Annotated in this window: 45 protein-coding genes (2 of these 45 only partly in view); 16 read left to right on the top strand and 29 right to left on the bottom strand. The window is 73.0% G+C overall.

The genetic code is table 11. The annotated features are described in order from the left end of the window. On the bottom strand, positions 1 to 1113 hold the 5' portion of the coding sequence (locus tag GQQ92_RS07665) for an LssY C-terminal domain-containing protein (protein ID WP_156998833.1). The gene continues 324 nt to the left of window position 1, outside the view; the window shows 1113 of its 1437 coding nt (coding positions 1–1113); its start codon is at positions 1111 to 1113; its stop codon lies beyond the left edge, outside the window. A gap of 235 nt (positions 1114 to 1348) precedes the next feature. Between GQQ92_RS07665 and GQQ92_RS07660 the strand changes: the two genes are divergently transcribed. The 5 genes from GQQ92_RS07660 to GQQ92_RS07640 all read left to right on the top strand — a co-directional run bounded on the left by GQQ92_RS07660 (position 1349) and on the right by GQQ92_RS07640 (position 5824). After that, positions 1349 to 2122, top strand: coding sequence for an isocitrate lyase/PEP mutase family protein (locus GQQ92_RS07660; protein WP_156998620.1), 774 nt, complete (start codon positions 1349 to 1351; stop codon positions 2120 to 2122). A gap of 187 nt (positions 2123 to 2309) precedes the next feature. Continuing rightward, positions 2310 to 3383: an ABC transporter ATP-binding protein gene (locus tag GQQ92_RS07655; RefSeq protein ID WP_156998619.1), complete on the top strand. Its 1074-nt coding sequence runs from the start codon at positions 2310 to 2312 to the stop codon at positions 3381 to 3383. Positions 3384 to 3388: 5 nt separating this feature from the next. Next, positions 3389 to 4213 carry an ABC transporter permease gene (locus GQQ92_RS07650; RefSeq protein ID WP_232057563.1) on the top strand — a complete coding sequence of 275 codons (825 nt, stop codon included), beginning with the start codon at positions 3389 to 3391 and terminating at the stop codon, positions 4211 to 4213. A 2-nt stretch (positions 4214 to 4215) separates the two neighbouring features. After that, the gene (locus GQQ92_RS07645; protein WP_197738134.1) at positions 4216 to 5355 is read left to right on the top strand and encodes a winged helix DNA-binding domain-containing protein; all 1140 of its coding nucleotides are present in this window, start codon (positions 4216 to 4218) and stop codon (positions 5353 to 5355) included. Between the two features lie 88 nt (positions 5356 to 5443). After that, complete coding sequence (locus GQQ92_RS07640) at positions 5444 to 5824, top strand: DUF1304 domain-containing protein (protein WP_156998616.1); 381 nt, start codon at positions 5444 to 5446, stop codon at positions 5822 to 5824. Between the two features lie 69 nt (positions 5825 to 5893). Here GQQ92_RS07640 and GQQ92_RS07635 read toward each other — a convergent pair whose 3' ends face one another. The 9 genes from GQQ92_RS07635 to GQQ92_RS07595 form a co-directional block, all read right to left on the bottom strand. Beyond that, on the bottom strand, positions 5894 to 6556 hold the full coding sequence (locus tag GQQ92_RS07635) for a hypothetical protein (RefSeq protein WP_156998615.1): 663 nt from the start codon (positions 6554 to 6556) through the stop codon (positions 5894 to 5896). Beyond that, positions 6553 to 7383 carry a PP2C family protein-serine/threonine phosphatase gene (locus tag GQQ92_RS07630; protein WP_156998614.1) on the bottom strand — a complete coding sequence of 277 codons (831 nt, stop codon included), beginning with the start codon at positions 7381 to 7383 and terminating at the stop codon, positions 6553 to 6555. The genes GQQ92_RS07635 and GQQ92_RS07630 overlap by 4 nt, the downstream gene beginning before the upstream one ends. After that, entirely contained in the window at positions 7380 to 8798 is a 1419-nt protein-coding gene (locus tag GQQ92_RS07625) for a DUF5684 domain-containing protein (RefSeq protein ID WP_156998613.1), read from the bottom strand. Before GQQ92_RS07625 ends, GQQ92_RS07630 begins: the two co-directional genes overlap by 4 nt. Further along, on the bottom strand, positions 8795 to 11395 hold the full coding sequence (locus GQQ92_RS07620) for a transglutaminase domain-containing protein (RefSeq protein ID WP_156998612.1): 2601 nt from the start codon (positions 11393 to 11395) through the stop codon (positions 8795 to 8797). The genes GQQ92_RS07625 and GQQ92_RS07620 overlap by 4 nt, the downstream gene beginning before the upstream one ends. After that, entirely contained in the window at positions 11392 to 12780 is a 1389-nt protein-coding gene (locus tag GQQ92_RS07615) for a DUF58 domain-containing protein (RefSeq protein ID WP_232057562.1), read from the bottom strand. The genes GQQ92_RS07620 and GQQ92_RS07615 overlap by 4 nt, the downstream gene beginning before the upstream one ends. Continuing rightward, positions 12777 to 13742 carry an AAA family ATPase gene (locus GQQ92_RS07610; RefSeq protein WP_156998611.1) on the bottom strand — a complete coding sequence of 322 codons (966 nt, stop codon included), beginning with the start codon at positions 13740 to 13742 and terminating at the stop codon, positions 12777 to 12779. The genes GQQ92_RS07615 and GQQ92_RS07610 overlap by 4 nt, the downstream gene beginning before the upstream one ends. 73 nt (positions 13743 to 13815) lie before the next feature. Then, a complete protein-coding gene (locus tag GQQ92_RS07605; RefSeq protein WP_156998610.1) occupies positions 13816 to 19875 on the bottom strand; it encodes an Ig-like domain-containing protein in 6060 nt (2019 codons plus the stop codon). After that, the gene (locus tag GQQ92_RS07600) at positions 19875 to 21014 is read right to left on the bottom strand and encodes a serine/threonine-protein kinase (RefSeq protein ID WP_232057561.1); all 1140 of its coding nucleotides are present in this window, start codon (positions 21012 to 21014) and stop codon (positions 19875 to 19877) included. The genes GQQ92_RS07605 and GQQ92_RS07600 overlap by 1 nt, the downstream gene beginning before the upstream one ends. Before the next feature lie 202 nt (positions 21015 to 21216). Continuing rightward, positions 21217 to 21585 (bottom strand): hypothetical protein, encoded by a 369-nt coding sequence (locus tag GQQ92_RS07595; RefSeq protein ID WP_156998608.1) that lies wholly within the window; start codon positions 21583 to 21585, stop codon positions 21217 to 21219. Between the two features lie 355 nt (positions 21586 to 21940). Here GQQ92_RS07595 and GQQ92_RS07590 point away from each other — a divergent pair, with 355 nt between their 5' ends. Continuing rightward, positions 21941 to 22399 (top strand): GNAT family N-acetyltransferase, encoded by a 459-nt coding sequence (locus GQQ92_RS07590; RefSeq protein ID WP_156998607.1) that lies wholly within the window; start codon positions 21941 to 21943, stop codon positions 22397 to 22399. Positions 22400 to 22481: 82 nt separating this feature from the next. On the opposite strand, the gene hemL is transcribed toward GQQ92_RS07590, so the two are convergent. From hemL to hemE, 12 genes are all read right to left on the bottom strand, one after another. Continuing rightward, entirely contained in the window at positions 22482 to 23849 is a 1368-nt protein-coding gene (gene hemL / locus GQQ92_RS07585; protein ID WP_156998606.1) for a glutamate-1-semialdehyde 2,1-aminomutase, read from the bottom strand. Then, positions 23846 to 24844, bottom strand: a complete 999-nt coding sequence (hemB, locus tag GQQ92_RS07580) for a porphobilinogen synthase (protein ID WP_156998605.1) — start codon at positions 24842 to 24844, stop codon at positions 23846 to 23848. The genes hemL and hemB overlap by 4 nt, the downstream gene beginning before the upstream one ends. A gap of 477 nt (positions 24845 to 25321) precedes the next feature. Beyond that, complete coding sequence (locus tag GQQ92_RS07575) at positions 25322 to 26134, bottom strand: uroporphyrinogen-III synthase (protein ID WP_156998604.1); 813 nt, start codon at positions 26132 to 26134, stop codon at positions 25322 to 25324. Next, complete coding sequence (gene hemC, locus GQQ92_RS07570; RefSeq protein WP_269149156.1) at positions 26131 to 27123, bottom strand: hydroxymethylbilane synthase; 993 nt, start codon at positions 27121 to 27123, stop codon at positions 26131 to 26133. Before hemC ends, GQQ92_RS07575 begins: the two co-directional genes overlap by 4 nt. Next, positions 27120 to 28397, bottom strand: coding sequence for a ferrochelatase (locus tag GQQ92_RS07565; RefSeq protein WP_156998603.1), 1278 nt, complete (start codon positions 28395 to 28397; stop codon positions 27120 to 27122). Before GQQ92_RS07565 ends, hemC begins: the two co-directional genes overlap by 4 nt. Then, positions 28397 to 29134 carry a hydrogen peroxide-dependent heme synthase gene (gene hemQ, locus GQQ92_RS07560; RefSeq protein WP_156998602.1) on the bottom strand — a complete coding sequence of 246 codons (738 nt, stop codon included), beginning with the start codon at positions 29132 to 29134 and terminating at the stop codon, positions 28397 to 28399. The genes GQQ92_RS07565 and hemQ overlap by 1 nt, the downstream gene beginning before the upstream one ends. Positions 29135 to 29217: 83 nt before the next feature. Further along, a complete protein-coding gene (locus GQQ92_RS07555) occupies positions 29218 to 29874 on the bottom strand; it encodes a GntR family transcriptional regulator (protein ID WP_156998601.1) in 657 nt (218 codons plus the stop codon). A gap of 23 nt (positions 29875 to 29897) precedes the next feature. Continuing rightward, the gene (locus GQQ92_RS07550) at positions 29898 to 30206 is read right to left on the bottom strand and encodes a DUF3618 domain-containing protein (RefSeq protein WP_156998600.1); all 309 of its coding nucleotides are present in this window, start codon (positions 30204 to 30206) and stop codon (positions 29898 to 29900) included. Next, positions 30193 to 30597, bottom strand: coding sequence for a phage holin family protein (locus tag GQQ92_RS07545; RefSeq protein WP_156998599.1), 405 nt, complete (start codon positions 30595 to 30597; stop codon positions 30193 to 30195). The genes GQQ92_RS07550 and GQQ92_RS07545 overlap by 14 nt, the downstream gene beginning before the upstream one ends. A 12-nt stretch (positions 30598 to 30609) precedes the next feature. Then, positions 30610 to 31080 carry a hypothetical protein gene (locus GQQ92_RS07540; RefSeq protein ID WP_156998598.1) on the bottom strand — a complete coding sequence of 157 codons (471 nt, stop codon included), beginning with the start codon at positions 31078 to 31080 and terminating at the stop codon, positions 30610 to 30612. 100 nt (positions 31081 to 31180) lie between these two features. Beyond that, a complete protein-coding gene (gene hemG / locus GQQ92_RS07535) occupies positions 31181 to 32809 on the bottom strand; it encodes a protoporphyrinogen oxidase (RefSeq protein WP_156998597.1) in 1629 nt (542 codons plus the stop codon). Continuing rightward, positions 32806 to 33954, bottom strand: coding sequence for a uroporphyrinogen decarboxylase (gene hemE / locus GQQ92_RS07530; RefSeq protein ID WP_156998596.1), 1149 nt, complete (start codon positions 33952 to 33954; stop codon positions 32806 to 32808). The genes hemG and hemE overlap by 4 nt, the downstream gene beginning before the upstream one ends. Positions 33955 to 34355: 401 nt before the next feature. Between hemE and GQQ92_RS07525 the strand changes: the two genes are divergently transcribed. The 4 genes from GQQ92_RS07525 to GQQ92_RS07510 all read left to right on the top strand — a co-directional run bounded on the left by GQQ92_RS07525 (position 34356) and on the right by GQQ92_RS07510 (position 40237). Further along, positions 34356 to 36911: an Ig-like domain-containing protein gene (locus GQQ92_RS07525; RefSeq protein ID WP_156998595.1), complete on the top strand. Its 2556-nt coding sequence runs from the start codon at positions 34356 to 34358 to the stop codon at positions 36909 to 36911. Between the two features lie 368 nt (positions 36912 to 37279). After that, positions 37280 to 38029, top strand: a complete 750-nt coding sequence (locus GQQ92_RS07520) for a hypothetical protein (protein ID WP_156998594.1) — start codon at positions 37280 to 37282, stop codon at positions 38027 to 38029. Positions 38030 to 38102: 73 nt separating this feature from the next. After that, the gene (locus tag GQQ92_RS07515) at positions 38103 to 39494 is read left to right on the top strand and encodes a glutamyl-tRNA reductase (RefSeq protein ID WP_156998593.1); all 1392 of its coding nucleotides are present in this window, start codon (positions 38103 to 38105) and stop codon (positions 39492 to 39494) included. A 53-nt stretch (positions 39495 to 39547) separates the two neighbouring features. Next, positions 39548 to 40237 carry a GNAT family N-acetyltransferase gene (locus tag GQQ92_RS07510; RefSeq protein ID WP_156998592.1) on the top strand — a complete coding sequence of 230 codons (690 nt, stop codon included), beginning with the start codon at positions 39548 to 39550 and terminating at the stop codon, positions 40235 to 40237. Positions 40238 to 40470: 233 nt separating this feature from the next. Here the strand turns inward: GQQ92_RS07510 and GQQ92_RS07505 are convergent, their stop codons facing one another. Next, entirely contained in the window at positions 40471 to 41856 is a 1386-nt protein-coding gene (locus GQQ92_RS07505) for a glycine--tRNA ligase (protein WP_156998591.1), read from the bottom strand. A gap of 172 nt (positions 41857 to 42028) precedes the next feature. Here GQQ92_RS07505 and GQQ92_RS07500 point away from each other — a divergent pair, with 172 nt between their 5' ends. Both GQQ92_RS07500 and GQQ92_RS07495 read left to right on the top strand, forming a co-directional pair. Further along, positions 42029 to 43411: an alpha/beta hydrolase gene (locus GQQ92_RS07500; protein WP_156998590.1), complete on the top strand. Its 1383-nt coding sequence runs from the start codon at positions 42029 to 42031 to the stop codon at positions 43409 to 43411. Between the two features lie 44 nt (positions 43412 to 43455). Next, entirely contained in the window at positions 43456 to 46032 is a 2577-nt protein-coding gene (locus GQQ92_RS07495; RefSeq protein ID WP_156998589.1) for a rhomboid family intramembrane serine protease, read from the top strand. 33 nt (positions 46033 to 46065) lie between these two features. On the opposite strand, the gene GQQ92_RS07490 is transcribed toward GQQ92_RS07495, so the two are convergent. Next, positions 46066 to 47391, bottom strand: coding sequence for an alpha-hydroxy-acid oxidizing protein (locus GQQ92_RS07490; protein ID WP_156998588.1), 1326 nt, complete (start codon positions 47389 to 47391; stop codon positions 46066 to 46068). A gap of 104 nt (positions 47392 to 47495) precedes the next feature. Between GQQ92_RS07490 and GQQ92_RS07485 the strand changes: the two genes are divergently transcribed. Further along, positions 47496 to 47900 (top strand): NUDIX hydrolase, encoded by a 405-nt coding sequence (locus GQQ92_RS07485; RefSeq protein ID WP_156998587.1) that lies wholly within the window; start codon positions 47496 to 47498, stop codon positions 47898 to 47900. Next, positions 47900 to 48805 carry a lipase family protein gene (locus tag GQQ92_RS07480; RefSeq protein ID WP_232057560.1) on the top strand — a complete coding sequence of 302 codons (906 nt, stop codon included), beginning with the start codon at positions 47900 to 47902 and terminating at the stop codon, positions 48803 to 48805. Before GQQ92_RS07485 ends, GQQ92_RS07480 begins: the two co-directional genes overlap by 1 nt. Positions 48806 to 48923: 118 nt before the next feature. Here the strand turns inward: GQQ92_RS07480 and GQQ92_RS07475 are convergent, their stop codons facing one another. From GQQ92_RS07475 to GQQ92_RS07455, 5 genes are all read right to left on the bottom strand, one after another. Next, positions 48924 to 49853, bottom strand: a complete 930-nt coding sequence (locus GQQ92_RS07475; protein WP_156998586.1) for a hypothetical protein — start codon at positions 49851 to 49853, stop codon at positions 48924 to 48926. A gap of 142 nt (positions 49854 to 49995) precedes the next feature. After that, the gene (locus GQQ92_RS07470; protein ID WP_156998585.1) at positions 49996 to 50904 is read right to left on the bottom strand and encodes a serine hydrolase; all 909 of its coding nucleotides are present in this window, start codon (positions 50902 to 50904) and stop codon (positions 49996 to 49998) included. A gap of 132 nt (positions 50905 to 51036) precedes the next feature. Continuing rightward, positions 51037 to 53094, bottom strand: coding sequence for a M13 family metallopeptidase (locus tag GQQ92_RS07465; RefSeq protein ID WP_156998584.1), 2058 nt, complete (start codon positions 53092 to 53094; stop codon positions 51037 to 51039). 101 nt (positions 53095 to 53195) lie between these two features. Further along, positions 53196 to 53894, bottom strand: coding sequence for a potassium channel family protein (locus tag GQQ92_RS07460; RefSeq protein WP_197738133.1), 699 nt, complete (start codon positions 53892 to 53894; stop codon positions 53196 to 53198). Further along, complete coding sequence (locus GQQ92_RS07455; protein WP_372493366.1) at positions 53887 to 55263, bottom strand: TrkH family potassium uptake protein; 1377 nt, start codon at positions 55261 to 55263, stop codon at positions 53887 to 53889. The genes GQQ92_RS07460 and GQQ92_RS07455 overlap by 8 nt, the downstream gene beginning before the upstream one ends. Before the next feature lie 67 nt (positions 55264 to 55330). Here GQQ92_RS07455 and GQQ92_RS07450 point away from each other — a divergent pair, with 67 nt between their 5' ends. Both GQQ92_RS07450 and GQQ92_RS07445 read left to right on the top strand, forming a co-directional pair. Continuing rightward, entirely contained in the window at positions 55331 to 57196 is a 1866-nt protein-coding gene (locus tag GQQ92_RS07450; protein WP_156998583.1) for a substrate-binding and vWA domain-containing protein, read from the top strand. 10 nt (positions 57197 to 57206) lie between these two features. Beyond that, on the top strand, positions 57207 to 57671 hold the start of the coding sequence (locus GQQ92_RS07445; RefSeq protein ID WP_156998582.1) for a hypothetical protein. The gene runs 621 nt beyond the window's last position; only the first 465 of its 1086 coding nucleotides appear in the window; its start codon is at positions 57207 to 57209; the stop codon falls past the right edge of the window.

The following is a 57671-nucleotide window of genomic DNA, read 5'->3' as shown; positions in this document are numbered from 1 at the left end:
CTCGTCCCGCAGCACCGGCCGCCAGGTCACCGCGAGCGTGATGAGCCAGACGACGCCCGCGAGCGCGCGGAGCACGACGAGCACGCTGCCGAGCGTGATCGCCGTCGGCCGCGCCATCGTGGGTTCGACCTCGACCGGGCGGGCGAGCGCGGCGGGCGACTCGAACGCCGCCCGCTTGCGCGGATCGCGCTCCCGATGGTGCCGTTCCGTCGTCGAGGACTGGCTCACCGCGGCATCCGCAGACCGACTCGCCGCGGCATCCGCCCCCATGCCCGCCGTCACGTTCGCAGCGGCACCGGCCGTCGGGTCGAGTTCGAGCACCGGAAGGTCGCCGTCGGTCCGGATCGAGTCGCCGCCCCCGTTGCGCGAGTGGTACCCGGTCGAGAAGTCGCGCAGCACCTCGACGCGGGCCTCGGGGTCCGCGGCGAGCACGGTCGCGACGATGTGGTCGCGTTCGACGTCGGTGTCGGCGTCGATCTTGTGCGTGATCTGCAGGGTGAACAGCGAGAAGCCGACGGCGCGGTCGAAGGTTCCGGCGGCGAGCCAGTCGACGCGGCGGCCGCCGGGCAGCAGCCATCCGTCGGGCGTGCGCCAGAACCGCACGTGATGGCGCCGCGCCGGGTTGCCCTCGACCTCCTGCTGGTAGGCGAAGTCCTGCTGCCTGCCGAAGAGGAACAGGGGGCTCACCGGGGCCTCGTCGTAACTGCGACGGGTGACCGTCGAGGTGATGATGCGCCAGCTGGTCGCGAGCGTGATGTCGTCGGCGCGGGTCCATCCGGCCTTCGACATCGACGCGTGCACCGCCTGCTCATCGCCGTCGAGCGCGAGGTTCACCGGGTCGCCGAGGAGCCCGTCGCTCGTGCGCGTGCGGCCCATGAAATAATCGGGCACGTAGATCGCCGTGAGGATGCGGTGCAGTCGCGGCAGCACGAGGTAGGCGAGCAGCAGCCAGAACGCGATGAAGAACGCGATGCCCCACCAGCCGAACGCGAACGACTCGGTGAACACGAGCCACGCGAGCCACACCGCCGCGACGCCCGCGTAGACGAAGAAGAAGCCGTCGAGCAGCGCGTTCACGGAGAAGCGGCGCGCGCTCGACGCCGGCCGCGCCATCGCCCCGGATGCCTCCGAGCCCTCCCCGCTCATGAGTGCATCGTATCGGCGGGCCGGCGTCGGGTCTCGAGACGCTTCGCTCCTCGACCGGCGGAACCAGCGTCGCCGGTCGAGGAGGCGCGCCAGCGCCGTCTCGAGACCAGCGTCGGATCTCGAGACGCTTCGCTCCTCGACCGGCGTCGGGTCTCGAGACGCTTCGCTCCTCGACCGGCGGCGACGGCCATACGCTGGAGGGATGACCACCGCCGAACACGCCGCCGAGCTCCGCCGCCTGCACACCGCACCCGAACTGCTCCAGGTGGTGAACGTGTGGGACGTCGTGTCCGCGACCGCCGTCGCCGCCCTGCCCGGCACGCGGGCCCTCGCGACCGCCAGCCACTCGATCGCCGCGACCTACGGCTACCCCGACGGCGAGCAGATCCCGCTCGACCTGATGCTCGACATGGTCGGTCGCATCGCCCGAGGCGTCGACGTGCCCGTGAGCGCCGACCTCGAGGCCGGCTACGGCGACGCCGGCGAGACCATCCGCCGCGCCATCGGCGAGGGCGTCGCGGGCGCCAACCTCGAAGACCAGTTGAAGCCGCTCGACGAGGCCGTCGCGGCCGTGCGCGCGGCCGTCGCCGCGGCCGACGCCGAGGGCGTGCCGTTCGCGCTCAACGCCCGCACCGACGCCTTCGTGCACGGACGCGGGCGCCCGCTCGAGGTCAACGTCGCCGACGCGATCGAGCGCGGCCGCGCGTTCCTCGACGCCGGTGCGACCTGCGTGTTCGTGCCCGGGATGTTCGGCGACGACGTCGTGGCCGAGCTCGTCGCGGGCATCGGCGAGCTGCGCGTGAGCGTCATCGGCCTGCCCGGCGTGCCCGCGCCCGCGCGTCTTCAGGAGCTCGGCGTCGCCCGCGTCTCGTACGGCCCCACCACGCAGCGCGTCGCGCTCGGCGCCCTGCAGGACCTCGCGACGAGCCTCTACGACGGCGGCGTGCTGCCCGAGGGCATCCGGCCGCTGAACTGACGCCACGGGGCATCCGTCGACGAATCGGCCGGTCAGCGCAGGAACTGCCGATCTGGCGAATCCCCCGCGCGACGGATGCCTCGCGCCGCCCTCCCTCGCTAGGGTGATCGTGAGGCGACCGGTCGCCGGGCCGTGCGGGGGTGCGGCCAGGTGCGGCTCGTACGCCCCCGGCTGACGAGGAGAGCGCATGAACAGCGGCATCCCCATCGAGATCACGGGGCTCAGCAAGCACTTCGGCAGCGTCACCGCCGTCGAGGATCTCAGCTTCACCGTGCAACCGGGTCGGGTCACCGGGTTCCTGGGCCCGAACGGCGCCGGCAAGACGACGACGCTGCGCGTGCTGCTCGGGCTCGTGAAGGCCTCGAGCGGCACGGCCACGTTCGGCGGCACCCCGTATCACGCGTTGAAGCGGCCGCTCGAGACCGTCGGCGCCGCGCTCGACGCGAGCTTCCACCCGGGCCGCACCGCGCGCAACCACCTCAGGGTCACGGCGACCGCCGCGGGCATCGCCGCCTCGCGCGTGCCCGTCGTGCTCGAGCAGGTCGGCCTCACCGAGTTCGCCGACCGCCGTGTCGGCGGCTACTCGCTCGGCATGCGCCAGCGCCTCGCCCTCGCGTTCACGCTGCTCGGCGACCCGTCGGTGTTCGTGCTCGACGAGCCGATCAACGGCCTCGACCCCGAGGGCATCAAGTGGATCCGGCTGTTCCTGCAGCGGCTCGCCCAAGACGGACGCACCGTGCTCGTCAGCTCCCACCTGCTGAGCGAGGTGCAGCAGAGCGTCGACGACGTGGTGATCATCTCCCGCGGCCGGCTCGCGAAGACGGGCACGCTCTCGAGCCTCGAACTCGAGTCCGCGCCGCGCACGATCGCCGACTCCCCCGATCGTCCGAGGCTCGCCGCCGCCCTCGCGCAGGCGGGCCTCGAGTACACCGAGGGGCGCAATGGCTTCATCGTCGCCGAGCCCGATCCCGGCCTCGTCGGGCACGCCGCGTTCGTCGGCGGGGTCGAGCTGAAGTCGCTGCACCGGCTCAAGTCGGGGCTCGAGGAGTCCTTCCTCGCCCTCGTGAACGGCGAGGTCGACCACGTCGAGATCGCCGAGCCGGGCCCGCCCGAGGCATCCGGTGCGCCCGAGGCATCCGCCGCGCCCGACGAAGCAGCGGATGCCGCAGCACCGACGGATGCCGCAGCACCGACGGATGCCGCAGAACCGGCGCCGCCCGACGACCGCGAGTCACCGCCCGCCGACGGAGCCAAGGAGTGATGGGCATGATCCGCGCACTCGGCTCCGAGTTCCAGAAGGTCTTCACCACCCGCACGTGGTGGCTGCTCACCCTGCTGCTCGTCGTCTACGTCGCGTTCCTCGCGGGCGGCCTCGGCGCGTTCTTCGGCTGGGCGCTCGACAACCCGGATGCCGCGGCCGACTCCTCCTCGGCGACGGGGCTGCCGACCGAGGGGCTCGCCCCGCTCGTCTACAGCTTCGCCTCATCGGTCGGATACGTGTTCCCGGTGCTCCTCGGAGCGCTCGCGGTCACCACGGAGTTCCGGCACAAGACGCTCACGCCCACCTTCCTCGCCGAGCCGCACCGCACGACCGTGCTGAGCGCGAAGTTCCTCTCGCAGCTGCTGCTCGGCGCCGGTCTCGGCGTCGCCGCGTTCGCGACCTCCGTCGGCGCGGGCGCCGGAGCGCTCGCGGGCTTCGGCATCGACACCGCACTCGACTCCTCCGACACGTGGGCCATGATCGGGCGGGGCGTGCTCGCCATGGCGCTCTGGGGCACCATCGGCGTCGGGCTCGGCTCGCTCGTGCCGAACCAGGTCGCGGCGATCGTCATCGTGATCGCGTTCACGCAGTTCGTCGAGCCGATCCTGCGGCTGGCCGCCTCGTTCAACGACGTCACCGCGAAGATCGGCCAGTTCCTGCCCGGCGCAGCGAGCGACGCGCTCGTCGGCGCGTCCTTCTACAGCGTGGCGTCGGCCGGCGGCTCGGCGACCATGCTCGAGTGGTGGCAGGGCGGCCTCGTGCTGCTCGGCATCGGCGTCGTCACGACGCTCATCGGCGGCGCGACGACCTGGCGCCGCGACGTCTCGTAACGGTGGACCTCGCGGCGCTGCGCGACCTGCGCCTCCGGGTGCAGGGATTGCGGCAGCCGCCCGATGCCTCCGCGCCCGAATCGGTACAGCGGTTCGGGGCCGTGCAGGCACAGGAGTTCGTCCCCGCGCAATGGGGGCTCGCGCAGCGCATCCCCGTCGAGGATCGACCGGATGCCGCGAGCACACGCGCGGACCTCGACGCGGGCCGGATCCTCCGCACGCACGTGCTGCGCCCGACGTGGCACTTCCTGCACCCCGATGACGCCCGCTGGGTGCTCGAACTGTCGGCCGAGCGCGTGCACCGCGCGAACGGGTCGATGTATCGATCGACCGGGGTCGAGGGCGATGTCGCGACGCGTGCGCTCTACGTCGTCGTCGCGGCGGTCGCCGTCGGCCACCGTACGAGGGCCGAACTGGCGGGCGCGCTGGCGGAACGAGACCTGCCCTCGAAGGGAGTCCCACTCACCTACGTGCTGATGCTCGCCGAGCTCGAGCGCCTCGTCATCAGCGGCGCGAACGCGGGGACGCAACGCACGTACGCCGCGTTCGACGAGCGGGTCCCGCCGTCGAAGCCGCGCGACCGGGCCGACGCGCTCGCCGAGCTGGCCGCCCGCTACCTGGCCTCTCGAGGGCCCGCCACCCACCGCGACTTCGCCTCGTGGTCGGGATTCACGCTCACCGACTCTCGGCGCGCGTTCAGCGATGCGGTCGAGCAAGCGGATGCCGCGGGCCGGCCGATCACCACCGTCGACGTCGACGGGGTCGACCATCATGTCGCGGCGAGCGCGCTCGAGGATGCGTCGGATTCGGGGTCGGCGGCCTCGGGCGCCCCGAGGGCGGACCTGTTGCAGGCGTACGACGAGTACATCATGGGCTACGCGCCGCCCAGGGCGTACCTGCACCGCCCTGGCGACGCCGGGCTTCACGCCGAATTCCCGCTGCACGCACTCATGATCGACGGGGTCATGGTCGGGCGGTGGGCGCCGCCCCTCGCGACCGGTGCGCCGAAGGTGCGGATCGTTCCGTGGCGCAGGTTCACGGCGCCCGAACAGCGCGCGCTCGAGGCATCCGTCACCGAATTCTCGCGGTTCCACGGCGCCGACGTGTCGATCGCGGTCGAGCCCGAGACCGCCCCGGGTTGAACCGGCGCTGAACGGGCGCGCTCCGCCGCGTCCGCCGACGCGGACGTCCCGCCCCGGCGGCGGCGGCGTCCGGCGGTACGATCGCCGCATGCTCGTCATCGCCAGCGTCTTCGTCGCCCTCGCCGCGCTGCTGCACGGCTACATCTTCCTCATGGAGAGCGTGTGGTGGACGAGGCCGTCGACATGGAAGCGGTTCGGCGTCGCCGATCAGGCCGCCGCCGACACGACGCGCCCGATGGCCTACAACCAGGGGTTCTACAACCTGTTCCTCGGCATCGGCGCCGCCATCGGGCTCGTGCTGGTGTGGACCGGCGTCGACGAGGCCGGCCGGGCGCTCGTGCTCTTCAGCACCGCCTGCATGGCGCTCGCCGCGCTGGTGCTCACGACGACGGGGCGGGGCTACCTGCGCGCCGCGCTCACCCAGGGCACGCTGCCGCTCATCGGATTCGTGTTGTTCCTGTTCGCCTGATCGCGTTCGCCTGATCACGCCGGCGGCCGGCGGGGCCTGCACGGCCTTCCACGGCCGAGCCCCCGGGTGCTATCCGAGCAGCCCCGTCACGGCCGCCACGACGACCGCGCCGATCCCGGCCACGGTGATCGCGCACGCCGTCGCGAACGCCGCGATCGACACGACGGCCGAGCGACGCGAGCGTCGCGCGACCGACGGGAGGGCCGTCGACGGGTCGCGGGTCGGCGGCGGGCCCGCCGTGAGTTCGGGCAGGGGCGCCGGGGCCGCCACCGGGAGGTCGCGTGCGGGGTAGTGGCCCGCCAGGCCGGGGCCGATGCCGGGCTCGGCGGTGCGGAGCACGTCTTCGGACACGGGCGCCGGCGCCGGGCGCCGGCGGTCGCGACGGGTCGGCGTCTTCATGATCTGCTCGGCCGGATGCGTCAGCGGGGGCTTCGCGGATTGCTCCCGCACGACGACACGGGTGGCGTCGGTGTCGGGCTCGGTGTCGGGCTCGGTGTCGTCGACGGGTGCCGAGTCGCGGGCGACGACGACCGTCGCATCGGCGTCCGCGTCGTCGCCGTCGCCGTTTTCAGCATCGGCGTCGGCGTCGGGGCCGTGCCCCTGCGCCTCGCGCGGGGTGCGCTCCACGACGACGGTGGCGTCGGTGTCGCGCTCGACGAGCACGGTCTCGTCGGCGTCGGCGTCGGCGTCGGCGAAGGACGGAACCGTCACCATGCGATCGGCCTCGGTCATCGGTTCCTCCCGGGCACGGGGATCGTCGTCGAGTCCTCTTCGACCGGCGCTGCCGCCGAGGGGATGCCGGTCGTGGCATCCGACCGGTCCTCGATGCCGCCGGCGATCACGTCGACGACCACGACGGTGACGTTGTCGCGTCCGCCCGCCTGCACCGCCCGCTGCACGAGCGCGGCTGCCGCCGACTCTGGACGCCCGCTCATCGTGAGCGTCGCGCGGATGCCCTCGTCGCTCACCTCGGAGGTGAGGCCGTCGCTGCAGATCAGCAGCCGTTCGCCGTTCACGACCGGTAGCAGCCAGCTGTCGGCGGTGCTGTCGGGAGCGCCGATCGCACGCGTGATGACGTTGCGGCGCGAGAACGTCGCGAGCTCGTCGGGCCGCAGCTCGCCGCTCTCGACGAGCTCCTGGCCGAGCGAATGGTCGACGGTGACCTGCTCGAGCTCGATGCCGTGGTGCCGGTAGACGCGGGAGTCGCCGACGTTGAAGACCAACCAGGACGGGCCGTCCTCGTCCTCGATGAGGGCGACGCCCGCGACCGTGCTCCCGGCGCCCCGAGCGGTGCCCGCGGCGACCGCGGCCACCCCCTCGCCGGCCGACGCGAGCGCCGAACGCACCCGGCCGACGGTCGCGACATCCGCCCCCGTCACGTGCTCGCGGAACGCGGCGATCACCGCGGCGCTGGCCCGGTCGCCCGCCTCGTACCCGCCCATGCCGTCGGCGACGACGAACACCGGCCACTCGGCGAGCGCGGAGTCCTCGTTGACACGACGGACGCGGCCGACGTCGGATGCCGTCGCGGCCGCGAGCCGGATGCGGGGATGGGTCATCGGTACGCCGCTCCCGCCTGCGGGTCGGCGGCGACGCGGATCTCGAGCGTGCCGAGCACGAACCGGTCGGAGAACGGCGCGGGCACCCCCACGTCGATGAGCTGGTCGGTGCCGGCCGCGTCGGCCAGCAGCACGCCGTTCGTCGAGTCGAGGTCGGTGATCCACCACTGCCCGCCGTCGTACCGGATGAGCGCGTGGGTCTTCGAGAGCGTGCGGCTCGGGTCGGGCACGACCATCGGACGGGCCCCGCCGTCGCCCGAACGCGGATTGCGACCGAGCAGCGTGGACGCGCCCTCGAGCTGGAGCGCCGTGCCGTCGGGCAGCAGGAGGCGCCACGGGAACGCCGGGCGGCGTTCGACGACGACCGTGCGATCGAACGGGTCCTCGTCGCCCGTGACGATGGTCGCCGCGTCGTCGACCTCGAACGCGTCGAGGGGCGACGCCACCGCCTGCGCGCCCGCCTGAGCTGCCGGCGGGGCCGCGGGCGCGGCGTACGGATTCGCGACCTGGGCCGGCGGCGCTGCGAAGGGGCCGGTGCCGGTCGCCGCCGGCGCGTACGACGGGGGCTCGGGCTGCGGCGGCTGCCCCTGCGGTGCGGCCGGCGCGGGTGCCGAACCGGGCATCGGCGGCAACGGCTCGATGCGGCCCGGCGCCCGCGAGGGCTCCGCCGCCGCGAACGCCGACGGGGGCGCGAACGGCGAGGAGGCGGGTTCTGCGGGCACGGGCGCGGCGGGCGCGACAGCCGCGGCAGGCGCCGGATGCTGCGGGGCCGGCGCCGGCTCGAAGGGCGCTCCCTGCGGCGGATCGAACGGCAGTGGTGCGCCCTGAGGCGGGGCCGGCGGCACGGGGGCCCCCGGAACCAGCCACACGGGCAGCGGTGCAGAACCGGGCGCCGCCGGCGCGGGCGGCCCGGCCGGAGGAGCGCCGAAGGGTGCGACGGGCTCGGCCGCGCCAGGGTGGGGCGCCGCCAGGGGGCCGTTGGGCTGCACGGGCGGGATCGCGCCGGAGACGGGTCCACGCGGCATCCGGCCCCGCTCCGGATCGGGCGAGGGTCCGACGGCGAGCACCGTCGCCCACACGGGCGGCAGGAGCACGCCGAGGATCGTCGTGCCGACGCCGCGCCAGCTCTGCGTGCTGATGCGGTGCAGCGCGAACACCTTGAAGACGAGGCCGACGATCTGCACGAGGGGCACGTACAGCAGGAGCGCGAGCCACGGCTGCTGGCCGCCGATGCGGAACACCTGCATCTCGTTGTAGACCGGGATCCACGCCGCCCATCCGGGACGGCCGAACTGCGCGAGCACCTTCGCGAGCATGATCGCGTACCAGACGTACACGCCGAGGCCGATGACGAGCGAGAGCCCGCTCGTGAGCAGCGAGGCGACGGCGATCTGCTGGGCTTCTTCGGGGGTCATCGGGCGGGCTCCTCGAGTGATGCGGGCGATGCGGGCGGTGCGAGCGGTCCGCGCGACGGGCGTGCGGGGCGGAGGGTCCTGGCGAGCGAGGCGAACGAGAGCCTGGCCGCGAGCCTGCGGCGGGCACGGGCTCCCGCGCGCAGGGCGGCACGCTCCTCGTCGACGAGCGCCCACGCGGCATCCGCTTCGCCCGCGGTGGGCGGGTCGCCCGCGAACACCGCACGGTCGACCTGCGCCGCGAGCGCGACGGCGGCCGGGCGGCCGACGGCGCGGGCGGTGTCGGCGCGAACGGTCGTGTCGGCGCTCAGCAGGCCGTGGTCTGCGTAGAGGTCGACGAGCTCCTCCCACGCGCCGACGACGCGCACCTCGGGCGACGGATCGTGCCGGCGACGTCGCGACCGCAGCGCCTTGGCCGCGAACAGCACGACGAGGGGCAGCACGAGCAGGAGCAGCGAGACCGACGAGAGCGCGACCCAGCGCAGCCAGTTCGACACGACCGGCGGAATCACGGCGTCCTCGGCCTCCGGCGCGGTCGCGGCATCGGTCGACTCGCTCTGCGCCGACGGCGGGTCGACGATCGGCGCGTCCACCCGCTCGGGCGTCGTCGGATGCTGCGGAAGCTGCTCGCCCTCCTGGATCAGGCTGGGTGCGACCGCGAACTGCGGGGTCGCGTCGACCGGCAGCCAGGCGTCGGATCCGCCCGACACCTCGGCCCAGGCCGTCAGCGCGGCGCCCCTGCACACGTCGGAGCAGGCCTGCACGCCCGCGAGCTCGGGGGCGTCGGGCAGGCGGAATCCGAGCACGACCCGCGAGTCGTAGCCGAGCGAACGCGCGATGAGCGCGACTGCGACGGCGAACTGCTCGTCGTCGCCCACACCCGCGACGAGCGCGGCGTCGGATGCCTCAGGGCCCGCGAGGCGCTGCTGGTCGGCGAGCTGGGTGAACAGGGCCTCGATGCGCGCCTTCGAATGGCCCGAGTAGCTCGGCAGGAAGGCGTATCCGCCGCCGAGGCCGCCGATCCAGCCCGCCGCGTCGGGACCGTCGACGGCGGCGTGGCTGAGGTAGCCGCGCGCGCGCAGGCGCTCGACGAGGGCGAGGAACCCCTCGGCCGTGCGCGGCTGGTCCTGGAGTTCGAGCCAGGCGGTGAGCGCGGGGTACTCCTCGGGGTCGAGCTGCGCCGAGGTTCCGGGGTCGTCGAGCGCCTCGACCTCGTCGGGGGCCGCGACCACGGCGTACTCGTCGCCCGAGGCGAGCCCGCGGGCGACGGCACCCGCGGCCGAGGCACCCGCGGTCGAGGCATCCGCTTCGGAAGCCCCGCGGATCGCGGCGATGTCGATCGAGGTCGCCTCGTCGGCCGACCGGTGGAAACCGTCGTCGAGCGCCGCCGAACGGGACCCGGCGAAGTCGGGTGCGGCGCGGAGGCCGAGCGGCACCGGCACCCAGATCCCGGCGTAGCCGTCGCCGACCCGCAGGGTGAACACGGCGTCGCCCGGCGCGCGCACGGCCGCGCGCGGAAGACGGCTGAAGCGCTCGGCCCCCGAGGCCTCGTCGCCGGTGCCGACGTGGAAGGTCTCGCCGTCGTAGGCGTCGAGCGTCGCGAGGCGCAGGCGTTCGACGCCCGCGGTGTCGCCCTCGATGCTCAGCCACGTCTCGTCGATGCGCTCGGCGCCGAACGCCGAGCGGTAGTTCGCGAGCGGGGTCGGCGTCTGCCGGAGCACGACCTCGGGCTGCACGGCGTCGCGCAGGGCCGAGCGCTCGACGACGCCCGCCGCGGCGGGTGCGATCACGGCGCCCGCGACGAGCGCGGCGACGACGAGCACCGCGGCGAGCGCGCGCCGCCGGAACGCGGGCCACCCGGTGAGGCCCGCACGCTGCACGGTGCCCGCGGTCGCCTGCCGGAGCGCGGCGGCCCGCGCCGAACGCGACCTGAGCAGCAGCCAGACGAGGGCGGCGACGAGGCCGCCGATCGCGACGAGGAGTTCGCGCGGCGCCGGGACGACGACCGGTCCGATCGCGAGCGGGGTGCTCACGGCGCTCGAGCCGAACGCGAGGCCGAACCCCGACATGGCGAGGCCGACGACGACTGCCAGGGGCGAGACCCGCCGGTCGGGCACGACGAGCAGTCCGGCGACGAGCGTGCCCACGAGCATGACGAGCAGGAAGGGCACGAGCACGGCCTGGTACTCGCCCATCGGCATCGAGAGGGTGAGCACCTGCTTCCAGCCCACCACGATGCCGACGGCGCCGTCGCGGATGCCGCGAAGCCACGCCGCGGGTCCGTTCATCGCGCTCGGGATCGCGACCGGCACGACGAGCAGGAGGTAGGCGGCCACCGTCGCGGCGACGACGACGAGCCACTTCACGGCGCCCCTGATCGGCAGTCGGCGGGCGAGCGCGACGATCCCGAGGCCCGTGAGCATGCCGACGGCCGCGACGAGGAGCACCCGCCACGAGCCGTAGATCGGCCAGGCCGCGACGGTCGCGAGCGCGCCCGCGACGACGACGTAGCCGACCCCGAGCGCGGTGCGCCGGGCCTCGGCCTCGCGGGCCGCGGCCGACGTCGCGGCATCCGTGCCCCGGCGACGTGCGGCGCTCACTGCACGGCTCCGCGGGCGAGGAGCTGCGGGAGGTCGTCGAGCTCGCCGATCGTGAGCACCGTGAGGTCGTCGGAACGCCGCACGCCGGGCTCCGCGCCGGGCTCGCAGCGCACGGCGACGACCGCGATGCCGAGCGGGAGCGCGACGGCCGCACGACGCAGGCGCTGCAACGGCACGTGCGAGCCCGTGACGAGGAAGGCGATCGAGAGGTCGCCGAACGACTGGGCGACGAGCGCGGTGACTGCTTCGAGTCGCACGACGCGGGCGTCGGGCCCCGACGCCGACCCGCCCTCGAGCGCCGACATGCCGTCGAGGAGGGTTCGCGGCGTGATCGTCGCGAGGGAACGCATCGACTGCACCGCGCCGCGATCGGCGGTGTCGAGGGCGGCGCTCACCGCGACGAGCACGTCTCGGCCCTCGGTCACGCCCTTCACTCCGAGGGATGCCGCGGCGCTCACGGCGGCCTCGAACTCGTCCTCGTCGGAGTAGCCCTCGAGGTCGAGATCCAGCAGCACCGCGATGCGCGCGTGACGGGACTCCTCGTACTGGCGAACCATGAGCTTGCCCGTGCGCGCCGTCGACTTCCAGTGCACGTGCCGCTGCGAGTCGCCGACCACGTAGTCGCGGACCGCGTGGAAGGAGAGGTCGGCGTCGACGAGGCGATTGGAGGGCGTGCCCTCGAGGTCGCGGATGAGCCCGGCGCTCGAGGACGGGAGCGCGACGGTGACGGGATGCACGTGCACCCGCTGCACCTCGGGCCAGCTCATCGCCCGCCGCAGGATCCGCAGCGGATCGCCGCGGGACACCGTCATCGGCCCGACGTCGATGATGCCGCGTCGCTGCGCCGCGATGACGAGCTCCTCGCGGTGGTGGCCGCCGCCGCGCAGCATCGGCACGTGCGCCTCGACGAGGCCGCGACCGACGGGGATGTCGACCACGCCGGGCAGCGACGGGCGGGTGCCGTCGTTGACGAGGTCGAGGGTCCCGCGGATCTCGGAGCCCGCGACGACGCGGTCGCGGTCGAGCTCCAGCCGCACGCGGTACTCGTGCGCGCCGAGCAGGAAGGGCACGCAGACGAGGAGCAGCACGGTCGCCATCGCGGCCACCACCCACGCCTCGAACCATCCGAACGCCGCCCCGGCGACGGCTCCTCCGACGGCGATGCCGGCGAGGAGCATGCCCGCCGGGGAGACCGTCTCGCGCACCCAGCGGCCGGCGCTCGCGAAGGCGCCGCCGACGGCGCGCGCACCGCGGCGCGCCCGAGCGGCGCCGGCGGCCATCGGGCCGCGACGCGTGCGCGCGAGCCGCGTGACCGTGGCGCCACGGGTCGAGGTGACCGTGTCGGTGGTCGCGGGTTCGCGGAGGAAGGCGTTCTGAGGGGTCACGCCACGCCGTTCTCCCGGGGCGCGGGCACGTCGAGCAGGATCTGGTTGATCACGGCGACCGCGGTCACGCCGTCGAACTCGGCCTCGGGCTCGAGCACCAGGCGGTGCGCGAGGGCGCCGACGGCGAGCGCGCGCACGTCGTCGGGCGTGGCGAACGTGCGGCCGGCGGCCGCGGCCCAGGTCATGGCGAGCCGCGAGAGCGCGATGGCGCCGCGCACGCTCACGCCGAGACGGACCTCGGAGGCCCGCCGCGTGGCATCCACCAGTCGCATGATGTAGTCGGAGACCAGCGGGTTGACGTACACGCCGCGCGAGAGCTCGGTCATCGCCACGATCGTGTCGGTGCCGACGATCGCCTCGAGCTTCGGCTTCGGCGCGCCGACGGCCTGCAGGATGCGCATCGTCGCGGCCTCGTCGGGGTAGCCGATGGAGGTCTTGATCGAGAAGCGGTCGAGCTGCGCCTCGGGCAGGCGGTACGTGCCGGCCTGCTCGATCGGGTTCTGGGTCGCGATGACGAGGAACGGGTTGCCGACGGGGCGGGTGACGCCGTCGATCGTGACGTTGCCCTCCTCCATGACCTCGAGCAGCGAGGACTGCGTCTTCGGGCTCGCGCGGTTGATCTCGTCGGCGAGCACGATGTTCGCGAACACGGGGCCCGCGTGGAACTCGAAGCGTCCGGCCTTCTGGTCGTACACCGTGATGCCGGTGACGTCGCCGGGCAGGAGGTCGGGCGTGAACTGGATGCGGGAGCTCGTGCCGTGGATCGTCTCGGCGATGGCCCGCGCGAGCGCCGTCTTGCCGGTGCCCGGGGCATCCTCGAGCAGCACGTGGCCGCCGCTCACGGCGGTCGCGAGCACGAGCTCGACGACGTGCCGCTTGCCGAGCACGGCCTGCTCGATGTTGTCGGCGATGAGCGAGAACGTCTCGGCGAACCAGGCGGCTTGCTCCGGTGCGATCGTCACGGGGTGTTCCTCTCGGAGGTGGTGTCTGCGGGGCTTGGGGGGCGGATGCCGCGGGGCGGCGTCTGCTCGACCGCTATTCGGCCGGCGGTTCGGCGGGTTCCGTCGGCGGATCCGTCGGCGGGTCGGTCGGCGGGTCGGTTGGCTCGGGGTCGGGCGGCGGGCAGATGCTCGCCGTCCTGGGAATCGAGTCGAGGGTCACGAAGGCGCCGTTGAACTCGAGGTCGTACGCCGCGGCCAACGGCTGCGTCGCGTCGGGGATGCGCCAGTTGACGATGCTCCACGAGCCGGCGGCCGCCTGCGACACGGTCACGGCGATCTGGTCGGGGCTCTCGACGCACTGCTGCACGGCGAAGTCGACGGTGACCTCGGTGGGCGCCGTGGCCGCGACGATCGCGACCTCGCCCGAGCACTTGTTGCTGAACCAGGACTGCTTGCAGGTCTTCACCTTGACGTCGCCGGGCACACCCCAGGTCTGCAGCGCGAACCCGTCGCGCCACGCGTCGTACATCCAGTACTGGGCCTTGAATCCGCCGCTCACGTCGACGACGGGGGCCTGCTGCAGGCGGTACTCGAAGTGGTCGCCGCCGCCCGAGGGCGTCGTCGACACGGTGTAGCTCAGGGTGCCGCTCGGCGGTGCCACGTTGTGGATCGTGTCGGCGCGGACGGTGTCGGACTCGGCGACGCCGTAGCCGTTCGACGCGCACGCCTTGATGAAGTAACGCTCGCGTTCGGCGAGCCCCGAGATGGTCGCCGCGGTCGACTCGACCTCGGCGCCCGAAACCTGCAGGTTGCCGTCGCCGTCGGCCGAGCAGCGCGCGTCGCCGTTCCGCCAGGCGAGGTAGCGCACGTCCGAGGCGCGGGTGCTGAAGTTGGCGTCGAGCCCGATGCCGGAGACCTGGATCGACGTGTTCGAGGCGGATGCCGCGGAGATCGCGTTCGGGCTGAGCACGGGTGCTCCGGCGACCGTGACGGGAACGCTCTTGGTGCCGCCCTCGTTGCCGCCGCGGCCGGTGGGCGGCTCGAAGATGCTCACGGGCACGAGGGTCAGCATCTGCGGCCCCGGCGGGAGTTGGAGTTCGACCGTGGTCGTGGCGCCGCGGCGATCGATGACCTGGCCGGTCTCGACCACGCGGAACGAACGCGCATCCCGCTCGGCGGTGATGCTGAGCGACACGACGCCGGTTCGGGGCGACGTCGTGCCCTGCCGGTAGACGGGCTCGGCCGACGCCGCGGCGATGCCGGGCGCCTGGTAGCTCCAGGTCGTCACGGGGGTCGTGGCCGTCGAGACGCCGACCCCGTTGACCGCACGGACGGCGAAGGCGTGCCGTTCGCCCGGCGTGAGCCCGGAGACCGTGCACCACCAGGCGCCGGGTGCGCGCGGGCGGCAGTCGGAGGAGACCGTGCGCCCGCCCTCGAGCACGTCGAGGCCCGTGATGGCGGGGTGCGCGCGAAGCGCCTCGCCGAGCGACACCTCGAGGGTCACGCTCGAGGCGGTGTAGTCGGCGGTGGACACCGCCGCCGGGGCCTGCGGAAGCCCCTGCAGGTCGACCGTGAGCCGGCCGGCGCCGGCCCGGCCCTGCGCGTCGGCCACCCGGAAGGGCACGACGCACTCGCCGCCGAACGCGTTCTGGCCGCTCGGCCAGGTGACGACGATCGAGCGCTCGTCGGCGGCCCGCACGGTCGCGACCGGGCAGGATTCGGCGCCCGCGTCGAGCCCGGTCAGCTTGAGCCCGGATCCGGTCTTGCCGGCGAACGGGTCGTACTCGCCGCCGACGCCGACGACGGTGACCGTGCACGAGGCGCCGTCGCCGACCGAGCACTGTTGCGTGAGCACGGCGCCGCGGGGGGCGTCGGCGGGCGCGGCGCCCACGACGAGCGAGACGGCGGAGGTGAGGCCGCCGAACGCGCCGACGCTGATCGTGGCCGTCTCGCGCGTGCCGGGCCTGGCGTCGGCGTGCGCCGAGATGTTCACGCGGTCGCCGACCTGTTCGACCGTGAACGAGCTGCCCGAGTAGGACACGGAGTAGTCGAGCTTCGCGCGATCGCCCTCGCGCCCGCCCTCCCAGGTCGTCATCTCCTCGTAGAGCGCGACGGACTCGGATGCGCCGGGGGCGACCGTGCGACTCACGGCCGAGAGGATGGCCTGGGGGTCCTTCGGGATGATCGAGATCGGCACGCCGACCCACGACCAGCGGTGCTGTCCGTCGAGCCGCACCGGGACCAGGCAGTGGTCGCTCCACGGCGCCTCGCGCCCGGCCGCGTACTCCACGTCGCCGCCCGATGCGGGCCGGCACTTCGCGGCCGCGCGCTGCACGGCGTACTCGTCGGCGGCGTCGACCTCGACCGAGTCCGTCGACGCCAGGTCGAGCATCGACCGCACGTCGAACGCGACGGTCTGCTCCTCGCCCACCTCGACCGCCTCGACATCGGTGCGCAGCTGCACGCGCAGGTCGTCGGATGCCGGGACCACGAGGAATCCGAAGGCTTCCGCCTCGCGTCCCGCACGGTCGGTGCCGTGGACGCGGAACGGCACGAGCGCGCCCTTGTCGGGCGTGGGGCCGACGATGCGCTGGCCCGAGACCCGGTACGGGCCGGCGGTGTCGCCCCACAGCTCGACCTCGAGCTCGCCGAGGTCGCCGCTGGCCCACACCACGTGCCCGGCGACGACGTCGATGCCCTCCTCGGGCAGCTGCGACCGCGAACGCGCGGTCACGATCGTGTCGGAGACGACGGGTGCATCGGGCGACTCCGTCTCGGTCACGCTGACGACCACGAGGCCCTCCGCCGTGCTGGAGGTGCGCGCGGACTTCACGGTGTACCGGTAGGAGTTGGTGCCGGCGACGTCGCCAGGGTGCAGCACGACACGGCCGTCGGCGAGGGAGGTGGAGTCGTCGACGAGTGCCGCGAGCCGCGAGTACTCGGAGCTGCCCTCGGGCGCGTTCGGCACGATGCCGACGATCGAGAGCTCGCCCTGCGCGGGATCGAGGTCGTTGCCCGACGGCTCGACCGTGACCGGGGACGGTGCGTTCTGCTGGGCCCGCACGTAGTCGCTGAACGTCACGGGCGCGGCATCCGTCACCGCAGCGGTCAGGACGCCGATGCGCACGCGGGCCGAGCCCTCGTCGCCGGACGCGTCGCGCACCGTGTACTCGAAGGACGGCTGCTCGGCGCCGGTGCCGTTGGCGGGGGCGCTGTAGAGGATCGCATCGCCCTCTGCCGAGATCGTGGCGATGCCGAGCCCGGTCGCCGGCTGCGTCACCGAGGTGAGCACGGTGCGGTCGCCGTCGGGGTCCATGCCGGTCGTGGGCACCGGCACCCGCACGCTCTGGCCGCTGAGCACGCGCGCGACGAGCAACCGCGGCTCCGGTGCCCGGTTCGCGCCGGAGGGCAGCACCGTCACCGTGACGGTGCTGTGGTCGAGCCGGTCGGGGGCCTGCTCGAGGCCGACCGCGTAGCCGAGCTCGTAGGTGCCGGGGGTGTTCGGCGCGAGGTAGCGCACCCGGTCGCCCGAGGCGAACGCGAGTTCCCCCTCGGTGCCGGAGGAGCTGACCTCGGGGTGCACCACGAGGCGCTCGCCGCGCGGGCTGACGTCGTTCTCGGTCACCGGGATGTCGATGAGCTCGCCGACCCGCATCGTCACCGTGTCGGGCAGCGCGATCGGGCTGAGCCCCACCGAGGGCGCGACGAGGAACACCGCGAGGTCGGCGACCGCGGCGCCGCCCGCGCCGTCGGCGACGGAGACCTTCGCGCGCCCGACGAGCCCGGGGCGGCCGTCGAGGGTCACGCCGGTCGCGCGCACCTGTGACTGCGAGACCACCCCGACGCCGAGCTCGGGGGACGACGAGGTCGCCCCGGTGACCACGAGCACGCGGCCGGTGGTGTTCTGCGCGGCATCGAGCACGTCGATGAGCGCGTCTTCGCCGGCGCGCACGAACGCCGTGATGGGCGCGATCGAGAGCGGCGCGCCCGACGCCGCGACCGTGACCCTGATCGACGCCGTCTGCTCGGCGCGCGTCACGAGGTCTTGGACCGTGTAGGTCGCGAGGTAGGCGCCCGGCTCGTCGGCCGAGAGCTCGATCTCGCCCGACGAGGCGTTCGGCACGACCGTGAGGCCGCCGCTCGCGGCCGTCGCGGTCGGCACGGCGTCGAGGAGGCGGAGCGACCCGGAGCCGCCGCTCACGTGGTCGGCGACCTGCACGGCGGCCGCCTCGCCCGCACCGGTGGTGACGGCGACGGGCGCGAGTTCGAGCACGGCGCTCGAGGTCACCCGGAGGTCGAGGGTGGCCTCGGTCGTCGCGCCCCGCTCGTCGGCGACGGTGAGCCGCACCTGCACCTTCTCGGCGGCGGCGTTCGGGTCGGTGTGCCGCACGGCGACCCGGCCGTCGGCCATGGGCACGACGGTGACGGGTGCGGACGGGTCCACGGGCTGCGCGTCGGCGAGGACGAACGCGTCGCCCTCGGGGTCCACCCAGCCCGAGAGCACCGAGACGAGGGCGGTTCCGCCAGGCATGAGCTCGGGGGCGGGCCAGCGCTGCACGCAGGCGTCGACGCCGCACCACACGGGCGCGGTGTTCACGTCGTCGGGCACGACCGTGAGCGTGACCGTCACGGGCGGCGAGGCGGCCGCCCCGTCGGTCACCGCGTAGGTGAACGTGGTGCTCCCGGATTCGGCCCGCACGCGGACCGTCGGCGTCTGGTCGTCGCCCACGAGCGCGAGCTCCCCGAACGCCGGGTCGGCGAGCCCGCCCGTCATCGAGGCGGGGTCGACCGTCAGCACGTCCTTCGCGTTCGGGTCGTGGTCGTTCAGCAGCACCGGGAGCTCGACCTGCTGGCCCGCGCGCACGCCGAAGCTGTCGGCCACCGCGACGGGCGGCTCCTGGCGGGCGAGGTCCTCGACCTCCTCGGTGCCCACGCGGTCCTCGATCTCGTCGTCGAGTTCCCATTGCTCGAGCGGCACGAGCCGACCGTCGGGCACGGTCCAGACCATGCCCGAGCTCGTCTCGTTGAGCACGGCCCGGTCGCCGTTGCCGCGCAGCACGGGCGCGAGCGACTGCGCGGCATCCTGATCGCGCTCGCCCTCGGGCAGCTCGAGCGGCACCGACCGGCCGTCACGGCTCGACCAGGCGGTGCCGCCGTCGAGCGAGAGCCAGGCCGCGACCGTCTCGCCGTCGACGATGATCGGCCGTGCCGGGGTGCCGGTCGCGTCGACGATGCGCTGCGTGTCGCCGCTGCCGTCGACGGCGAGTTCGACGAGGCCTCGGGAGTCGGCGATGACGACGGATGCCGCGGAGCCGGCGCCCTGCTGCAGACGGGCGTCTCCGGCGACGTCGACCGCGACCGGCTCGGGGTCGCCGTCGATCCAGGCGCGTGCGTCGGCGGCGTCGAGCATCGCCCACGTGGATCCGGCCAGGGTGAGCTCGAGGCGCGCATCGGCCGCGGGGGCGTCGGCGATGGCCGCGGCGTCGCCCTCGAATTCGCCGGTCGCGGCGTCGTACAGGCGGACGGCCGACTCCCGGGCCGAGTACAGCGCGACGAGGCCGTCGGGCGAGACGCCGACCGCGGTCGCCGCGTAGGTCTCCTCTTCGCCGGCCTCCTCGCCGTCGGCGGCGTCGCCGTCAGCGCCGTCGGCCGCGGCGTCGGACTCGCGCTCGGCGTACGGATCGACCGGTGCGACCTCGTCGCCGTCGAGGCGCCCGACGTGCACGGTGCCCGTGTCGGTGCGGTAGACGACCCACGGGCCGGCGCTCACGACGTCGCGCGTGCCGGTCGGCGTCGGAATGGACCCGCCGCCGTCGTCGCTCACGAGGTCGGCCGGGTCGGCCGGGTCGATCGGCCAGCGTTGACGCGACCCCTGCGTGTACACCGAGGTCTCGGCCCCGGCCTGCAGCACGGTGCTCGGGTCGTCGACGTCGCGGACGACGTCGATCTCGGCCAGATCGGTGTTGACGCGGGCGTACTGGCCCGAGTCGCGCGTGACCCAGACCGAGGTCTCGATGCGCGGCACCTCTTGGGCCTCGTAGCCGTTCGCGGTGACCGCCAGGGTCGCGACGACCGCGACCGCGGCGATGCCGGCGACGGCCGCGACGATCGCACCGCGGCGACCCGCCCTGGGCGTCGCACGAGCGGCGGCCATCAGATGACACCCGCGAACAGCAACGCCGCCGCGCCCCCGGCGAGCACCACGACGGCCGCGCCGACGCCGATGAGCGCGGGCTTCAGCCATCCGCCGCCCCCACGCGTCGGCGCGAGGCCGCCGGCGTCGACCACCGCCGAGCCGGCCCGCACCTGCGCGGTCGCCGCGGCTCGCCCGGCGCGACGCGAGTCGGCGTTCACGGTCGTCACGACCGGGCCGCGCTGCGTGGCCTCGCCGAACGAGATGTGCGCGGCCGAGGCCCATTCGGGCGAGGCGACCTCGAGGCTCGTCGGCGCGACGCCGAGCTCGTACTGCGCCCACCGCAGCTGCTCGCCGAACTCCGCCATCGACGCGTACCGGCGTGCGGGATCGCGCTGCATGGCGGTGGAGAGCACGGTGTCGATGCGGGCGGGCACCCCCCGCGGGGCGAGCGGGGTGTACTTCGCGCCGAGCACACGGCGCGACAGCTGGTCAACGGAGTTGCGCGAGCGGTCGGCGAGCTCGAACGGGCTGTGCCCCGCGAGGAGGGTGTACAGGGTGGCGCCGAGGCTCCACACCTCGGTGGCGACCGTGCCCGTGGTGCGCTCGCCGAGCACCTCGGGCGCGCTCCACGGGATCGACATCGCGAAGGTCTCGCCGCCGCCCGCGTCGCCGACGGCGCCCGCGATGCCGAAGTCGGCGAGCACGGGCGCGCCGAGCGAGTTCACGAGCAGGTTCGACGGCTTGATGTCGCGGTGCAGCAGGCCCGACCGGTGCGCGGTCTCGAGCGCGCCGGCCATGCGCACGCCGATGTCGAGCACCTCGCCCGCGGGCATGGGACCGCGCTTGACGCGCGCGCCGAGCGACTCGGGACAGTACTCCATGACGAGGTACGGGCGCCCGTCGGACGAGATCGACGCCTGGTGGATCGTCACGATCGAGGGGTGCGCGCTGACCCTGGCCATCGCGTCGGCCTCGAGCGTGAACGCGCGACGGGCCTCGGGGTCGATCACGTCGACGAGCAGCACCTTGACGGCCGTGACGCGCCGCGGCAGGTCTTGTTCGTAGAGGAAGACGTCGGCGAATCCGCCCGCGCCGAGGGGCCGCACGTAGCTGTACCCGGCGAGCACCGGGGGCGCGGACGGCAGTCGTTTCGGCACGGACCGCTCCCCCTCTGCCGTCGTACGTCTGAGTCGCCGGCAGGCCGGTCGTTCGTCTCGGGATTCCGGATGCGTCGACGGGTCGACCCGCGGCATCCGGGCATCATCCTAAACGAGGGGGGCCGAGGCTCCGAATCGGCCGACGATCGGCGTCATCGACGCGATCGGCGACGGCCCGCCGCGACGACCCGTGCGCGACGGCTCAGTCGACGTCGGGCGGGGTCTCGCCGAGCTTCAGCCGGTCGATGAGCGCCGCGGCGTGATTGGTGCTGAGGATGATGCGGGCGAACTCGCCCCCCGCGAGCTCGAGCACCACGGCCTGCCGCTTGCCCTTGACGATCACGAAGTCGAGCCCGCCGTGGTACTTCCAGGCGCCGACGGCCACGACGAGGGGCACGATGCTGCCGCGGGTTCGGATGCCGCGGATCCACACCCAGGGGTCGTCGGTGATGGTCGCCGAGCGGATGTCGTCGCGCTGCACGACGATGTCGTCGGAACGCAGCGCGAGCGACTTCTCGGCCGGCGTGAGGTGAACCTCGATCCGGTCGGTGTGCACGCGTAGCTGGGCCATGGGTTCCATCCTGCCCGAGTCGACCGACATGCGGCGGGGCGACGCCCGGCAACGGGCAAACGGGTCGATTCCGTTATCCTCCCGTGACCGACGACCCGCCGCCCGCCGGTCGAGGAGCGAAGCGTCTCGAGACCACCCCCCGCCGGTCGACGAGCGAAGCGTCCCGAGACCACCCCCGCCGGTCGAAGAGCGAAGCGTCTCGAGACCGATGCCGGGTCTCGAGACGGCGCTGGCGCGCCTCCTCGACCAACGAAGGAACGCCCGCCGGTCGAGGAGCGAAGCATCTCGAGACCCACGGAAGGTGCTCCTACGTCTTCAGTCAAGTCAAGATGGTCGTGAATGGTTGACTTGAGGAGTGGATCTTGAGCGGTGCCAGCCGACGGATGTCGAGGCGTTGACGGCGTTCCTCAGAGAGGTCGATCTCACGCTGAGCGGCCTCGATGCGTCCGGCGTTCGATTGTGGGTCGAGCGAGATGAGGCCGGCGCGGTCGTCGGCAGTACGGGGTACGAAATCAGTTCTGACGGTCAGCACGCGCTGATTCGGAGCGTCGCGGTCAGTCCGACGCAGCGATCGCGTGGTCGCGGCAGCGCGCTTGCGAGCTTCGCGCTCGACCGCGCGGCTGAGGAGGGCGCGCGTCGAGCGTGGCTGTTCAGTCGCCGTTCTGGCCCGTTCTGGCAGAGCCTGGGTTTCGAGTCTGCTGATCGTGACGAGCTCGCCGAGGCGCTGGCGGACACCCACCAGGTGCGGTTGTTCCAAGAGAGCGGGCAGCTGGGCCGTGAGGTCGCCTGGTCGCGCCCGATCTCCGCTCCGTGAGGCACACGGGCAGAGAGCAGGTGGGAAGTCAACGGGGGTCTCGAGACGGCGCCGGGGCGCCTCCTCGACCGGCGGCCGGCGGCTACGCGACCGGAGGGCGCGCGGATGCCGCGGCGCGGGCGGCCGCCGGCAGCGCCTCCACGATGCGCGCGATCGCGGCATCGTCGTGCGCGGCCGTCACGAACCACGCCTCGAACACCGACGGCGGCAGCGAGACTCCCGCGTCGAGCATCGCGTGGAAGAACGGCGCGTAGCGGAACGCCTCCTGGCGCTGCACGGCCGCGTAGTCGTGCACGCCGCCTACGACCTCTTCGCCGAACACGAAGCTGAACAGGTTGCCGGCCCGCTGCACGCCGTGCGCGACGCCCTCGGCGGCGAGCGCGTCGGACACGGCGGCGCTGATCGTCGCGGCGGCGCCGTCGAGGTGCGCGTACACCGCGGCATCCGCGGCCCGCAGCGTCGCGACGCCCGCAGCGACGGCGACCGGATTGCCCGAGAGCGTGCCCGCCTGGTACACCGGCCCGAGCGGGGCGAGCTGCTCCATGATCTCGGCGCGGCCGCCGAGCGCGGCGACGGGCATGCCGCCGCCGATGACCTTGCCGAACGTGAGCAGGTCGGGCGTGTACGCGTGCTCGGTGCGCGACTCCAGGCCCCACCATCCGGCCTCCGACACGCGGAACCCGGTGAGCACCTCGTCGCTGATCACGAGCGAGCCGTTCGCATGCGCCAACTCCACGAGGGCGGCGTTGAAGCCCGGAAGCGGCGGCACGACGCCCATGTTGGCGGCGGATGCCTCGACGATGACGGCCGCGATGCGGTCGCCGTGCTCGGCGAACGCCGCGCGCACCGCGTCGAGGTCGTTGTAGGGCAGCACGAGCGTGAGCGCCGCGATGTCGGCGGGCACGCCTGCGGACCCCGGCAGGGCGAAGGTCGCGAGCCCCGAGCCGGCCTCGGCGAGCAGCCCGTCGGAGTGGCCGTGGTAGTGCCCGGCGAACTTGACGAGCACGTCTCGGCCGGTGAAGCCGCGCGCGAGGCGGATGGCGCTCATGGTCGCCTCGGTGCCCGTGGACACCAGGCGCAACTGCTCGACCGGGGTGACGCGCGCCTCGACGAGTTCGGCGAGCTCGGTCTCGGCGGGCGTCGAGGAGCCGAACGAGAGACCGCGCGCCGCGGCATCCGTCACGGCCTGAATCACGCGCGGGTCGGCGTGCCCGAGGATCGCGGGACCCCACCCGGCCACGAGGTCGACGTACTCGCGCCCCTCGACATCGGTCACGTAGGCGCCCTTCGCGCTCACGAGGAAGCGCGGCGTGCCGCCCACCGAGCGGAAGGCGCGCACGGGCGAGTTGACCCCGCCCGGGATGGCGGCCTGCGCGCGGGCGAAGAGCTCGGCGTTCGTCGATCGAGGAGGCTGCGAAGCAGCCGTCTCGAGATCAGGTGCGGCGGTCATGCGGCGTCTCCCTTGCGGATCCACTCGGCCAGTTCGACGGCCCAGTAGGTGAGCACGGCATCGGCACCCGCACGACGGATGCCGCGCACCGATTCGATGACGGCGCGCTTGCGGTCGATCCACCCGTGGGCGGCGGCCGCCTCGATCATGGCGTACTCGCCCGACACCTGGTAGGCCCACACCGGCACCTCGGATGCCGCGGCCACATCGGCCAGCACGTCGAGGTAGCTGCCCGCGGGCTTGACCATGACGATGTCGGCGCCCTCGTCGATGTCGATCATCGCCTCGCGCAGCCCCTCGCGCCGGTTGCCGGGGTCGAGCTGGTAGGTGCGGCGGTCGCCCTCGAGCGTCGACTCGACCGCCTCGCGGAACGGGCCGTAGAACGCCGACGCGTACTTCGCCGAGTACGCCAGGATCGCCGTGTGCTCGTGCCCCGACGCGTCGAGCGCCTCGCGCACCGCCGCGACCTGGCCGTCCATCATGCCCGACAGGCCCAGCACCTGCGACCCCGCGCGCGCCTGCTCGAGCGCCATCGACGTGTACCGCTCGAGCGTCGCGTCGTTGTCGACCCGGCCGTGCGCGTCGAGCACGCCGCAGTGCCCGTGGTCGGTGAACTCGTCGAGGCACAGGTCGGTCTGCACCACGAGCGAGCCGGCGGATGCCTCGACGGCGACCCGCGTCGCCACGTTCAGGATGCCGTTCGGGTCGGTCGCCCCCGACCCGCGCGCGTCGCGCACCTCGGGCACGCCGAACAGCATCACGCCGCCGACGCCCGCGGCCGCGGCATCCGCCACCGCCTGCGGGAGGCTGTCGAGCGTATGCTGCACGACGCCCGGCATCGACCCGATCGGCACGGGCGCGCTCGCCCCCTCGCGCACGAACATCGGCAGCACGAGGTCGGCCGGGTCGAGTCGCGTCTCGGAGACGAGCCGGCGCAGGGCCGGGGTCTCGCGGAGGCGCCGCGGGCGGATGCGGGGAGCAGGCGTGGGAGTCACCGCACAAGCCTACGTCGCCCCGCTCGAACGCCGCCTGGGCGCGCATCCCACCCCTCCCCCCTTCCCCGCCACGCCGCTTCCCCCACTCCCCTTCCTCAGCCCCCCGCCTCCCCACTTCCCCCACGCCCCACTCCCTCTTCCTCAGCTCCCCGCCTCCCGAGCCACGTGCGCAATTCAGGTGCAGAGGTGTGTCGCGAGCCGGCTTTCCGCATACCGTCTGGCAACACGCCGCTCCGCGCCTGAATTGCGCCCGGGGAGACGGAGTTCGGGCGAGCCCGCTCGGCTGCTCGCGGCGCGACTGCGGGCTGGCATCGGGCCGACGAGCCGGCATGTCGTCGGCTTCGACCGGCGTGTCGGCGTTAGGAGCAGCCCGGAATGACAACGGGCGGCGGATGCCGCGGGCAAGCGGATGCCGCGGGGCGGCATCCGGCTCGGAGCCGCGTCAGGCGTGGGGCGGCGTCCCGGCTCGGAGTGGCGTCAGGCGTGGGCGATCGCGGCGTCGACGACGGCGTCGATGAGCGACTCGGCGCTGCGCTCACGCGCGACGACATCGACCCGCAGCCCGAGCTCGGCCGCGTCGCGCTGCGTCTGGGGGCCGATGGCGGCGACCAGGATGGAGTCGGGGATCGGGCCGAGCTGCTCCTGCACCTGCTCGGCGACGCTGCCCGAGGTCACCAGCACGGCGTTGACCCGGCCGCTGCGCACGTCGTCGACGACCTTCTGCGCGACGGGCACGCCGACGGTGCGGTACGCGACGACCGCGTCGACGGTGTGGCCGGCCTCGGCGAGGCCGATCGAGAGCACCTGCTTGGCGATGGCCGAGCGCAGTGCGAGCACGCGCAGGCCTTGGGCGCCCTCGGTCGCGGCCTCCCACTCCTCGAGCAGGCCCTTGGCCGAGTTGTCTTCGGAGGGCACGATGTCGGCGTGGTACCCGGCGGCCACGAGGGCGGCCGCGGTCGTCTCACCGACGGCGGCGACCCTCGTGGTCTCCGGGATCACGGCGTCGTACGAGGAGAGGACGTCGACCGTGGTGGCGCTCGTGACGGTGAGCCAGTCGAACTCGCCGGCCGCGAGCTTCGCGAGCGCGGCCTCGAGCGCCGGCTGGTCGTCGGTGGGCGCGAAGTTGATGAGCGGGGCGATGATCGGCGTCGCGCCGCGGGCGCGCAGTGCGCCGGCGACGCCGTCGCCCCAGGGGCCGCCGCGGGGCACGAGCACGCGCCAGCCGCTCAACGGCTTTCCGGCATGCGAGGGCAATCCGATGGCCCCGGTGATGGGTTCGAATTCGGTCATGAAGTCTCCTCAATGGCAGCAGCGAGTTCAGCGGCACCGTTGCCGAGGAGTTCTGCGACGGCGCGATCGGCGACATCACGAGCCGATTCCGCCAGATCGGCGGCCGAGCGGCTCTCGGGGGTTGCGGCATGCGAACTGGTGATGCGCCGCGTACCGTCGGCACTGTACACGGTCGCGCTCAGGAACAGAAGTTCGTCGTCGAGGAACGCGGTGACGCCCACGGGGGCCGCGCATCCGGCCTCGAGGCCCGCGAGCACGAGCCGTTCGGCGAGCGCCGCGGCGCGGCTCGTGCGGTGGTCGACGGCTTCGAGCGCGTGCTCGAGCGCACGGTCTCCGCGCTCGCGGCGCACCTCGATCGCGAGGGCGCCCTGGGCTGCGGCGGTGGGCCAGTCGTCGAGCGAGAGCAGTTCGGTCGCGGCATCCGACCGCCCCAGCCGGCCCAGTCCTGCGGCCGCGAGCAGCACCGCGTCGAGCGCCTCTCCTGAGCCGGTCGACGGGTCGCCCGACGCGACCCTGCCGAGCCGCGTGTCGATGTTGCCGCGGATGTCGAGCACCTCGAGGTCGGGGCGCACGGCGCGCAGCTGGGCGATGCGGCGCGGCGACCCGGTGCCGACGCGCGCACCCTCGGGGAGGGTCGCGAGCGTGAGGCCGTCGCGGGCGCAGAGCGCATCGCGGGCATCGGCGCGCTTCGGCACGGCGCCGAGACGGAGCCCCTCGTGCTCGGCCGTCGGGAGGTCTTTCATCGAGTGCACGACGACGTCGCAGCGGCCCTCGAGGAGCGCTTCGCGGAGCGCCGTGACGAACACGCCCGTTCCGCCGAGCGAGGCGAGCGAGGCACGCGAGGTGTCGCCCTCGGTCGTGACGGGGACGAGCTCGACCTCGGCCTTCGCGGCGGCGGCGATGCGGTCGGCGATCTGGCGGGTCTGCGCCATCGCGAGGGCGCTCGCACGCGTGCCGACGCGGATCACGGAACCGGACGCGGCGCTCACGGCGCGATCCCGGCCAGCGCGGGACGGAACCCGAGTCGCACGTTCTCGCAGCACCCGGGGCGGCACACGTCGTACCAGGGCCCGAGCTCGGTCTTCGCGGGGCGCTCGGCGACCGGGGTGCCGTTCACCCGCTCGAGCACGAGGTCGACGAGGCCGGCGACGTAGGCGGGGTGGGTACCGGGCGTGGGCACGCGCACGGCGGCGAGGCCGTGCTCGCCGGCCGTCTCGAGCGCCTCGTTGTCGAGGTCCCAGAGCACTTCCATGTGGTCGCTGACGAATCCGAGCGGCACGATCACGACGGCCTTGCGGCCGGCGGCGGGCAGTTCGGCGATGGCGTCGTTGATGTCGGGCTCGAGCCACGGCATCGACGGCGGACCCGACCGCGACTGGTAGACGAGCTGCCAGGGCACGTCGGATGCCCCCGCTTCGCGCATGACCACCTCGGCGACGGCACGGTGCTGGGCCGCGTAGGCGCCGCCCTCTCCGAAGCCGCGCTCGGCGGGGCCCGACTTCGCGGCGTCGGTGGACGGGATCGAGTGCGTCGCGAAGAGCACCTCGACGTCGGTGACCGGGTTCAGGGCGGGGTCTGCCGCGACGAGCCTGACGATGCCGTCGCGCACGCCCTCGACGAACGGGGCGACGAAGCCGGGGTGGTCGAAGAACTGGCGCACCTTGTCGATGCGGATCACGTCGCCCAGGTCGGTGTCGGCGAGCGCGTCGGCGAAGTCCTCGCGGTACTGGCGGCAGCTGGAGTACGAGCTGTACGCGCTCGTCGCGATGGCGATGAGCTTCGTGTGGCCGGCGGCGTTCGCCTCGGCGAGCGCGTCGTTGAGGTACGGGTCCCAGTTGCGGTTGCCCCACAGCACGGGCAGGTCGATGCCGCGGCTCGCGAGCTCGGCCTCGAGCGCGGCCTTCAGCTGCCGGTTCTGCTCGTTGATGGGGCTGGTGCCGCCGAAGTGGCGGTAGTGGTGGGCCACCTCTTCGAGGCGCTCGTCGGGGATGCCGCGACCGCTCGTGACGTTGCGCAGGAACGGGATGACGTCGTCCTGGCCCTCTGGGCCGCCGAACCCGGCGAGCAGGATCGCGTCGTACGCGACGGGCTCGGTGACGTGTTCGGGCCCGCCCTGGGCGGCCGGGGTCGCGCCGGGCACGATCGCGCCGACGGCGCAGGGGGCGGATGCCGCGGGCGCGGGCTTGCGTCCGCGGTGCGCGGTGCCCGTGGCATCCGCGCCCTGTCGGTCGGCACCGCTGGAGCCGAGGTTCACCGCCGCCATTACTGCAGCACCTCGACGAGCTCGGCGGTCGAGATGCGTCGGCCGGTGTAGAACGGCAGCTCGTCGCGCACGTGGCGGCGGGCGTCGGTGGCGCGCAGGTCGCGCATCATGTCGACGAGGTCGGTGAGCTCGTCGGCCTCCATCGGGAGGAGCCACTCGTAGTCGCCGAGGGCGAACGCCGAGACCGTGTTCGCGACCACGCCGCGGAACGAGGCGCCCTTGCGCCCGTGCTCGGCGAGCATGCGGCCGCGCTCGCCCGGGTCGAGCAGGTACCACTCGTAGCTGCGCACGAACGGGTAGACGGTGAGCCAGTCCTTCGGCTCGACGCCGCGGAGGAACCCGGGCACGTGCGCCTTGTTGAACTCGGCGTCGCGGTGCACGCCCATGGCGTTCCACGTGGGCAGCAGGGCGCGCAGCAGCCGCGACCGGCGGAGCTCGCGCAGCGCCCACTGCAGCCCCTCGGCGGTGTCGCCGTGCAGCCACAGCATGACGTCGGCGTCGGCGCGGAGGCCCGACACGTCGTAGATGCCGCGCAGGGTGACCCCCTCGTCTTCGACGAGGTCGATCATGCCGTCGAGTTCGTCGACGAACCTGGGCACGTCGTGGCCGTCGAGATCGTCTGGGCGGGCGGGATCGCGGCGGAGCACTGCGAACACCGTGTAGCCCTCAGGAGACTGCTCGGCGTCGGATTCGGTCTGGAGCGCGTCGGCTGCCGCTTCGGCAGCGGGGGAAGACATGCACCTAGTCTCCCCCTTTCGACGGGATCGGCCAAAAATCGGCGCAGATCCGTCGTGCGGGTGGACAATCCGGCGGTCGACGCCTATGGGGCGGGCGGACCGACGAGCAGCGCGGTGGAGTGCTCGAGGTGCTCGCGGATCGCGTCGGGCCCGCGCGACTGCACTTCGTCGACGAGGGCGCGGTGCTCCGCGACCAGCTCCTCGAGCGTGTAGTGCGGGCTCACGCGGAGCAGGAACAGCAGCATCTCGCCGCCGATCGCCCGATGGGCCTCGATGATGCGCGGGCTCCCGGACGCCGCGACGAGCGCACGGTGCAGGGCCAGGTGCTCGCGCTGCGCCTCGAGCCAGTCGGCGGATGCCGCGAGCCGGACGAGCGCGTCGCGTGCGGGTGCGAGCAGGTCGTCGGGCCACCGCGCTCCGTGCCGTTCGCGCGCGATGCGTACCGCCTCGACCTCGAGCGCGGCGCGGACCTGCTGGAGGGCGATGACGGCCTCGCGGTCGAACTCGGCGACCCGCACGCCGCGGTACGGTTCGGCGATCGCGAGCCGTTCGGCCGCGAGCCGCTGGAAGGCGGCGCGCACGGTGTGCCGGGAGGCGCCGAACCGCGCGGCCGCGGCCTCCTCGCGCAGGGGCGCCCCGGCGGGGAGCGCGCCCGTCAGGATCTCGTCGCGCAGGGCGTCGGCGACGCGCTCCACGGCGGTGCCGCCGTGCCGGCCCGCTCGACGTCGTTCAGCCGGCATCGATCACGTGCTCGCGACGGGGTTCAGTCGTCGGAGGAAGCGGCGCGCACGACGAGCCACACGGTGACGCCGACCACCGCCACCGCGCCGATCGCCGCGCCGAGCAGCACGCCCGGCTGCTCGTCGGCCATGCGTCGCAGCCGGGCCTTGACCTGCCGGCCCTTGCGCCTGGCCTGCTTGGGCAGGTTGAGCTTGTCTTCGAGGGCGTTGAGCGTCTCGGCGAAGTCGGCACGGGCGCGCTCGGAGGCGGCGCGGGCCTGCACTCGGGTGAGGTTGCGCTCGCGCTCCTTCTCGGTGCGCTTGGACGGCTGGGCGGCGTCAGCGGTGGTCATAGTCACCGGTTCCCTTCAGCGCGTCGAGGTCGGCCTTCAGGCTCTCGACGGACTCGAGCGGCTGGGAGCCGCGCTTGAAGTTGATGATCGCGATCCACACGAGCACGGCGATGATGAGCACCAGGATGCCGGCGACGGTGAGCGCGGCCGCCCACGGCGGCATGATGAGCGCGAACGCGAAGATCGCCGCCGTGATGAGCGTGAACAGCAGGAACACGGCCACCACCGCCGCGGCCGCGAACAGGCCCGAACCGATGCCGAAGTGCTTGATCTTGTAGGAGATCTCGGCCTTGATCTGATCGATCTCGGCCTTGATGAGCGTGGAGACCGTGTCGGGAAGCTCGCCGATCAGCTGGAACAGCGAGCGGTCGTCGTTCGTGGGGGCTGCCATGGTCGCTCCCGCCTAGGAACCGGACTTCGACGTGCGCGGCTTCGAGGCGGCGCTCTTCGGTGCCGCCTTCTTGGGGGCCGCCTTCTTCGGCGCGGCGGACTCGGCCGCGATGTCGCTCGCGTCGTCGATGGCCGACTCGAGCTTCGCGGCGGTGTCGTCGATGGCGTCGCGCGCGGCATCCGCAGCCTTGGTGACGTTCGACTTCGCCGACCGCGCGGCGGACTTCACATCCTGCCGGGTGGCGCCCGACCCCTTGGTCGCGGTGCCGATGAGGTTCTTGACGCCGTCGAGCACGGTGTCGCTGACGTCGCCGACGCGGGCCATGGCGAAGTCCTTCACCGTGGTCACGCCGCTCTGCACCGTCGGCGTGTTCCACACGCTCTCGGCTGCTTCCTTGATCTGCTCGTAGCGCTGACGGCCGGCACGAGTGCCGAGCACGTAGCCGACCCCGAGTCCGACGACGAAGAGGACCTTGCCCTTCATGTGCACCCCATTCCCCACCGCGCGTGATCGCGACGTCATTCCAGCGTAGACCCCGAGAAGAGTGGCGCAAGGGGTTGCGCTCGAAAGTATGCCGTTCGGGCTATGCGTTCCCGGCCGTCGGGTCGGGGCGCGCGCCGGGGTCGATCCGGGGTGCGACCGCGAGATGCCGGATGCGGGCGGCGGCCTCGATCGCGTGCGGCACGACCGAGGCGAGCCCGGTGCCGGCGACCCACGACCCCGTCACCTCGAGCCCGTCCTCCGCGTCGAGCACCTCCTCGAGCGCGCGCACGCGATCGCGGCGGCCGATGGTCGCCTGGGAGAGGGCGTCGCGCCAGCTCGCACGGCCGACCTCGAGGAGCGCGCCGGCGGGCAGGTCGACCCCGAGCGCGGCGGATGCATCGGCGAGCGCCACCTCGCGGACCTCGTCGTCGCTCAGCCCCGCGAGCGGGTTCGGCTCGCCCGTGCGCCCGTACGACAGTCGCACGACGTGCCGACCGTCGGTGCGCCTCGCCAGCCACGGCCACTTCGCCGTCGAATGCGTGAGCGCCTTCGCCGTGATGCCGGGCGTGTCGGTCGCGACGAGCACGCCCGTGCCGCGCGGGGCGGCGTCGAGCACGGGTGCGTCGAGCAGGAGGATCACGACCTCGACGGATGCCTCGGCCGGGCCCTCCGCGAAATCGTCGGCCCAGCCGTCGAGGGCGCCGGCGAGCAGGGTCCGGGCCGAGACCGCCGGGGCCGCGATGATCGCGAACCGCGCGTCGAGCACGAGATCGTCCTCGTCGTCGCGCGAGACCGTCGCCCGCCAGCCGGCGTCGCCGCCGTCGCCCTCGGCGCGCACGAGCGACGTGACGGGGGCCTGGGTCACCACGTCGGCCCCGAAGCGCTCGAGCTGCGCGAGCAGCGCGTCGACGAGACGGTGCATGCCGCCGTCGAGCCCCTGCACGGCGCTGCCCGCCCTGCGCTCCTCGAGGAGCTGGCCGACGCCGCCCGACAGCGAACCGGTGCGCGTCATGGCCTCGTTGAGGCCGGGGGCGACCACGTCGAGGTCGAGGTCGTCGGGGTTCGTCGAGTAGACGCCCGACGAGATCGGCGCGACGAGCCGGTCGAGCACGAGGTCGCCCATGCGGTCGCGCACGAGCTTGCCGAGGCTGTGCGCGCGACCGATGCGGAGGATCGGCTTCAGCCGGTCGAGGTAGGCGCGGGACGCCCCCTTCCAGCCGATGATGCGTCGCACGTCGTCGCCGAGGGGGTTGGCCGGGATGCCGAGCATGCCCGTGCGCGGCAACGGCGCGGCGTCGACGGGCGAGCCGTCGCGACCGGAGCGCCCGGCCGGCCAGACGAGCCACGCCCCGGAGGGGTCCGGCTGCTCGATCGCGTCGGCGAGGCCGAGGCCGTCGAGCAGTTCGGCGACCGTTCCGCCGCGGGTCGCGAAGGACTCGGCGCCCGAATCGAGGGTCAGTCCGCCGAGCGTCACGCGGCCGACGCAGCCGCCGGGCGCCTCGCGGCTCTCGAGCACGGTGACGGCGAGGCCGATCTTCGCGCACTCGAGCGCAGCGACGAGCCCCGCCACTCCCCCGCCGACGACGACCACGTCGGTCGTGGTGGCTGCCCGATTCGGAGATGTCGCCGACGCGCCGTCTGCGGCATCCCGCCCACCGGCGTGTCGGGCCGAATCTCCGAATCCGGCAGACTCGGTCCCGCCCGGCGCGGCCGCGACCCCCTCGCTCATGCGCCCGCCTCGTGCACGAGCTCGACAACGCGCGTGAGCACGGCGGGGTCGGTCTCGGGGGGTACGCCGTGGCCGAGGTTGAACACGTGCGCGGGGGCGGCCCGCCCCCGCCGCAGCACGTCGCGCACCGCGGCCTCGAGCACGGGCCACGGCGCGGCCAGCAGCGCCGGATCGAGGTTTCCCTGCAGCGGGACGCCGTCGCCGATGCGCGCCGCCGCGACATCCAGCGGCACCCGGTAGTCGACGCCGACCGCGTCGACGCCGATGGCGTGCATCGCGCCGAGCAGCTCGCCCGTGCCGACCCCGAAGTGCACGACCGGCACCGCACGCGTCACGGCCGCGCCCGCGGCATCCGTCGTCTCGTACTCGAGTCCGTGCACGTGGCTCAGCGCCGTCGCCGAGGCGGGCGCGACGTGGGTCTCGTAGTCGGCGAGCGACAGCGCCCCCGCCCACGAGTCGAAGAGCTGGGCGGCGGATGCCCCGGCCAGCACCTGCGTGCGCAGGAAGCGGCCCGTGAGCTCGGCCGTCCACTCCATGAGCGCGCGCCACGCGCCCGGGTCGGCGTGCATGAGGGTGCGCGCGGCCAGGTGGTCCTTCGAGGGGCCGCCCTCGGCGAGGTACGCGGCGAGGGTGAACGGCGCGCCCGCGAAACCGATCAGGGGGGTTGCGGTGCCGCTGCCGTTGTCGGTGCGGTTCAGCTCGGCGATCGTGCGCTGCACGGCCTCGGTGATAGGGGCGGATGCCTCGTCGAGCCGCGCGGGGTCGATCGCCGTGAGCTCGGCCACGCCCGCGGCATCCGCATACCCGCGGCCGAACACGGGCCCGCGACCCGGCTGGATCTCGACGTCGACGCCGACGAGCTTCAACGGCACGACGATGTCGCTGAAGAAGATGCCGGCGTCGACCTTGTGGCGACGCACGGGCTGCAACGTGATCTCGCTCGCCATCGCCGGGTCGAGGCAGGCGTCGAGCATGCGCGTTCCGACCCGCAGGTCGCGGTACTCGGGCAGCGAGCGGCCCGCCTGCCGCATGAACCACACGGGCGCGGTGTCGGCGCGCTCGCCCCGGTATGCGCGCACGAGACGCGAGTCGCCGGTGAGGCCTGCGGAGAGGGGATGCAGCGGAGAGAGGATCACGCGTGCCATTGTCCCGTATCGGCCTGAACGAACGGTCGGCGCCCGCCCCTGCGGTGACGCTGCGCGGCGCAACGGGTGCGTGGCGGGTGCGCAACGGGTGCGCGGCGACCGCGCACGGCGACGCCTTCCTGGCCGCACCCCCCGAAATGGGGCGGGGAAAGCGCAATCTGGCCGGTCAGCGGCTTGTTAGCGTTGAATCGTTCCGACGTCCGGCGAACCCGCTCACCCGAACCCCGCCGGCCCGACGAGCACGCCCGACCCAGGACGCCCAGCGTCCGGCCCCCGCCCAGAGGGTGTTCGCCCGTGCCCCGCGCCCGCGTGATCAGCGTCGACCCGCCCGCCGGGACGGCACGCCCTCAGAACGCGACCCCGGCTCCGCCGCGCCCGCGTTCGCGACCAGAAGGAACCCGATGATCAAGAAGACGATCGCGATGGGCGGTGTCGCCTGCCTCGCGCTGGGACTCGCCGGCTTCGCCGTCGCCGCGCCCGCCCAGGCCGCGCCCCTCGACCAGTGGTCGTTCGGCGAGACCCGCGCCACCGGACACTACGAGCGCACGGCCGACGGCCTGCACATCTGGACCGAGGGCACCACGTCGACCGACAAGGTCGCCGGGTACCTCGGCGTCGACCTGCCGCTCGACGAGGCCCTGACGGGCGGCGTCGAGTACACGGCGACCACCGGCATCGCGCCCGGCGCCCAGTTCGTCGTCGACATCGACGACGACGGCACGCCCGACGGCATCCTCGTCGGCGAGGCCGTCTACGGCGAGAACTGGTGGCTCACCGGCAGCTCGAGCGCGGCCTTCAAGGCGCTCGACCCCTCGGGCCCGGCGAACGGCGGCAACGGCAGCGAGTGGTTCGGCACCCTCGCCGAGTGGTCGGCGGCGGCACCCGCCGCGCACATCGTCAAGGTCGGCTTCAGCCTCGGCTCGGGCGTCAAGGGCGACGGCGTCGTGCACGCGGTCGTCGCGGGCGAGCACCGCTACACGTTCGACGGCTTCGCCGGCGCCTCCTGCGACGCCCCGACCGCACTTGCACCCGTCACCGACCAGGCGCTCGGCGCCTGGGTCGTCAAGGACGGCGTCACCCCGACCTGGCAGTCCGGGTCGATGACGCTCACCTCGACGGCCGGCGCATCCGCCTGGGCCCGCCTCACGCTCCCCGCGGGCACCCGCCTCGCCGACCTCGAGCGACTCTCCGCGAACGGCACCACCTCGGGCGTCTACTGGGGCGGCATCATCCTCGAGGGCGGCGAGCTCACGGCCCAGCTGCACTACGACGACGACGGACGCTTCTGGACCTCCCAGCGCGGCATCCTCCGCGACTCGTCGATCAAGGGCGGCTACTACGAGACCCGCGACCTCGCGGCGGACCTCCAGTCCAACCCGATCGTCGAGACCCTCAAGGTGTACGTGAACGCGGGCCCCAACTCGATCAAGCTGACCAGTGTCGACTACGGATGCTCGACGCAGCCGTTCACCAAGCAGGTGGGCCCGGCGCCGGTCATCGCCAAGGTGCTGGAGGACGGCAAGATCGTCGCGGGCAAGCAGACCTTCACGGTCGAGCTGCAGGACGACAACATCAGCTACACCTACATCGAGTTGAACCGCGGCGGCACGTGGCTGACCGACAACACCAAGGCGGCCGGTTCGAGCAACAGCGGCCTGAAGCCCAAGCTCGTGATCGACACCGCCGCGTACGCCGACGGCGCCTACGCGCTGAAGATCAACGCCATCGACAAGGACGGCCTCTCGGCCAACCGCGTCGTGCCGTTCGTCATCGACAACACCAAGCCCGTCGTCACGATCGACGCCCCCGGTGCCGGCGCGTTCGTCAAGGGCACCGTGCCGGTGAAGGTCACGCTCGACGACGCGCACCTGCAGAGCTACAACCTGCGCATCGACTCGGCGGGTCTCACGTACGCGTACCAGGCGACCAACGGCGCCCAGCCCGAGTTCAGCCTGAACACGAAGACCCTCGCCGACGGCGTGCACACGCTGCTCGCCACCGCGACCGACAAGGCCGGCAACAAGACCGAGACGAAGACGAAGATCACGGTCGACAACACCCGGCCGACGCTCGACGTCACCAGCCCCGCCGAGGGCGCGGTGTTCGAGACCAGCACCGGCGTGCAGGTCGACGTCGAGGCATCCGACGCCAGCGGCTTCAACGCCGTCGTGGTCAACCTGTACAAGGACGGCACCCTCCTGAAGTCGCTCGGCACGCAGGCGACCGCCGGTGCCGCGGCCTGGGCCGGCGCCTGGACCCTCCCGGCGAGCCTCGCCGACGGCACCTACACCCTGCGGGTCGGCCTCAACGACCTGGCCGGCAACAACCGCACCGTCAACCGCTCGATCGTGATCGACTCGACGGTCGCCGCGGGCGAGACCGGTGACGGCACGGAAGAGCCCGGCGACGGCACCGAAGAGCCCGGCGACGGCACCGAAGAGACCGGCGACGGCACGGAGGAGACCGAGACCGAGCAGCCCGGCACCGAGGAGCCTTCGACGGCGCTGCCCTCGCTCGCGATCGACGTGCACGAGATCGTCCGCGGCGGCACCGTGAACGTGACCGGCGCGGACTTCCCGGCCGGCACCTCGGTCGAGTTCGAACTGCACTCGACCCCGGTCGCGCTCGGTGCGGTCGCCGCAGACGAGAACGGCGCCGTCGCCTTCGCGGCGGTCGTGCCGACGTCGACGCCCGAGGGCGCGCACCACGTGGTGGCGCTGCTCCCCGACGGCAGCACGGTCGAGGTCCCGATCACGGTGACGGCGGCGGATGCCGCGGCCGCACCGGCCGACGACGCGTCCGCCACGGCGGCGACCGACGCCACCACGGCCGGTCTCGCCGACACGGGCTTCGACGGCACCGTGCCCGGACTCGTCGCCGTCGCGGCGATGCTGCTCGGCGGCGCCGCCATGGCGATCATGTCGCTCCGTCGTCGCGCCGCCGGCGCGCGCGGCTGACCCGGCGCACGCTCGACTCGAACGGGCCCGTCACCTCGCGGTGGCGGGCCCGTTCCCGTGTCCGTGCCCGCCGACGGCCGCCCACCGCTCCCGAGATCCGCGCTTGTCGGCGACCGCGCCGAGGGTCTAAGGTCAGTGTCGTCGTGCGCCCCCCTCGCACGACGACGCGCCGAAGGCGGCGTGCCTCCGTCCCCCCGGAGAAAAGACGACGTGTCCTGGTTCGTGTGTCCCCCTCTGTCCCCCTCGCCGATGTCCGACCGTGCGAGTCGTGGCTCCGATGCCGCGCGCCCGCACTCGTTCGAAGCAGGGTTGTCCGAGCCGGGCATCCCGTCGTCCGCCGTTCGCCGAGTCGCCGACGGAGCCCGGCGATGAGCGCCGACGCACGGCACCGCACGGTCCTCACCGTGCTCGTGGCCGTCGCGGCCACCCTCGTGGTGGCGGCGCTCATCGCCGGGTCCCCCGTCATCCACGGTCTCGTCTCCCGGCTCCCGGCGGTGCCGGCCGAGGGGCTGGCCTCGCTCGTCGCCGTGGCCTGCCTCGTGGGCGCCGCGGTCTCGGCGATCGCGCTGCTCGTGCGCGACGCACGTGTCCGCGCCCGCCGCACCGCGCTCGCGCGCCGGCATCCGGAGGGGCTCGCGTGCGCGATCCGCGTCGGCCCGCTCGCCCAGCGCATGAACGAGCTCCGGCTCGACAACGCCTCGCCGATCCGCATCAGTCGTCGCTACAGCATCGTCGCCGACGAGTCCGGCATCGCCTTCTGGGACGGCGGGCGCCGCCCCCGCATGGTCGACTCGTACCCGTGGCGCGAGGTCCGCAACATCCGCGCCGATGCGACCGTCGCCGGCACCGGGGTGCTCTCGGTGCTGGTGCTCCGGGTGCGCCGCCACAAGAACAGCGTCGAGCTGCCGGTCGTCCTGGCCTCGGGCCGCCCGGGTCGATTCGCGCTCTCGGATGCCGCGTTCTTCGCCGTCGTGCGCGAATGGAAGGCGAAGCACCGCACCGCCCTCGCGGCCGAGGGCCTCGAGGTGCCGCCGCTGACTGCGCCCATCCCCGTCATCACCGCGGCGATGGCCCGTGAAGACGCCGAAGCCCGCGCCCTCGCCGCCGCACGGAGGTAGCACTTCGGCGCACCGTGACACGGTGCACAGGCCCCCGGGCGGGAGCCCGCTCGACGGCGGGTAGAATCTCTCCGTGCTCATCTGCTTCTCCGCGAGTCACAAGAACGCCGGGTTCGACATGCTCGAGCGTCTTTCGGCGAACGCGAATCAGGCGGCACCGCGCATTCTCGAGGGCCACGACGCCGTGAAGGGCGCGGTCGTCGTCGCCACCTGCAACCGCTTCGAGGCGTACCTCGACCTCGACGCCCCCGACGGCTCGTCCCCGGTCGAGGTCGTGCACGAGGCGGTGCGCGCGGTCGGCTCCGTCGCCGACCTCGATGCCGCCGAACTGCGGCAGACCTTCGGCTTCGTGCACGGCAACGCCGTCGCCGGGCATCTCTTCTCGGTGGCATCCGGCCTCGAGTCCGTGGTCGTCGGCGAGGGCGAGATCGCCGGACAGGTCAAGCGCTCGCTCGAACTCGCCCGCGCCGAGGGCACCACCACACCCGAACTCGAACGCCTCTTCCAGCGGGCCTCCCAGACCTCACGCCGCGTCAAGAACGAGACCGAACTCGGCGGCGAGGGGCGCTCCCTCGTGCGGCTCGCCCTCGACCTGGCCGAGAGCCGCGTCACCGACTGGGCGCAGACGCGCACCCTCCTCGTCGGCACGGGGCGCTTCGCCGGCGCCTCCCTCGCCGCGCTCCGCGACCGGGGCGTGACCGACGTCGTCGTGTACTCGCCCTCGGGCCGCGGCACGAAGTTCGCCGCGAACCACGGCATCGAACCCGTGTCCGCGGCGGCCTACGCATCGGTGGCCGCATCCGTCGACCTCATCGTCACCTGCACCACGGCCGACCGGCAGGTCGTCGACCGCGACCTCCTGCGCGCGGGCCGAGCGGCGCAAGCCGAGGCATCCGCGCTCCCCGTCATCGGCGACGCCGAACCGCTCCTGCACGCCGACCGCCGCCAACTGGTCGTCGACCTCGGCCTGCCCCGCAACGTCGCGCCCGACGTCGTCGAGGTGCCCGGGGTCGAGCTGCTCGACCTCGAGACGATCAAGATCCACGCGCCGCTCGAGGAGTTCGCCGCCACCGACGCCGCCCGCTCGATCGTGCTGCACGACGCCCGCGCCTTCGGCGAGTCCGGCGAGGAGCAGCGCCTCGCGCCGGCGGTCGTCGCCCTGCGCAAGCACGTCTTCGACATCCTCGACGCCGAGATCGAACGCGCGGCCTCGCGCGGCGACGACGACGGCCGCACCGAGGCTGCGCTGCGCCACATGGCCGGCGTCCTCCTGCACACCCCGATGGTGCGCTCGCGCGAGCTCGCCCGATCGGGCGACCAGCGCGCGTGGATCGACGGCCTCGACGCGCTCTTCGGCATCGCTCCGGCGGCAGCGGCGCAGACCGGCGCCGATCGCGGCGCGGCATCCGCCCCGGCGGACCCCGCGGCGACCTCGGCGGCCCAGCACACGCGTTCGGCCGGCTGACGCCCGCGCGCCTTCACCGCATCGGCGTCGGCGCGCCGCGGTAACGTCGGAGCATGACCGCCGCGACGCCCAGCTTCGACGGGCCTCCGCAGCTCGCCCTGCCCTTCGACCTCGACGACCCGCGCTTCGAACCCATCGAGACCGCGCGCCTCGTCCTGCGCCCGCTCGAAGCCTCCGACGCCCGCGATGTGTGGGAGTACCAGCGGCTTCCCGAGGTGCTGCGCTACATCCCGTGGCCCGAGCGCTCACCCGCCGAGGGGCGCGCCCACACCGAGAAGCGCGCCGGCCTCCGGCGCCTCGAGAGCGACGAGGACGCGGTCTTCTTCGCGATGGAGCTCGTCGGCGAGCCGCGCGTCCGCGAACCGCGCATCGTCGAGATGGAGCACGAGCGGGCGGATGCCGCGGGCTGGCGCGTCATCGGCGACGTGATGCTTCGCGCCGACCGCGTCGAGCACGGGCAGCTCGAGATCGGTTGGGTCGTGCACCCCGACTTCCAGGGGCGCGGGCTCGCACGCGAGGGGGCCGACGCGATCATGCGGCTGGCGTTCGACACGCTTCGCGCGCACCGCGTGCACGCGCTGCTCGACGCCCGCAACGCGGCATCCGCTGCGCTGTGCGAACGCCTGGGCATGCGGCGCGAGGCGACCATCCTCGAAGAGGAGTACAACGACGGCGAGTGGCAGGACACCGCGATGTACGGCATCCTACGGCGTGAATGGGCCGGCCGCCCGGCGGTCGAGTAGCGCAACGCCGGGCGGGGAGCGAAGCGTCGGTCGAGGAGCGAAGCATCTCGAGACCTGCACCCTCCGGTGGTCGAGGAGCGCAGCGTCTCGAGACCTGCACGAGGGGTCTCGAGACGGCGCTGGCGCGCCTCCTCGACCGGCGAGGTCTCGAGACGGCGCTGGCGCGCCTCCTCGACCGGCGAGGTCTCGAGACGGCGCTGGCGCGCCTCCTCGACCGGCGGACCGGCGCGGGGTCAGGCTCCGACGAGACGCGCGCCGAGGTACGCCTGCAGCTCGCTGAGCGGCACGCGCTCCTGCGCCATGCTGTCGCGCTCGCGCACGGTCACGGCGTCGTCGTCGAGCGAGTCGAAGTCGACCGTGATGCAGAACGGGGTGCCGATCTCGTCTTGACGGCGGTAGCGTCGGCCGATCGCGCCGGCGTCGTCGAAGTCGACGTTCCAGTTCTTGCGCAGGTTCGCGGCGACCTCGCGGGCGAGCGGCGAGAGCTTCTCGTTGCGCGACAGCGGCAGCACGGCGACCTTGACGGGGGCGAGACGCGGGTCGAGGCGCAGCACCGTGCGGCTGTCGACGCCGCCCTTCGCGTTGGGCACCTCTTCGACGTGGTACGCGTCGACGAGGAACGCCATGAGCGAGCGGGTGAGGCCCGCGGCGGGCTCGATGACGTACGGGGTCCAGCGCTCGTTCTTCTGCTGGTCGAAGAACGACAGGTCTTTGCCGGAGTGCTTCGTGTGCGTCGACAGGTCGAAGTCGGTGCGGTTCGCGACGCCCTCGAGCTCGCCCCAGTCGCCGCCGGTGAAGCCGAAGCGGTACTCGATGTCGACGGTGCGCTTGGAGTAGTGCGACAGCTTCTCGGGCAGGTGCTCGAAGCGGCGGAGGTTCTCGGGGTCGATGCCGAGGTCGACGTACCAGTTCCAGCGCTGGTCGAGCCAGTACTCGAACCACTGCTCGTCGGTGCCGGGCTCGACGAAGAACTCCATCTCCATCTGCTCGAACTCGCGCGTGCGGAAGATGAAGTTGCCCGGCGTGATCTCGTTGCGGAAGCTCTTGCCGATCTGGCCGATGCCGAACGGCGGCTTCATGCGCGACGCCTGCAGCACGTTGGCGAAGTTGACGAAGATGCCCTGGGCGGTCTCGGGTCGCAGGTAGTGCAGGCCCGACTCGTCGTCGACGACGCCGAGGTAGGTCTTCAGCAGGCCCGAGAAGGCGCGCGGCTCGGTCCACTGGCCGCGGGTGCCGCAGTTGGCGCAGACGATGTCGGCGAGCCCGTTCTCGGGGGCGCGGCCCTTCTTCGCCTCGTAGGCCTCGATGAGGTGGTCTTCGCGGTAGCGCTTGTGGCAGCTGAGGCACTCGATGAGCGGGTCGCTGAAGACCTCGACGTGGCCGGATGCCTCCCACACGGCCTTCGGCAGGATGACGCTCGAGTCGAGGCCGACGACGTCGTCGCGGCCCTGCACCATGTAGCGCCACCACTGGCGCTTGATGTTCTCCTTCAGCTCGACGCCGAGGGGGCCGTAGTCCCACGCGGACCGGGACCCGCCGTAGATCTCGCCGGCCTGGAACACGAAGCCCCGGTGCTGAGCGAGGGCGATGACGGAATCGAGACGGCTGGCGGCGGCCACGGTGGCTCCAATGGTCGAGGGATTCGGGCTGATCGGCCCGGAAGAAACGGTGCCACCATCCTACGTTGAGCCCCGCGCCGGCGGTTCACCGGGACATCCGCCCGGGTCCGTCGCTCCGAGGGCGGCGACGACTCTGCCGGTACGCTGTGCTCATCGGCGGACGGGGGGACGGATGCCCGATGCAGTGCTCGATCTCGTGATCGTCGAGGGCCCCGTGCTCATCACGGTCTACGTGATCGCGGGCGTGCTGTTCGCGTATCTGCTCTGCCGCGAGGCATCCGTGCGCTGGGCGCTCACCGCCCTGGTCGTGATGTTCGTCGGGGGCATGGTCGGCGGCGCCGTGCTCTGGGCCTCGGTGCACGTGCTCGACCTCTTCGGCGGTCCGGTGTCGGATGCCGCGTGGCTGTGGGTCCCCGGCGCGTTCGCCGCCTGCACGCTCGCCGTCTGGAACCTGTGGCGCTCGCGCTGGTGGCGCAAGGTCATCGCCCTGCTCTCGATCCCCGTGTTCGCGGCGACCGCGATGCTCGGCATCAACGCCGACTACGCGCTCGACCGCACGCTCGGCGACCTCCTCGACATCTCGACGGCGGCGCCGCTCGACATCCGGGACCCCGGGGTCGATCCGCCGCCCGCCGACCCCGCCGAACCGCTGTACACGACCTGGACGGCCCCGCCGGGCATGCCGACGCACGGCGAGGTGGGCTATCCGGTGCCCGCGGTGCCGAACACGATCTCGGGATTCCCGGCCAGGCGGGCGGAGCTGTACCTGCCGCCCGCCGCGCTCGTCGAGGATCCGCCCCGCCTCCCGCTCGTGATCATGATGATGGGCCAGCCCGGGTCGCCCGACGCGACCTTCATCGCGGAGGCGCTCGACGACCTCGCCGCCGAGCACGACGGGCTCGCGCCCATCGCGCTCGTGATCGACCAGCTCGGCGACCCGACCGTGGACCCGCTGTGCCTGGACACCGAGCTGGGCCAGGTCGAGACGTACGTCATGCAGGACGTGCTCCCGTGGGCGCGGCTGCACCTGAACGTGCTGCAGGGGCCGACGTTCACGACCGTGGCCGGTTACTCGAACGGCGGCGGATGCGCGGCGTACTTCGGTGCGAAGTACCCCGAGTCGTTCGGCAACATCGTCGCGGTCGCACCGACCGAGTACGCGGGGGTCGAGCGGTCGAGCGAGGTGCTGGCCGACGTGTTCGGCGGCGATCAGGCCGCTTACGACGAGGTCAAGCCCGTGACCATCATGGAGGCGAAGGCGCCCTACCCCGACAGTGCCGCGATCTTCGCGGTGGGCGAGCGCGACCGCGCCTTCCAGCCCGGGACGCACCGGCTCGCGGACGCGGCGACGGCCGCGGGCATGGATGCCGCCTACGTCGAGGTGCCCGACGCGGGCCACGACGCGGCAGCCCTGACGGGCGGGCTCGAGGAGGGCTTCGCGCTGCTCACCACCAGGATGGGGCTCGCCCCGCCCGAGGGCGACCCGCCGGCCGAGGGCGAGGCGCCCGCCGAGGGCGACCCGCCGGCCGAGGGCACGCCCGCGCCCGAGGATTGACGACGCACGACGGACCACGTCCACCGCACGCCAGAGGAGTGGCAATGGCTGAGCACACGACCCGCACCGACATGAAGGCCTCCGGCCCGCCCGGCGACGTCGAGCCCAAGGGCCGCCTGCGATCGACGGGCGAGCTCCTGGGTTCGTTCGCCCGGCGCATCCCGTTCAGCATCGCCGTCGCGCTGACGCTCGTCGTCACGGCGGCGGTCACGGGCACGATGTTCGGGCTCGCGAGCGAGGCGACGCTCGAGGCCTGGGCCGCGGGCGTCATCACGACCTTCGACGGCGGGCAGTGGTGGACCGTCTTCACGGCGCTCGTGATCCCGCAGGACCCGTTCCAGCTCGTCTTCGGCGTCATCGCGGCGCTCCTGCTCCTCGGCGTCGCCGAGCGGCGCATGGGCACCTGGCGCGCGATCGTCGCGTTCGCCGTGACGGGCGCGATCGGCGTCGCGCTCGGCACGTGGCTGCAGTGGTTCGGCGCAGAGGTCGGCGAGTGGTGGGCCACCGGCACCTCCGCCGACCTCACCCTCGACCCCCTCACGGGCGTCGTCGGCGCGCTGATCGCCTCGACGTCGTTCATGGGGGCGCTGTGGCGCCGCCGTATCCGGCTGGTGACGCTCGCCGCGATCCTCACGTTCGTGCTCTACGACGGGGACTCCTCGAACGCGTACCGGCTCATCGCGGCCGTCGCCGGCTACCTGCTGGGCGCGCTGCTCGCGGGCGACGCCTCGAAGCTCTCGGTGCGGCGCAGCTCGCACGCCGAGACCCGCACGCTCGTCGCGGCCACGATCGCGGTGACCGCGGTCGGTCCGGTGGTGGCACTGGTGAACCGGTCGGAGCTCACGCCGTTCGCGTTCGGTTCGTACCTCTTCGCCGAGGATCCGGTGTCGCTCGACGAGCTCGTGGCGCGCTGCGGCGACACGGCGGCATCCCTCGGCGACGACTGCCTGCGCGAGCTCGCGATCCTCACCTCCCAGGGCTTCGGGATGCTGCTGCTCTCGTTCGTGCCGGTCGCACTGCTCCTGCTCGCCTCGTGGGGCCTGCACCGCGGGCGCCGGTTCGCGCGCTGGCTCGGGATCGTCGTCAACGTCGCGATCCTGCTCTTCGCGCGCACCTCGCTCGACGTGACCGTGACGACGGGCGACCTCGACGACGGCACCTGGACGGTGTTCGATCTCGGCGAGCTCGTCGTGTGGGCGCTGGCCGCGCTGGCGCTGCCCATCGGGATCCTCGTGATGCTCTTCGTGACGCGACGCCACTTCCGGATCCGGTCCCCCCGACGGGCGTACCGGCGCTTCGTCGCCGTCGTCGCGGCGACCTTCGTCGTGCTCGCCGGGGTCTACTTCGTCGTGGGCCTCGTGACGATCGAGGAGTTCTGGCCGTCCGCGACCCCCGCCGATCTCGCCGTCGACACGCTCAAGCGCTTCGTGCCGCCGCATCTGCTCGCGGTCGTCGACCCGATCGTCGTGCCCGGCCACGACCTGACGAGCGTGCTCTGGCAGGGCGTCGGAGTCGTGTTCTGGATCGTCTTCATCGTCGCGAGCGTGCACCTCATGACGCGTACCGAGGTCGGCGCGGGGGCGGATGCCGCGCATCTGCGCGAGCTGCTCCGCCGCAACGGCGGCGGCACGCTCGGCTTCATGTCGACGTGGCCCGGCAACGTCATCTGGACCTCGTCCGAGGTCGAGGCCGCCGTCGCGTACCGGGTGATCAACGGCATCGCGATCACCCTGTCCGACCCGATCTGCCGCGACGAGGACGCCGGCCGGGTCATCCGCGAGTTCACCGCCTTCTGCGACCGCAACAGCTGGGTGCCCGTCTTCTACAGCGTGCACCCGCAGTATCTGCCGGTGTTCGAGGAGCTCGGCTGGCAGCACATGTCGGTCGGCGAGGAGACGGTCGTGCGCACGACCGGCCTCGAGCTCACGGGAAAGCCGTGGCAGAAGGTGCGGCAGGCGCTGAACCGCGGCGTCAAGGAGGGCATGACCACGGTCTGGGCGAGCTGGAGCGAGCTGCCGCGTGCGACCGTCGCCGAGATCACCGCGATCTCGGAGGAGTGGGTCGCCGAGAAGGAGATGCCCGAGATGGGCTTCACGCTCGGCGGCATGGAGGAGCTGAAGGACCCCGACGTGCGCCTCATGCTCGCGGTCGCGCCCGACGGGCGGCTGCAGGCGGTGACGAGCTGGCTGCCGGTGTACCGCGACGGGGCCGTCATCGGCTGGACGATCGACTTCATGCGCCGCGCCGACGGGAGCATGAACGGCATCATGGAGTTCCTCATCGCGTCGGCCGCGCTGCACATGAAGGACGAGGGCGCCGAGGTGCTGAGCCTCTCGGGCGCCCCGTTGGCGACGAAGCCGGTCGTGGCCGGCGAGCAGCCGCCGGAGCCGACGGCGATGTCGCGCCTGCTCGAGTTCCTCGGCCGCACGCTCGAGCCGGCCTACGGGTTCACCTCGCTGTTCCGCTTCAAGGCGAAGTTCAACCCCGACTACGTCACGATCTCGATGGCGTACCCCGATCCGCTGGCGCTGCCGGCGATCGGGCTCGCGATCGGCAGGGCCTACCTGCCCGAGGTGTCGCCGAAGGAGGCCGTCGCGCTCGTGCGGACCCTGAGCGGCTGACGCCCGGGGCGAGCGGATGCCGCGGGTGCGGCGCTACTCGGACGCGGCGAGCGAGTCGCGGCCGATCTCCTCGATGGAGCGGCGACCCGCGAGCGCCATCGTGAGGTCGAGTTCCGCGATGTGGTTGCGCACGACCTCGCGCACGCCCTCGGCGCCCGCGACCGCGAGGCCGTAGGCGTAGGGGCGTCCGATGCCGACGGCGGAGGCGCCGAGCGCGAGCGCCTTGAACGCGTCGGCCCCGCCGCGGACCCCGCTGTCGAGCACGACCGGCACGCGTCCGCCGACGCGTTCCAGCACGGCGGGCAGCGCCTCGAGCGAGGCGACGGAGCCGTCGATCTGCCGGCCGCCGTGGTTGGAGACGACGATGCCGTCGACGCCCGCGTCGAGCGCCCGCGCGGCATCCGACGGATGCATGACCCCCTTCAGCAGGATCGGCAGGCCCGTCCATTCGCGCAGGTTGCCGAGGTCGTCCCAGGTGAGGCCCGGGTCGGCGAAGACGTCGAGGAACGTCTCGATCGCCGCGCGCGGCAACGGCGACCTGAGCGCCTCGCGGATGCCGCCGTCGACGAGCGGGCTGCGGGCTCCGGCGCGGGCGATCGACAGGGCGGAGACGAGCAGGGTGGGCGTGATCCTGGGGCGGGACCCGGCGCCGGCGGCTCCGGGCGCCGCGCCCGACGCCGCCACCCGGTCTCGCACGAGATCGGCGAAGACCGGGTCGCTCGTGTACTGGGCGATGCCCTGCCCGCGGCTGAACGGGAGGAACGCGGCGTCCAGGTCGCGGGCGCGCCAGCCGAGCAGGTGCGTGTCGAGCGTGACGACGATCGCCTCGCAGCCGCACGCCTCGGCGCGACGCACGAACGACTCGTTGAGCTCGTCGTACGAACTCCAGTAGAGCTGGAACCACCGGGACGCGTCGCCCATCTCGGCGGTCACCTCCTCCATCGAGCGCGACGCCTGGTTCGACAGCACGTAGGGCACGTCGAGCGCGGCCGCCGCCCGGCCGACGGCCGTGTCGGCGTCGGGGTGCGCGAGCTCGGCGACGCCGATGGGCGCGAGCAGGAACGGCGTCGACCGACGACGGCCGAGCAGCTCGATCGAGAGGTCGCGGTGCGAGACATCCCGCAGCACCCGCGGCCAGATGCGCCACCGGTCGAAGGCGGCGCGGTTCGCCGCCATCGTCGACTCGGACCCGGCGCCGCCGGCGAGGTAGGCGAACGCCTCGGCGGTCGTGGCCTTGCGCGCAGCCCGTTCGAGCGCGGCCGGGTCCACCGGCACGGCGGGTTTCGACCCGCTCAGCCCGGCGCGGTAGACCTCGGACTGCACGGCCCGGCCGATTCCCCGACCATCTGCATCGCTCACGCTTCCCCCTCGCGCTCCGGCTCCCTCGCGGTTCACGCCAGCGTATCCGCCCCGGCCGCGGCGGGAACAGGCCGCTGCGACGGCGGGGTCCTATGGTTGAACGGATGCCGCTGCCAGACCTCCTCGTCTCCGCGATCGCGCTCGTGCGCGACCGCCGCGTGCTCATGGTGACGGCGCGGGGTCGGGACGTGCACTACATGCCGGGCGGCAAGATCGATCCCGGCGAGACGGCCGCGCAGGCCGCCGCGCGCGAGGCGTTCGAGGAGATCGCCCTCGACCTGGATCCCGACGACCTCGTCGAGCTCTTCGAGGTCGTGACCCAGGCGCACGGCGAACCCGACGGCCGACTCGTGCGCATGCGCGTCTTCAGGGCCGAGACGGATGCCTCGCCCTCGGCCTCCGCCGAGGTCGGCGCACTGCACTGGGTGACCACGGCCGACCTGGACCGGTGCCCGCCCGCGGGCGCCGAGGTGCTGCGGCGGCTCGCGGCATCCGGAACCATCGACTGATGTCCGGGGGCGTCGGGTCGGGCCAGGACCTCGGGTCCGACGATCGGGCGATGCCCGGTTCGGTCGAGGGCCGGCCGAAGCGCCCAGGCGTGCTGAAGCTGATCGCGTGGACTCTCCTCGACGAGCTCTACGCCGGCTGGCGCCAGCTCGCGCTGCTCGGCGGCACCCGACGACCGGCCGCGTGGCGCGAGGGCGACGACGCGCTGCCCGAGGTCGTGCTGCTGCCCGGGGTCTACGAGCACTGGACGTTCCTCCGCCCGCTCGGCAACGCGCTGAACGCCGCCGGCCACCGCGTGCGCGTGGTGCGCGGACTTGGCACCAACCGGATCCCGATCGCCGAGACCGCCCACCGCACGGCGGCGGCCATCGCGGCAGCCCCAGCGCCGGCGGCCGGGCGCGTGATCGTGGCGCACAGCAAGGGCGGACTCGTGGGAAAGCACGTGCTCATGGATCAGGAGGCCGCGGCGCAGGCGTCGAGCAGCGACGCGGCTGCCGGCCCGGGCGCCGACGCGGATGCCGACGCGGATGCCGACGCGGCTGCCGTCGGTCCGGCGACCGCCGCCGCCGCGGCCGACGCGGATGCGGCGCGGGTGCTCGGCCTCGTCGCGATCTGCACGCCGTTCGCCGGGTCCCGCTACGCGCGCCTCTTCGTCGACCCGACGATCCGGGCGCTCCGCCCGAGCGACGAGACCATCGTGCGGCTCGCGGCCGCGGCATCCGTCAACGCCGGGATCGTGTCGGTCTTCGGCGTGTTCGACCCGCACGTGCCCGAGGGCAGCGAGCTCGCCGGGGCGACCAACGTGCGGGTTCCGGCTGCGGGGCACTTCCGCATCCTCCGCGCGCCGGCGACGGCGAAGGCCGTGTGCGAGGGCATCGCGCATCTCGCCTCCCGCGACGCGACCTGAGATCGCGGCCGGCGACGGCGGATGCCTCGGCACCCGGGCATGCGAACGGCGGGGCGGGCATTCGCCCACCCCGCCGTCGCGTTCGGTCAGTCGCGGCGCCTGCCGCGCTGCGCCGGGATCAGCGCGTGGCCGCCGTGCGGCGGCGCATCACGACGACGCCCGCACCGAGCGCGATGAGCGCCATCGCCGCGAGGCCGATGCCGAGGTCGGGACCGGTCTCGGCCAGCTGCGGACCGGTCGCGGCGGCTGGGGCCGCAGCGTCGACCGCAGGAGCGGGCGCGGGGTCGACCGGCGCGGGAGGGGCGACGTCGGCGGCGACCACGGACGTCCAGGCCGAACCGAGGCGCATGCTCTCGGTGCCGACGAGGTCGATCACGACGTAGTCGCCCTCCTGCGCACCGGCGAGTGCGACGGTGAAGCCGCCGGAGCCCGCGCCGTCTGCGGTCACGGCACCCTCGGCCTGGTCGACGATCTCATCGACCTCGTCGGCCTCGTTCCAGTGGTGGAGCACTGCGGTGTACTGCACGGATTCTCCCCCGGCGAAGCCGGAGAACTGCACGGCGATGCCGCCGGCGAGCTGGTCGGCCGACGCCTCCTCGGGCGCGGCGGCCGAGACGCCCTCGGTGATGGTGAGCGCGACGCTGTTCGAGAACAGCCAGGTCTCGCCGAGGTGCTGGCTGGCGTTGACGTTGTACTTCGGGTAGCCGTTCTCGTCGGGCGCCTGCGTGCTCTGGTCGGGGACGAGGTGCTCGTCGATCGTGCCGTCGGCGGCGACGGCGACCTCGGCCGACCACAGCTGGCCGCCGCCGTTCTCGCCGTTGGCGCCGATGCTCACCTCGGCGACCGGCACGCTGGGGTCGAAACCGGAGCCGGTGACGTCGAAGCCGCCGGCCCAGTCGCCCGCGGCGAACGTGGTCTGGTCGAGCGCGATGACGGGCGCGTCGCCCTCGGCGGCAGAGGCGGGCGCCGCCGCGGCGAGACCGGTGAGGGCGAGGGCGGCTGCGGCGGCGAGGGCGCCGAGCCGGAGGCGATGTGCTGTGGATGCCACGGATGATCCTTCGTATGGGTTCGGGGTCGGAACAGTGCCCACGGGTGAGCACGCCCGGTCACCATAGCGGCGCACGGGGAACGACCGACATGGGGAGCGCTCCCCTGTGGACAACGCGTCGTCGGGGGTGCCGCGGGAGGGGTCAGTGCACGTACTCGAGCAGGTCCATGCCGAGCTGGCGCATGCCGTCGAGCACGGCGAGACGCGACGAGAGGCCGGTGTCGGCGAAGTAGGTCGACACGGCGTACGAGACGCTCGCGCGCGGGCCGCGCAGCACGCCGACCTCGCTGCGCACGCCCCCGTCGGTGCCCGTCTTGTTCACGAGCAGCACCCCGTGGTCGGGCGTGCGGTGCGCGAGCGGGTCGAGGCCGAAGGCGCTCGCAACCATCGAGAGGTCGGAGTTCAGCGAGAGCCAGCCGATGACGCGCTGCGAGACCTCGGGGCTCACGATCTCGCCGCGCGCGAGCGACGCGAACAGCCACGTCAGCTCCTTCGCGGAGCCGATCGAGAGCTGCGGGGCGTCGTCGGGCCCGCGGTGATCGCGCACGAGGTCGAGCAGGGCCGTGCGCGTGAGGCCGAGCGCCTCGGTGCGCGCGCGCACCGACTCGAGGCCGACGTGGCGCAGCAGCACGTTCGTCGCCAGGTTGTCGCTCGTGGCGCCGATCATCGCGGCGAGGTCGGCCAGCGGCAGCGACGGCGACTGCAGATGCTGCCAGATGCCCGAGTCGCCGACGGCGTCGCGCGGCGCCCGGTCGAGCACGGTGAACGCCTCGGCGCTGGTGCCCGCGAGCCGGGAGGCGACCTCGACGAGCAGCAGCACCTTGCCGATGCTCGCCGTCGGCATGACCACGTGGTCGTCGACCGAGAACAGCTCCTTGCCGGTGGCAAGGTCGGTCGCCCGCGCCGACACCTGGACTCCGGCGAGCGCGAGCTCGCTCAGCGCGAGGAAGCCGCGCGCGAAGTTCTCGTTCGCCTCTTCACCGCGGTGCTTGCCCCGGTGCACGTTCGAGTGGCGCGCTCGTCGCTCGGATCCCTGCGACGGCGTCACCACGATGCTTGCACGAACTCTCTGGGCTGGTCGGCGTGCCGGGCCACGGCGGTCGGCACGCACGGTTGGGAACGGGTCGGATGGCGGGGGGTTCTGGTCTGGTCGGGCGGGGCTGAAGCGGGCCGGCAGGCGGGGCTACCAGATGGTGACGCGGTCGGCCGGGTCGAGCCAGAGCGCGTCATCGGGGGTCACTTCGAATCCAGTGTAGAACTCGTCGATGTTGCGCACGATCTGGTTGCACCGGAACTCGTTCGGCGAGTGCGGGTCGATCGCGAGGAGGCGGATGACCTCTTCGTCGCGGCCCTTCATCTGCCAGGCCTGGGCCCAGGAGAGGAAGAACCGCTGCACGCCCGTGAGGCCGTCGATCACCGGGGGCTCCTCGCCGCCGAGCGAGATGACGTAGGCCTTCCAGGCGATCGCGAGGCCGCCGAGGTCGCCGATGTTCTCGCCGATCGTGAGGGCGCCGTTGACGTGGTGCGCTCCGCCGGCCGCATCGCCTTCGGCGGGGGCGTCGTCGGCCGCGTCGACCGGCTCGCCGGCGCCCGACGCCTCGCCCGAGGCATCCGCCAGCTGCGCGGGAACGAGCGCGTCGTACTGGGCGATGAGCGCCTTGGTGCGCTGTTCGAAGGCGTCGCGGTCGCTCTCGGTCCACCAGTCGGTGAGGCGCCCGTCGCCGTCGTACTTCGAGCCCTGGTCGTCGAACCCGTGGCCGATCTCGTGCCCGATCACGGCGCCGATGGCACCGTAGTTCGCGGCGGCGTCGCGCCCCTCGTCGAAGAACGGGTACTGCAGGATCGCCGCGGGGAACACGATCTCGTTGAACCCGGGGTTGTAGTAGGCGTTGATGGTCTGCGGGGTCATGAACCACTCGTCGCGGTCGATCGGCCTGCCGATCTTGCCCAGCTCGCGGTTGAACGCGAACTCGGCCGTCGCGCGCACGTTGCCCACGAGGTCTTCGGAGATCTCGAGCGGGGAGTAGTCGCGCCATTTCACCGGGAACCCGATCTTCGGCGTGAACTTCGCGAGCTTGTCGAGGGCCTTCGCGCGGGTCTCGTCGCCCATCCAGTCGAGGGCGTCGATCGACTGCCGGTACGCCTCGACCAGGTTGGCGACGAGGTCGTCCATGGCGGCCTTCGCGGTGGGCGGGAAGTGCCGCTCGACGTAGATGCGGCCGACCGCCTCGCCCATGGCGCCCTCGACGAGCGAGACGCCGCGCTTCCACCGCTCGCGAAGCTGCGGCGTGCCGCTCAGCGTACGGCCGTAGAAGTCGAAGTTCGCCTCGACGAAGTCGTCGGACAGGTAGGCCGCGCTCGAGCGGATGACCTGCCACGCGAGCCAGTCCTTCCACGCGTCGATGCGGTCGGCCGTGAGGAGCGTGCCGAAGGCCTCGACGAAGGAGGGCTCGCGCAGGACCACCTCGTCGAACGCGTGCTCGGGCACGCCCATGGCGTCGCGCCACACGTCGAGGTCGACGTCGTCGTCGCCGCCGCGGGCCGCGGCCGCGGCATCGGCCCACGACACGAGGTTGTACGTCTTCTCGCTGTCGCGCGTCTCGACGTTGCTCCAGTGCGCGGCGGCGATCGCGGTCTCGAGCTCGAAGACGCGCGCGGCGCGATCCGCCGGGTCTTCGAGCCTCGCGAGCCCGAACATGCGCTCGAGGTGCGCGCGGTACGCCTCGCGGATCGGGGCGAAGCGCTCTTCACGGAAGTAGCTCTCGTCGGGCAGGCCGATGCCGCCCTGCTCGAAGAAGACGAGGTAGCGGTCGGGGTCGCCGGGGTCGTTGTCGACGAAGAGCTGCAGCAGCCCCGCGACGCCCTGGCGCTCGAGCCGGCCGAGGGTGTCGAGGAACGAGCGGATGTCGGCGACGAGCGCGACCTCGACGAGCTGCCCGGCGATCGGCGTCGCGCCCAGCAGGTTCGCCCGCTCCTCGTTGAGGAAGCTCGCGTACAGGTCGCCGACCTTGCGCGCCTCGGTGCCCGGCTCGGCCGCCTGCGACTCCTGGATGATCTCGCGCACGGCCTTCTCGGCCTCTTCGTGCAGCTCGATGAACGACCCGAAGCGCGCCTTGTCGGCCGGGATCTCGGTGCGTTCGATCCACTTGCCGTTGACGTGCCGGAACAGGTCGTCCTGCGGACGCACCGCCTCGTCGAGTTCGTCGTGCGCGATGCCGGAGGTGAGCGAGACGTCGGTCATGCGTTCCACCCTATGCGTGCCCGCCGACCGAGCGGATGCCCCGGTGCCGGTCTCATGGCGCACTCGCAGCGTGGCCCGACGTCGAAATGGAGCCCGTCGGCTCAGCGCAGTTGGGCGAAGCCCTCGGCCGCCGAGGTCGGGCCCACGACGAGGATCGTGTCGCCCTCGGCGAGCACGGTGTCGGCGTCGGCGTTCGACCACTCGTCGTCGTCGCGCTTGAACGCGGCGACCGTCACCCCGTAGGCGCCGCGCAGCCCGGTGTCGCCGAGGCGCTTGCCGAGGAGCACGCGCGGCGCCGCCGTCTTGACGAGCGCGTAGCCGGGGTCGACCTCGATGTAGTCGAGGGCCGCGCCGCGCACCAGGTGGGCGACGCGCTTGCCCATCGCCTTCTCGGGATAGATGACCCGGTGCACGCCGAGCTGCTCGAGAATGAGCCCGTGCCGGTCCTCGACCGCCTTGGCCCAGATCACCGGGATCCCGAGGCCGAGCAGGACCGAGCAGGTCAGGATCGACGCCTGGATGTCGTGCCCGATGGCGACGACGACGCGGTCGAACTCGTCGACGGCCAGCTGCCGCAGCGCCTCCTCCTTCGTCGAGTCGGCGCGGACGACCTGGGTGAGGCGTCCGTTCAACGACTGCACCAGGTCTTCGTCGACGTCGATGCCGAGCACCTCGGTGCCCGAGGCCATGAGCTCGAGCGCGAGCGCGGATCCGAACCGTCCGAGGCCGATGACGGCCACGGAGTCGGCTTCGGCGATGCGACGGTTCGTCTCGCTGCCGAAGATCGAGAATCTAGCCAATTGCGGGCCTTTCCTTCGGGTACTCGTACAGGATGCGGCGCTCGCGGAGCGCGAGCGCCGTGCCGAGGGTCAGCGGCCCCAGGCGGCCGAGGAACATGAGCGCCACGAGGACGAACTTCGCGGCATCCGGAAGCTCGGGGGTGATGCCCGTCGACAGTCCGACGGTGCCGAACGCCGAGACGGCCTCGAAGAGCGCGCGGTCGAGGTTGTGGCCGGTGATGAGCATGAGCAGCACCGTCGAGCCGACGACGGCGCCGACGGCGACGAGCACGACCGTGATCGCCTCCCGGTGCACCGCGCGCGACAGGCGGCGGCCGAAGATGTTGACCGCCGCCTCGCCGCGCAGCTCGGTCAGCAGGATGAAGAACAGCACGGCGAACGTCGTCACCTTGATGCCGCCCGCGGTGCCGGCCGGCCCGCCGCCGATGAACATGAGCACGTCCATGCCGAGCCACGTCTCGTCGTGCATCGCGCCGATGTCGACCGCGTTGAACCCGGCCGTGCGCACCTGCACGGAGTGGAAGAAACCCGCGAGCAGCTTCGAGCCGACGTCGAGGTCACCGATGGTGGCGGGGTTGTTCCACTCGATCGCGCAGATGTAGACCGTGCCGGAGACGAGCAGCACGACGGTGGCCCACAGCACGAGCTTCGTGTTCATGGTCCAGTGCAGCGGGCGGCGCAGTTCCCTGCGGAGCTGCATGAGCACCGGGAACCCGAGGCCGCCGAGGATGATCGCCGCCGAGATCGGCAGCAGCACGAGCGGGTCGGACACGAAGCCGATGAGGTTGTCGCTGTACAGCGCGAACCCGGCGTTGTTGAACGAGGACACCGCGTGGAAGAGCGCGTGCCAGGCGGCCTCGCCGATGCCGTACCCGTACCCGAACAGGAACCGCAGGAAGAGGCACACGAACACCGCGCCCTCGATGGCGAGCGAGATGAGGACGATGCGGCGCACGAGCCCCCGCACGTCGTCGAGGCCCACCGCCTTCGCCTCGTTCGCCGTGTTCAACCTGGTGCGCACCGAGACGCGGCGCAGGAGCAGCAGTCCGATGAGGGAGGCGAACACCATGATGCCGAGGCCGCCGAGCTGGATGAGCAGAATGATGACGACCTGCCCGAACGGGCTCCAGTACGTGGGGGTGTCGACCACGGTGAGGCCCGTCACGCACACGGCGGAGGTCGCGGTGAACACGGCGTCGACGAACGAGGCGCCGCCCGGCCCCGCCTTGGCGAACGGCAGGAGGAGGAGCAGGGTGCCGACCGAGATCGTCGCCGCGAACCCGAGGACGACGACCTGCGCGGGGTGCAGCCCGAACCCTCGGGGTCGCAGCCTGCGCCCGCGAGGGCGAGGCGACTGGCGGATGGTCACAGGGCAACACTAGGACGCTTCCACCCCAGCGGCGTGAGGCGCGGTCGCGGGGCCGTACCCTGTTTGCATGGCACCCGTTCCGCGGCGCACGGCCGCCCGCTCCCCGCTCACGACGACCTCGAGACGAGGCCGGCGCGCGTCGCTCGCGATCTCGGCCGCGGTGGCGGCGGGCCTCGCCCTCAGCGCGTGCACGTTCGGCGGCCCGGTCGACGGCGACTTCGACGGCGGCGACTTCGCCGACGACGGCTGCACGAGCGTCGTCGTCGCCACCTCGAGCGAGAAGGTCAACATGCTCGACGCGCTGGCCGACGCGTTCAAGGAGTCCCCCGAGCACGAGGCGCTCGACGAGTGCGCGACCGTGCGGCCCGTGAACGTCTCCTCGGGCGACGCGACCCGGTTCCTCACGGCGGGCGGCGACTGGCCCGACGAGGACCCGCGCCGCTGGCCGACCCTCTGGTCGCCCGCCTCGACGGTGTGGACCGAGCGCGTCGCCGCCGCGGCATCCGCCTCCCTCGTCGGCGATCCGGTCTCGTTCACGCACACGCCCGTCGTGTTCGGCGTGCCCGAGACCATGGCGAAGGCGCTCGGCTGGCCCGACGCCGAGATCGGCATCGCCGACCTCGAGCGCCTCTGCGCCGACCCCGCCGGCTGGAGCAGCGTCGGCAAGCCCATCTGGGGCTCGTTCAAGATCTCGAAGACCAACCCCAACACGTCGACCACGGGGCTGTCGGCGATCCTCATGCAGTCGTACGAGGCATCCGGCAAGACGGCCGACCTCACGGCCGACGACGTCGCCGCGGCCGAGGAGTTCTCGCGCGTGTTCGAGGAATGCGTGATCCACTACGGCGACACGACCGGCAAGGTGTTGAACACGCTCTACGACGAGACGCAGCACGGCTCGGGCGGCTCCGGCTACGTCTCCGCCGTGGCGCTCGAGGAGACCTCGCTCCTCAACTACAACCAGGGCAACCCCGACTCGCACACCGTGCAGCCCGGCGAGACGCTGACCCCGCCGAAGGAGAAGCTCGTCGCGGTCTACCCGTCGGGCGGGTCGATGTGGTCCGACAACCCCGTGACCGTGCTCGGCGCCGACTGGGTGACGGCCGAGCAGTCGACCGCGGGCCAGTCGTTCATCGACTTCCTCGCGACCGAGCCGGCGCAGCGCATCCTGCCCGAGTACGGGTTCCGCCCGCTCGACGAGTCCGTGCCGCTCGGCGACCTGTTCACCGAGCAGTACGGCGTCGACCCCGCCGGGCCGGCGATCACGCTGCCGCGCCCGGGCGTCGACGTCGTGTCCGCCGCCCTCGACCAGTGGACCCAGATCCGCAAGCCCTCCTCGGTGCTCGAGGTGATCGACATCTCCGGCTCGATGGACGACCCCATCGGCGACGGACGCTCCAAGCTCGACGGCGCGATCGAGGGCGCCCAGTCGACGCTCGGCCACTTCCGCCCGACCGACGAGGTCGGCGTCTGGGCGTTCACGACCGACGTCGAATCGGCCGCCGGCAAGAACATCCTCGAGCTGCGCGCCGTCTCGCCCCTCGGCTCGGACGGCGAGGCCCTGCGGTCCTCGATCGCCGACCTCCGCTACGCGAACCGGCAGGGCACCCCGCTCTACGACGCCATCGCGGCCGCCTACGACGAGATGAGCGACCGGGCCGAACCGGGCCGCATCAACGCGATCGTCGTGCTCTCCGACGGACAGGACACGGACTCCTCGATCTCGATCGACTCGCTCATCACGAGGATCGGCAGGTCGAGCGGCGAGGGCGGCGGCGATTCGCCCGTGCGCATCTTCCCGATCGCATACGGCGAGGGCGCCGACACGGGCGCCCTGCAGCGCATCGCCGAGGCGACCGGGGGCCAGTGGTTCGACGCCTCCGACCCCGCGAAGATCGACCTCGTGTTCGCCTCGGTCATCAACAACTTCTAGGGGCCAGCGGATGTCTGCCGAACTCGTCGTGGCCACCGCGCCCGTGGCGGGGCCCGCGCCTGCCTGGCGGGCGGGCGACCTCGCCGCGGTGGTCCCCGCCGGCTACATCGACGACGCGTCCGACGCGCTGCAGAGCGGCCCGGTCTACGTGTCGCCCGAGGTCGGCGACGCCGCCGGCCTGCACGACCAGCTGCTGACACAGGTCGGCGACGCGTCGATCGGCATCGCCGTGTTCTCCGACAACGCGCAGCTCGAGGCATCCGGACCCGAGATCGTGGCCGAGCTCGCCGAGACCACCGGCTACGACACGATCATCGTGGCGGTCGGCGACGACCTGTCGGCGGGATCGCGCGTGCTCGACGCCGGCGAGGCGATGCAGATCGCGAACGAGGCCGAGACGGGCGCCGACGGCCTCGGCCCCGCGCTCGGCGAGACGGTGCAGGGCGTGCAGGCCGCCCAGGAGCCGGCATCCGTC

The sequence above is a fragment of the Agromyces terreus genome (assembly GCF_009749465.1).
In the GTDB taxonomy this organism is placed as follows: domain Bacteria; phylum Actinomycetota; class Actinomycetes; order Actinomycetales; family Microbacteriaceae; genus Agromyces; species Agromyces terreus.
Note: the sequence above shows the minus strand (reverse complement) of the source record. Positions and strands in the feature narration are given on the sequence as shown.

Bases quoted from the DNA above. Each gene is read 5' to 3' on its own strand.
- GQQ92_RS07660 (WP_156998620.1), top strand. From the start codon at position 1,349: ATGACCACCGCCGAACACGCCGCCGAGCTCCGCCGCCTGCACACCGCA.
- GQQ92_RS07655 (WP_156998619.1), top strand. From the start codon at position 2,310: ATGAACAGCGGCATCCCCATCGAGATCACGGGGCTCAGCAAGCACTTC.
- GQQ92_RS07650 (WP_232057563.1), top strand. From the start codon at position 3,389: ATGATCCGCGCACTCGGCTCCGAGTTCCAGAAGGTCTTCACCACCCGC.
- GQQ92_RS07640 (WP_156998616.1), top strand. From the start codon at position 5,444: ATGCTCGTCATCGCCAGCGTCTTCGTCGCCCTCGCCGCGCTGCTGCAC.
- GQQ92_RS07635 (WP_156998615.1), bottom strand. From the start codon at position 6,556: ATGACCGAGGCCGATCGCATGGTGACGGTTCCGTCCTTCGCCGACGCC.
- GQQ92_RS07630 (WP_156998614.1), bottom strand. From the start codon at position 7,383: ATGACCCATCCCCGCATCCGGCTCGCGGCCGCGACGGCATCCGACGTC.
- GQQ92_RS07625 (WP_156998613.1), bottom strand. From the start codon at position 8,798: ATGACCCCCGAAGAAGCCCAGCAGATCGCCGTCGCCTCGCTGCTCACG.
- GQQ92_RS07605 (WP_156998610.1), bottom strand. From the start codon at position 19,875: ATGGCCGCCGCTCGTGCGACGCCCAGGGCGGGTCGCCGCGGTGCGATC.
- GQQ92_RS07595 (WP_156998608.1), bottom strand. From the start codon at position 21,585: ATGGCCCAGCTACGCGTGCACACCGACCGGATCGAGGTTCACCTCACG.
- hemL (WP_156998606.1), bottom strand. From the start codon at position 23,849: ATGACCGCCGCACCTGATCTCGAGACGGCTGCTTCGCAGCCTCCTCGA.
- GQQ92_RS07575 (WP_156998604.1), bottom strand. From the start codon at position 26,134: ATGACCGAATTCGAACCCATCACCGGGGCCATCGGATTGCCCTCGCAT.
- GQQ92_RS07565 (WP_156998603.1), bottom strand. From the start codon at position 28,397: ATGGCGGCGGTGAACCTCGGCTCCAGCGGTGCCGACCGACAGGGCGCG.
- hemQ (WP_156998602.1), bottom strand. From the start codon at position 29,134: ATGTCTTCCCCCGCTGCCGAAGCGGCAGCCGACGCGCTCCAGACCGAA.
- GQQ92_RS07555 (WP_156998601.1), bottom strand. From the start codon at position 29,874: ATGCCGGCTGAACGACGTCGAGCGGGCCGGCACGGCGGCACCGCCGTG.
- GQQ92_RS07550 (WP_156998600.1), bottom strand. From the start codon at position 30,206: ATGACCACCGCTGACGCCGCCCAGCCGTCCAAGCGCACCGAGAAGGAG.
- GQQ92_RS07545 (WP_156998599.1), bottom strand. From the start codon at position 30,597: ATGGCAGCCCCCACGAACGACGACCGCTCGCTGTTCCAGCTGATCGGC.
- GQQ92_RS07540 (WP_156998598.1), bottom strand. From the start codon at position 31,080: ATGAAGGGCAAGGTCCTCTTCGTCGTCGGACTCGGGGTCGGCTACGTG.
- hemG (WP_156998597.1), bottom strand. From the start codon at position 32,809: ATGAGCGAGGGGGTCGCGGCCGCGCCGGGCGGGACCGAGTCTGCCGGA.
- hemE (WP_156998596.1), bottom strand. From the start codon at position 33,954: ATGGCACGCGTGATCCTCTCTCCGCTGCATCCCCTCTCCGCAGGCCTC.
- GQQ92_RS07525 (WP_156998595.1), top strand. From the start codon at position 34,356: ATGATCAAGAAGACGATCGCGATGGGCGGTGTCGCCTGCCTCGCGCTG.
- GQQ92_RS07520 (WP_156998594.1), top strand. From the start codon at position 37,280: ATGAGCGCCGACGCACGGCACCGCACGGTCCTCACCGTGCTCGTGGCC.
- GQQ92_RS07510 (WP_156998592.1), top strand. From the start codon at position 39,548: ATGACCGCCGCGACGCCCAGCTTCGACGGGCCTCCGCAGCTCGCCCTG.
- GQQ92_RS07500 (WP_156998590.1), top strand. From the start codon at position 42,029: ATGCCCGATGCAGTGCTCGATCTCGTGATCGTCGAGGGCCCCGTGCTC.
- GQQ92_RS07495 (WP_156998589.1), top strand. From the start codon at position 43,456: ATGGCTGAGCACACGACCCGCACCGACATGAAGGCCTCCGGCCCGCCC.
- GQQ92_RS07485 (WP_156998587.1), top strand. From the start codon at position 47,496: ATGCCGCTGCCAGACCTCCTCGTCTCCGCGATCGCGCTCGTGCGCGAC.
- GQQ92_RS07480 (WP_232057560.1), top strand. From the start codon at position 47,900: ATGTCCGGGGGCGTCGGGTCGGGCCAGGACCTCGGGTCCGACGATCGG.
- GQQ92_RS07465 (WP_156998584.1), bottom strand. From the start codon at position 53,094: ATGACCGACGTCTCGCTCACCTCCGGCATCGCGCACGACGAACTCGAC.
- GQQ92_RS07450 (WP_156998583.1), top strand. From the start codon at position 55,331: ATGGCACCCGTTCCGCGGCGCACGGCCGCCCGCTCCCCGCTCACGACG.